59 protein-coding genes (1 of these 59 running past the window's edge) are annotated in these 55226 nt (G+C 66.5%); 28 read left to right on the top strand and 31 right to left on the bottom strand.

What is annotated here, in order from left to right:
- Positions 1–183 precede the first annotated feature (183 nt).
- The 3 genes from AC5I49_RS11275 to AC5I49_RS11285 form a co-directional block, all read right to left on the bottom strand.
- Positions 184–969 (bottom strand): BMA_0021/BMA_0022 family TOMM bacteriocin, encoded by a 786-nt coding sequence (locus AC5I49_RS11275; protein ID WP_016446373.1) that lies wholly within the window; start codon positions 967–969, stop codon positions 184–186.
- Positions 970–986: 17 nt separating this feature from the next.
- Entirely contained in the window at positions 987–5075 is a 4089-nt protein-coding gene (locus AC5I49_RS11280; protein ID WP_495789322.1) for a TOMM system kinase/cyclase fusion protein, read from the bottom strand.
- Between the two features lie 165 nt (positions 5076–5240).
- The gene (locus AC5I49_RS11285) at positions 5241–5780 is read right to left on the bottom strand and encodes a DUF6886 family protein (protein WP_043792927.1); all 540 of its coding nucleotides are present in this window, start codon (positions 5778–5780) and stop codon (positions 5241–5243) included.
- 110 nt (positions 5781–5890) lie between these two features.
- Between AC5I49_RS11285 and AC5I49_RS11290 the strand changes: the two genes are divergently transcribed.
- On the top strand, positions 5891–6295 hold the full coding sequence (locus tag AC5I49_RS11290) for a GFA family protein (RefSeq protein WP_495789323.1): 405 nt from the start codon (positions 5891–5893) through the stop codon (positions 6293–6295).
- 11 nt (positions 6296–6306) lie between these two features.
- Entirely contained in the window at positions 6307–7449 is a 1143-nt protein-coding gene (locus AC5I49_RS11295) for a DSD1 family PLP-dependent enzyme (protein WP_461608123.1), read from the top strand.
- 75 nt (positions 7450–7524) lie between these two features.
- On the opposite strand, the gene AC5I49_RS11300 is transcribed toward AC5I49_RS11295, so the two are convergent.
- Positions 7525–8532: a Bug family tripartite tricarboxylate transporter substrate binding protein gene (locus AC5I49_RS11300; RefSeq protein ID WP_267179130.1), complete on the bottom strand. Its 1008-nt coding sequence runs from the start codon at positions 8530–8532 to the stop codon at positions 7525–7527.
- 203 nt (positions 8533–8735) lie between these two features.
- Between AC5I49_RS11300 and AC5I49_RS11305 the strand changes: the two genes are divergently transcribed.
- Complete coding sequence (locus AC5I49_RS11305; RefSeq protein WP_046985988.1) at positions 8736–9635, top strand: LysR family transcriptional regulator; 900 nt, start codon at positions 8736–8738, stop codon at positions 9633–9635.
- A gap of 34 nt (positions 9636–9669) precedes the next feature.
- Here AC5I49_RS11305 and AC5I49_RS11310 read toward each other — a convergent pair whose 3' ends face one another.
- Positions 9670–10452: an IclR family transcriptional regulator domain-containing protein gene (locus AC5I49_RS11310; RefSeq protein WP_016446366.1), complete on the bottom strand. Its 783-nt coding sequence runs from the start codon at positions 10450–10452 to the stop codon at positions 9670–9672.
- Between the two features lie 170 nt (positions 10453–10622).
- On the opposite strand from AC5I49_RS11310, the gene pobA reads away from it, so the two are divergent.
- The 3 genes from pobA (at position 10623) to AC5I49_RS11325 (ending at position 13249) form a co-directional block, all read left to right on the top strand.
- On the top strand, positions 10623–11798 hold the full coding sequence (gene pobA, locus AC5I49_RS11315) for a 4-hydroxybenzoate 3-monooxygenase (RefSeq protein ID WP_016446365.1): 1176 nt from the start codon (positions 10623–10625) through the stop codon (positions 11796–11798).
- A 131-nt stretch (positions 11799–11929) separates the two neighbouring features.
- Positions 11930–12712: a 2OG-Fe dioxygenase family protein gene (locus AC5I49_RS11320; RefSeq protein ID WP_016451485.1), complete on the top strand. Its 783-nt coding sequence runs from the start codon at positions 11930–11932 to the stop codon at positions 12710–12712.
- Between the two features lie 99 nt (positions 12713–12811).
- Complete coding sequence (locus tag AC5I49_RS11325; protein WP_016446360.1) at positions 12812–13249, top strand: universal stress protein; 438 nt, start codon at positions 12812–12814, stop codon at positions 13247–13249.
- 90 nt (positions 13250–13339) lie between these two features.
- On the opposite strand, the gene AC5I49_RS11330 is transcribed toward AC5I49_RS11325, so the two are convergent.
- From AC5I49_RS11330 to rpoN, 7 genes are all read right to left on the bottom strand, one after another.
- Positions 13340–13894 (bottom strand): bacteriohemerythrin, encoded by a 555-nt coding sequence (locus AC5I49_RS11330; RefSeq protein WP_227468561.1) that lies wholly within the window; start codon positions 13892–13894, stop codon positions 13340–13342.
- 60 nt (positions 13895–13954) lie between these two features.
- Positions 13955–14938, bottom strand: coding sequence for a Bug family tripartite tricarboxylate transporter substrate binding protein (locus AC5I49_RS11335; protein WP_034366137.1), 984 nt, complete (start codon positions 14936–14938; stop codon positions 13955–13957).
- A gap of 254 nt (positions 14939–15192) precedes the next feature.
- Positions 15193–16470, bottom strand: a complete 1278-nt coding sequence (ertE, locus tag AC5I49_RS11340) for an N-carbamyl-l-glutamate amidohydrolase ErtE (RefSeq protein ID WP_495789324.1) — start codon at positions 16468–16470, stop codon at positions 15193–15195.
- A gap of 93 nt (positions 16471–16563) precedes the next feature.
- Positions 16564–20403, bottom strand: coding sequence for an ATP-binding protein (locus tag AC5I49_RS11345; RefSeq protein ID WP_495789325.1), 3840 nt, complete (start codon positions 20401–20403; stop codon positions 16564–16566).
- A 333-nt stretch (positions 20404–20736) separates the two neighbouring features.
- Positions 20737–20931, bottom strand: a complete 195-nt coding sequence (locus tag AC5I49_RS11350; protein ID WP_016446355.1) for a hypothetical protein — start codon at positions 20929–20931, stop codon at positions 20737–20739.
- 49 nt (positions 20932–20980) lie between these two features.
- Positions 20981–21289, bottom strand: a complete 309-nt coding sequence (locus AC5I49_RS11355) for a hypothetical protein (RefSeq protein ID WP_392418898.1) — start codon at positions 21287–21289, stop codon at positions 20981–20983.
- A gap of 184 nt (positions 21290–21473) precedes the next feature.
- On the bottom strand, positions 21474–22808 hold the full coding sequence (rpoN, locus tag AC5I49_RS11360; protein WP_495789326.1) for an RNA polymerase factor sigma-54: 1335 nt from the start codon (positions 22806–22808) through the stop codon (positions 21474–21476).
- A 233-nt stretch (positions 22809–23041) separates the two neighbouring features.
- Between rpoN and AC5I49_RS11365 the strand changes: the two genes are divergently transcribed.
- Positions 23042–24634: a nitrogen regulation protein NR(II) gene (locus tag AC5I49_RS11365; RefSeq protein WP_495789327.1), complete on the top strand. Its 1593-nt coding sequence runs from the start codon at positions 23042–23044 to the stop codon at positions 24632–24634.
- A 92-nt stretch (positions 24635–24726) separates the two neighbouring features.
- Here AC5I49_RS11365 and AC5I49_RS11370 read toward each other — a convergent pair whose 3' ends face one another.
- The 6 genes from AC5I49_RS11370 to AC5I49_RS11395 form a co-directional block, all read right to left on the bottom strand.
- Positions 24727–24870 carry a hypothetical protein gene (locus AC5I49_RS11370; RefSeq protein WP_016446351.1) on the bottom strand — a complete coding sequence of 48 codons (144 nt, stop codon included), beginning with the start codon at positions 24868–24870 and terminating at the stop codon, positions 24727–24729.
- Between the two features lie 44 nt (positions 24871–24914).
- A complete protein-coding gene (locus AC5I49_RS11375) occupies positions 24915–25193 on the bottom strand; it encodes a GlsB/YeaQ/YmgE family stress response membrane protein (protein ID WP_016446350.1) in 279 nt (92 codons plus the stop codon).
- Between the two features lie 70 nt (positions 25194–25263).
- Complete coding sequence (locus AC5I49_RS11380; RefSeq protein ID WP_047473796.1) at positions 25264–25791, bottom strand: hypothetical protein; 528 nt, start codon at positions 25789–25791, stop codon at positions 25264–25266.
- Positions 25792–25886: 95 nt separating this feature from the next.
- Complete coding sequence (locus AC5I49_RS11385; RefSeq protein WP_017404825.1) at positions 25887–27482, bottom strand: sigma-54-dependent transcriptional regulator; 1596 nt, start codon at positions 27480–27482, stop codon at positions 25887–25889.
- Positions 27483–27644: 162 nt separating this feature from the next.
- Positions 27645–28706: a DNA topoisomerase IB gene (locus AC5I49_RS11390; RefSeq protein WP_495789328.1), complete on the bottom strand. Its 1062-nt coding sequence runs from the start codon at positions 28704–28706 to the stop codon at positions 27645–27647.
- 339 nt (positions 28707–29045) lie between these two features.
- A complete protein-coding gene (locus AC5I49_RS11395) occupies positions 29046–31133 on the bottom strand; it encodes a catalase (RefSeq protein WP_495789329.1) in 2088 nt (695 codons plus the stop codon).
- Here AC5I49_RS11395 and AC5I49_RS11400 point away from each other — a divergent pair.
- On the top strand, positions 31041–31499 hold the full coding sequence (locus AC5I49_RS11400) for a hypothetical protein (protein ID WP_495789437.1): 459 nt from the start codon (positions 31041–31043) through the stop codon (positions 31497–31499). The genes AC5I49_RS11395 and AC5I49_RS11400 overlap by 93 nt on opposite strands.
- A gap of 201 nt (positions 31500–31700) precedes the next feature.
- On the opposite strand, the gene ku is transcribed toward AC5I49_RS11400, so the two are convergent.
- The 13 genes from ku to AC5I49_RS11465 form a co-directional block, all read right to left on the bottom strand.
- Positions 31701–32690 (bottom strand): non-homologous end joining protein Ku, encoded by a 990-nt coding sequence (gene ku / locus AC5I49_RS11405; RefSeq protein WP_495789330.1) that lies wholly within the window; start codon positions 32688–32690, stop codon positions 31701–31703.
- Positions 32687–33817 carry a non-homologous end-joining DNA ligase gene (ligD, locus tag AC5I49_RS11410; protein WP_495789331.1) on the bottom strand — a complete coding sequence of 377 codons (1131 nt, stop codon included), beginning with the start codon at positions 33815–33817 and terminating at the stop codon, positions 32687–32689. The genes ku and ligD overlap by 4 nt, the downstream gene beginning before the upstream one ends.
- A complete protein-coding gene (locus AC5I49_RS11415) occupies positions 33702–34247 on the bottom strand; it encodes a phage virion morphogenesis protein (protein WP_495789332.1) in 546 nt (181 codons plus the stop codon). Before AC5I49_RS11415 ends, ligD begins: the two co-directional genes overlap by 116 nt.
- Positions 34248–34353: 106 nt before the next feature.
- The gene (locus AC5I49_RS11420; RefSeq protein ID WP_495789333.1) at positions 34354–35541 is read right to left on the bottom strand and encodes a phage minor head protein; all 1188 of its coding nucleotides are present in this window, start codon (positions 35539–35541) and stop codon (positions 34354–34356) included.
- Positions 35534–37030 (bottom strand): DUF935 domain-containing protein, encoded by a 1497-nt coding sequence (locus AC5I49_RS11425; protein ID WP_495789334.1) that lies wholly within the window; start codon positions 37028–37030, stop codon positions 35534–35536. Before AC5I49_RS11425 ends, AC5I49_RS11420 begins: the two co-directional genes overlap by 8 nt.
- The gene (locus AC5I49_RS11430) at positions 37031–38497 is read right to left on the bottom strand and encodes a terminase large subunit domain-containing protein (RefSeq protein ID WP_495789335.1); all 1467 of its coding nucleotides are present in this window, start codon (positions 38495–38497) and stop codon (positions 37031–37033) included.
- Positions 38497–39042 carry a DUF3486 family protein gene (locus AC5I49_RS11435; RefSeq protein ID WP_016445071.1) on the bottom strand — a complete coding sequence of 182 codons (546 nt, stop codon included), beginning with the start codon at positions 39040–39042 and terminating at the stop codon, positions 38497–38499. Before AC5I49_RS11435 ends, AC5I49_RS11430 begins: the two co-directional genes overlap by 1 nt.
- Position 39043: 1 nt before the next feature.
- The gene (locus AC5I49_RS11440) at positions 39044–39355 is read right to left on the bottom strand and encodes a hypothetical protein (RefSeq protein ID WP_495789336.1); all 312 of its coding nucleotides are present in this window, start codon (positions 39353–39355) and stop codon (positions 39044–39046) included.
- Complete coding sequence (locus AC5I49_RS11445) at positions 39352–39702, bottom strand: hypothetical protein (RefSeq protein WP_016445069.1); 351 nt, start codon at positions 39700–39702, stop codon at positions 39352–39354. Before AC5I49_RS11445 ends, AC5I49_RS11440 begins: the two co-directional genes overlap by 4 nt.
- The gene (locus tag AC5I49_RS11450) at positions 39692–40273 is read right to left on the bottom strand and encodes a DUF2514 domain-containing protein (RefSeq protein WP_495789337.1); all 582 of its coding nucleotides are present in this window, start codon (positions 40271–40273) and stop codon (positions 39692–39694) included. The genes AC5I49_RS11445 and AC5I49_RS11450 overlap by 11 nt, the downstream gene beginning before the upstream one ends.
- The gene (locus AC5I49_RS11455) at positions 40270–40812 is read right to left on the bottom strand and encodes a lysozyme (RefSeq protein ID WP_495789338.1); all 543 of its coding nucleotides are present in this window, start codon (positions 40810–40812) and stop codon (positions 40270–40272) included. Before AC5I49_RS11455 ends, AC5I49_RS11450 begins: the two co-directional genes overlap by 4 nt.
- Before the next feature lie 156 nt (positions 40813–40968).
- Complete coding sequence (locus AC5I49_RS11460; RefSeq protein ID WP_495789339.1) at positions 40969–41460, bottom strand: hypothetical protein; 492 nt, start codon at positions 41458–41460, stop codon at positions 40969–40971.
- A 486-nt stretch (positions 41461–41946) separates the two neighbouring features.
- Entirely contained in the window at positions 41947–42408 is a 462-nt protein-coding gene (locus AC5I49_RS11465) for a helix-turn-helix domain-containing protein (RefSeq protein WP_495789340.1), read from the bottom strand.
- Positions 42409–42518: 110 nt separating this feature from the next.
- Here AC5I49_RS11465 and AC5I49_RS11470 point away from each other — a divergent pair, with 110 nt between their 5' ends.
- The 20 genes from AC5I49_RS11470 to AC5I49_RS11565 form a co-directional block, all read left to right on the top strand.
- Positions 42519–42773, top strand: a complete 255-nt coding sequence (locus AC5I49_RS11470) for a helix-turn-helix domain-containing protein (RefSeq protein ID WP_495789341.1) — start codon at positions 42519–42521, stop codon at positions 42771–42773.
- On the top strand, positions 42770–43084 hold the full coding sequence (locus AC5I49_RS11475; protein WP_495789342.1) for an IclR family transcriptional regulator: 315 nt from the start codon (positions 42770–42772) through the stop codon (positions 43082–43084). The genes AC5I49_RS11470 and AC5I49_RS11475 overlap by 4 nt, the downstream gene beginning before the upstream one ends.
- A gap of 5 nt (positions 43085–43089) precedes the next feature.
- Positions 43090–44061 (top strand): hypothetical protein, encoded by a 972-nt coding sequence (locus tag AC5I49_RS11480; RefSeq protein ID WP_495789343.1) that lies wholly within the window; start codon positions 43090–43092, stop codon positions 44059–44061.
- Between the two features lie 10 nt (positions 44062–44071).
- Entirely contained in the window at positions 44072–45823 is a 1752-nt protein-coding gene (locus AC5I49_RS11485) for a transposase family protein (protein ID WP_495789344.1), read from the top strand.
- Complete coding sequence (locus AC5I49_RS11490; RefSeq protein ID WP_495789345.1) at positions 45823–47064, top strand: ExeA family protein; 1242 nt, start codon at positions 45823–45825, stop codon at positions 47062–47064. Before AC5I49_RS11485 ends, AC5I49_RS11490 begins: the two co-directional genes overlap by 1 nt.
- Before the next feature lies 1 nt (position 47065).
- Positions 47066–47239 (top strand): hypothetical protein, encoded by a 174-nt coding sequence (locus tag AC5I49_RS11495; protein ID WP_495789346.1) that lies wholly within the window; start codon positions 47066–47068, stop codon positions 47237–47239.
- Positions 47239–47403, top strand: coding sequence for a hypothetical protein (locus AC5I49_RS11500; protein ID WP_495789347.1), 165 nt, complete (start codon positions 47239–47241; stop codon positions 47401–47403). The genes AC5I49_RS11495 and AC5I49_RS11500 overlap by 1 nt, the downstream gene beginning before the upstream one ends.
- Positions 47400–47987: an HI_1489 N-terminal domain-containing protein gene (locus tag AC5I49_RS11505; RefSeq protein WP_495789348.1), complete on the top strand. Its 588-nt coding sequence runs from the start codon at positions 47400–47402 to the stop codon at positions 47985–47987. The genes AC5I49_RS11500 and AC5I49_RS11505 overlap by 4 nt, the downstream gene beginning before the upstream one ends.
- 2 nt (positions 47988–47989) lie before the next feature.
- Entirely contained in the window at positions 47990–48439 is a 450-nt protein-coding gene (locus AC5I49_RS11510) for a hypothetical protein (protein WP_495789349.1), read from the top strand.
- A 25-nt stretch (positions 48440–48464) separates the two neighbouring features.
- Positions 48465–49079 (top strand): DUF3164 family protein, encoded by a 615-nt coding sequence (locus AC5I49_RS11515; protein ID WP_495789350.1) that lies wholly within the window; start codon positions 48465–48467, stop codon positions 49077–49079.
- Entirely contained in the window at positions 49076–49786 is a 711-nt protein-coding gene (locus AC5I49_RS11520; protein ID WP_495789351.1) for a DUF2786 domain-containing protein, read from the top strand. The genes AC5I49_RS11515 and AC5I49_RS11520 overlap by 4 nt, the downstream gene beginning before the upstream one ends.
- Complete coding sequence (locus AC5I49_RS11525; protein ID WP_495789352.1) at positions 49783–50772, top strand: recombination-associated protein RdgC; 990 nt, start codon at positions 49783–49785, stop codon at positions 50770–50772. The genes AC5I49_RS11520 and AC5I49_RS11525 overlap by 4 nt, the downstream gene beginning before the upstream one ends.
- A gap of 103 nt (positions 50773–50875) precedes the next feature.
- Positions 50876–51097, top strand: a complete 222-nt coding sequence (locus AC5I49_RS11530) for a hypothetical protein (RefSeq protein WP_495789353.1) — start codon at positions 50876–50878, stop codon at positions 51095–51097.
- A complete protein-coding gene (locus tag AC5I49_RS11535) occupies positions 51094–51534 on the top strand; it encodes a phage protein GemA/Gp16 family protein (protein WP_495789354.1) in 441 nt (146 codons plus the stop codon). Before AC5I49_RS11530 ends, AC5I49_RS11535 begins: the two co-directional genes overlap by 4 nt.
- A complete protein-coding gene (locus tag AC5I49_RS11540; RefSeq protein ID WP_495789355.1) occupies positions 51524–51907 on the top strand; it encodes a Mor transcription activator family protein in 384 nt (127 codons plus the stop codon). The genes AC5I49_RS11535 and AC5I49_RS11540 overlap by 11 nt, the downstream gene beginning before the upstream one ends.
- 86 nt (positions 51908–51993) lie before the next feature.
- Positions 51994–53166: a peptidase gene (locus AC5I49_RS11545; RefSeq protein ID WP_495789356.1), complete on the top strand. Its 1173-nt coding sequence runs from the start codon at positions 51994–51996 to the stop codon at positions 53164–53166.
- 28 nt (positions 53167–53194) lie between these two features.
- Complete coding sequence (locus AC5I49_RS11550) at positions 53195–54130, top strand: major capsid protein (protein ID WP_495789357.1); 936 nt, start codon at positions 53195–53197, stop codon at positions 54128–54130.
- Positions 54127–54552 carry a hypothetical protein gene (locus AC5I49_RS11555; RefSeq protein WP_495789358.1) on the top strand — a complete coding sequence of 142 codons (426 nt, stop codon included), beginning with the start codon at positions 54127–54129 and terminating at the stop codon, positions 54550–54552. Before AC5I49_RS11550 ends, AC5I49_RS11555 begins: the two co-directional genes overlap by 4 nt.
- Positions 54553–54557: 5 nt before the next feature.
- On the top strand, positions 54558–54884 hold the full coding sequence (locus AC5I49_RS11560) for a DUF2190 family protein (RefSeq protein WP_495789359.1): 327 nt from the start codon (positions 54558–54560) through the stop codon (positions 54882–54884).
- A gap of 5 nt (positions 54885–54889) precedes the next feature.
- Positions 54890–55226: the 5' portion of a phage protein Gp36 family protein gene (locus AC5I49_RS11565; RefSeq protein WP_495789360.1), read on the top strand. Its footprint extends 170 nt past the window's final position; the window shows 337 of its 507 coding nt (coding positions 1–337); the start codon lies at positions 54890–54892; its stop codon lies beyond the right edge, outside the window.

Genomic DNA, 55226 nt, shown 5'->3' on the forward strand with positions numbered 1-55226 from the left:
GGGGGGGGGGGGGGGGGGGGGGGGGGGGGGGGCGGCGCCGGGGCGGGGGGGCCGGGGGGGGGGTCCCCATCGGGCGGCTGGCGGGGCCGCCCGGGGGCCCCCCCACGACCTGCAGCGCGGGCACGTGCCGCCAGCGTCAGCAGCAAGGTGGCCGTGGCCCCTTGCAGCTGCGCCGGTGCCGTATCAGCAGGTGAAGGGATAGGCGTCACCGGTGTTGTTGTAGGAGGTGAGGGCGATGGCCCACAGGTCCTGCTCGGCGGGTGCCACCGGGTAGTTCAGCACGATGCCGTTCTTGATGGCCGTGCCGTCTGCGCGCTGCAGGTTCCACTCGCCGCGCGCGGCGTCCCAGGTGAAGGCCTGTTCGGTCTCGAAGCGGACCTGGAAGTTGAACGGGTTGTTGTAGCCCAGCCATTGGCTCAGCACGGGGGCCTTGTCCTTGCCGTCGTCGCGCGTCAGCTCCGCGTGGAACTCGGGCGACTGCCAGGCCAGGGCGATGGCGCGCAGCACCACGCCGCCGAAGGCCAGCAGCGAGTCGGGGCCGCCGCCGGGGATGCCCAGGCCCGTGGGCAGGGCAGCCCTGAGCATGCCGTTGTTCGGTTCCTCGAACGAGGTGCTCACGCCCATGAAGTTGGGGAACAGCTGGTAGTAGGCGGCCAGGGCCTCGGAGGCATGGGTCTGGGGCGCCTGGGGCAGGACGATGACGAATTCATCGTCGGGACCGATCCAGCCGGCCGTCAGCACGGGCTTCCATTCGGCGCGCTGGGTGGGGTCGTCGCTCAGGCGCAGCGACACATCGACCTGGGGCCACTGGGTCGGCAGGTTGAAGTCGCGGTGCAGCATGGGCTGGATGTCGCGCTGCCCCAGCAGGTCACGGCGGTAGGCGTCATCCTGCCAGGAGCGGGCGATGGCTCGCAGGTAGGCAAGGCGGAATGCGAGCAACGGTTCAGTATTCTGCAGCTGGGTGGTCATGTGACTTCATCCTCGGTTCAAGAAAAATGCGCCTGGCCGGGCAGGGGCCCGGACAGGTGCACGGACAGTTCAGGCCGCAGCGCGGCCAGCTCACTCAGGCGCGCGGCCACGTCCGGCCTGGCGGGTGCCAGGGCCTGCGACAGGGCCAGTGCCTCGGTTTCGGTGCGGTACTTGCCGGCAGTGCGCGCAGTCCCGGCCGCCTGGGCCAGGCTGTCCTGCACGGCCGCGTGGTCGGCGCCCATGGCCAGCAGGAAGCGGGCCTTCTTCAGGTGCAGCTCGCTGCTGTGCAGCCGTTCGTCCAGCACGTCGGCCAGGCGCAGGCATTCGTCGATCTTGTCCAGGGCCTCGGTCCAGCGCCCACTGGCCGCCAGCATTTCGGCGACGAAGGAGCGGTAGTAGGTCTGGCAGTAGCGGCAGCCCATGTCCCAGAGCACCTGCGCCGTTGCGCTGGCGCGCGCTATGCCTTCGCTGTCTTCGCTTGCCGTGCCCTCGCCCAGGGCCCAGCAGCGGATGATGTCCGCATAGCCCGAGAACGCTGGCAGGCCGTAGCGGGCCGTGATGTCCAGCAGCTCGCCCGTGGTGGCCAGCGCGCTGGCCCGGTCGCCGCGCGCCTGGTGGACCAGGCCCTGGTAGAGCAGGGCCATGCTCAGCGAGGGAATGTGCGAGACCTCGTGCGCCAGGCGCACGGCGTCGGCCGCATCGGCCAGCGCGGCCTGGTCGAAGCCGGCGAACCAGCGCACCAGGGCGCGCCCGCAGGTGGCCCAGACACGGGTGTCGAAGCCGAACTCGGCCGCATGATGGGCATGGGCCACGGGGTCGTAGCGGGTGATGGCGTCGGTCAGCGCTTCTTCGGCCTGCTCGAATCGGCCGTCGGAGTAGTGGGCCAGTCCCAGGTAGGTCTGGGCGGCCACCAGCACGCCCGTGTCCTGCTGGCGCACGGCCTGCTCCAGCAGCCGGTGGCTGAGCTGGCGCACTTCCTCGCGGTTGCTGGCCACGTGGTGGTAGGTGATCAGCATCCACAGGTGCTGCACCTGCTTGTAGTCGGCCACGGCGTTGGCGCCCGGGCCGGCCAGCAGCTCCTGCGACAGCGCGATGCTTTCCACCACCTGGGCATGGGCCCAGCCGTGCTTGTTCATCAGCGCCTGGGTCACGTAGCTGTTGACGTCCAGCCGCGCCTCGCGCTGGGCCACGCCCTGGAGCTGTTGCAGCCAGTCGTCGATGTGGCGCGCGTAGGCAATGGTTTCATCGTTGAGCGAGCGCAGCTGCGTGATGCGCAACTGCCGCACCGCAAGCGCCACGGCCTGGGCGTGGTCTCCGGCGTCCGCCCAGTGCTGGGCCACGCCTGCGGGTTCCGCCGCAACGCGCTGCGGCTGGTGCTGCATCAGGGCCAGGGCCACGTCGCGGTGCAGCAGCCGGCGCTGCGATACCAGCATGCATTCGTAGGCCGTGTCGCGGATCAGCGCGTGGCGGAACATGTAGGCGCCCGGGCCCGCGCGTTCGTCGGCAATCACCAGGCCGGCCTGGCCCAGGGCGGCCAGTTCCTGCCCGACTTCGCCCTGCGGGCGTTCCACGCAGGCGCACAGCAGGTCGAAGTCGAAGTGCCGGCCCATGGTGGCGGCCAGCTGCAGCAGGGGCTTGAGCGGGCCGATGCGGTCAAAGCGGCTGACCAGCGAGTCGCGCAGCGTGAGCGGAATGGCGGCCGGCAGTCCGGCATGGCGAAAGTCCCAGACGCCGTCTTCCTCCACCAGGTGGGCATCCAGCAGCATGCGCGCCATTTCCTGGATGAACAGCGGCACGCCGTCCGTGCGTTCCACCACGTGGCGGATCACGGCAGGGCTGAGCCGGCGCGGTGCCAGCGTCTGGCGGGCCAGTTCGGTGGCCTGGGCGTCTTCCAGGCGCCGCACGTCCACGCAGTCGGCCTGCAGGCCTTCGGGCGGTTGCCACTGCGGACGCGCCGTGAGCACCAGCAGCACGCGCCGCCCGGGCAGGCGCGCTACCAGTTGCTCCAGCAGTTCGATGCTGGTGGGATCGGCCCAGTGCACGTCTTCGACGACCAGCAGCAAGGGCTCGGCTTCGGACATGTGCAGCAGCCATTGCGCGGTGGACTGCAGCAGCAGCGCCCTTTGCATGACGGCCGAGATGCGGCTGGGCTCGCAGTCGCCCAGGGGCAGCGAGAGCCAGGCGCACAGAATGGGCAGGGCGGCCTCGGCATCGCAGCCTGCGGCGCGCAGGGCTTCGCGCATCTGCTCGCGGTGGTCCTGCGGGGGATCTGCCGCCTCCAGCCGCTGCCGTATCAGGCCCAGGAAAGGGGTCAGCGCGGTGTTGCGGTGCTCGGGCTGGCATTGCAGCACCACGGTGTTCGCGCCCTGTGTCCTGGCGTGGACGAGCAGCATGTCGGCCAGGCAGGATTTGCCGATGCCCGGCTCGCCGCGAATCCACAGCGCATTGCCCCCGGCTTCGCGGGCCCGCGCCCACGCGTCGTGCAGGCGCTGCAGTTCGGGTTCGCGGCCTATGCACTGCAAGGCTGCATCGGACACAGGTCCCTGCAGTAGCTCGGCTGGCTGCTCCAGCTCCAGGCGATAGGTCTGCATGCCCGCAGGCTGGCCGGGCAGGCGCAGGCTGCCGGCCTTCTCGAAGCGCGCATGACGCGCCAGCAGGCGGTGGCTGCTTTCGCTGGCCAGCAGGGTGCCCGCATCGGCGATGGCCTCCAGCCGCATGGCCACGTTGACGGCATGGCCCGAGGGTGCTTCGCCGCCGACCACCACGGCCATGCCGGTGTGCAGGCCCATGCGGATTCCGAGGTGCAGTCCGTGGACCTGCTCGATGGCAGCCGCGCGGCTGCGGCTGAGCGTCAGCAGCTCCTGCGCCGTCATGCCGGCCTGGCGGGCATCGGTGTCGCTGGTGTGCGGGTAGCCGAAGAGCACCAGCATGCGGTCGCCCAGCGTGCCCGCCAGCATGCCGCCGCGCCGGGTGGCAACGTCGGAGAACAGCGTGAGTTCCTCGCGCTGCAGCAGTTCGATGTCCTCGATGTTCAGCCCCTGCGAGGGCTGGCCTGCGGTGCCTGCCGCGCTGTCCATGGCGTCGGCATCGCTGCCGGGCCACAGCGACACGCTGCAGCACAGCACGGTCAGCTGCCGCACTTCCGAGAAAACGCGCGTGGTGGCCACGGTGCGGGTGAGGTCCGCCTGCTGCACCTGGGCGGCGGCGGGCAACTGGCCCACCAGATCGTCCAGCCGCACGCGCATGAGGTCCCTGAGCAGGGCCGCCGCCGAGTCGCTGCGCTCCGCAGGCCTCTTCTTGAGCGCCTTGCGCAGCAGGGCGGCGATGGGGTGGGTGGAGATGGCCGGCGGCAGCTGCACTTCCTGCGGGCTGAGCTGGCGGTGCACGATCTCGGCCACCGAGGCGCCCTGCACGGCGGGCGTGCCCGTCAGGCATTCGAGGAACATCAGCCCCCAGGCATACAGGTCGGTGCGGGCGCTGGGCGGCTCGCCGCGCAGCTGCTCGGGGGCGCTGTAGGCCGGCGTGCCAAGGCATTCGTCGCCCATGGTGAGCTGCGAGACCTGCGGGCCGGCAAACTGTGGAATGACGGTGCCGATGCCGAAGTCCAGCACCATGGCGTGGCGCACCGCGCCCGTGGAGGTGACCATCACGTTGTCGGGCTTGAGGTCGCGGTGCACGATGCCGGCGGCATGCGCGCAGTCCAGCGCATCGAGCACCTCGGCCATGAGGCGGCCAGCCTCGGCGGCAGTCAGCACGCCCTGGCGGCGGATCAGGCTCTTGAGGGTCTCGCCGGGCACATATTCGAAGACGCCGTAGACGCAGTCGCCTTGCTCGCCCTTGTCCAGCAACTGGACGATGTGCGGATGGTGCAGGGACGCGCACAGCATGGTCTCGCGGTGGAAGCGCTCCACCTGGCGGCCGCCTTCCTGCAGCCTGACGACCTTGATGGCCACCGATGCACCCGTGCGCCGGTGTCGCGCACGGTAGACGGTGCCGTAGCCACCTGATCCCAAGGTTTCCAGCAGTTCGTAATCGGGTATTTCCAGGGGGGCTGGCGCCACCGGGGTCACCGCAGCTTGCGTGGGGTTGGTGATGGCATCGTGCATTTCAGCCTCGGTTGGGTATCCTCCTGGAGGGTATCCAGTCGTCCATTTGTCATACGGCAGACCGTGCTTTTGATACCGTTCGTTACTATAGCGTACGTCCGAATGCAATTGCCTGTTTTTGCCTACGTGCTTGCCCATGGTTGCCGTCGCCGTGGCGTCCGGCGCTCAGGCCCAGCTGGCCGCATTGCGCAGCCGTATGCCGCTGGCATGCAGCGAGCTGTCCCAGACGCCGCGCAGCGGCTGCAGGGAATCGACGATGCGCAGCTCGGTGCCGCATTCCGCTATTGCTTGCGGCAGATCGACCAGCAGGTCCCGGCGCAGGGGCTGCACGGTCTGCCGGCTCACGTACATGCCGGCGTCCTCCAGGCTTTCAAACGTATCGGCCGGCAGCTCGTACCGGTGTATCCGGGCCGCTTGCAGGCGCGCGGCCCAGGCGGTCTCCACATAGGCCACGGCCAGCGCTCCATCGGGCAGGGCGTTCAGCCATTGGGCCCTGTCTTCGCTGGTGCTGTGCTCGTGCGGCCATATGACGATGCGCGGGCATTCGCGCGGAAACAGGTACAGCCGCTGATGCGTCTGTGCGATGGCCCACACCAGGGGGCCGTTGAGCCACTCCTGTCCCTGGCGGCGGGGGGCCGCCTTCAGGACCGGGCGGGGTTGGAACTGCCGGATGTCCCCGTCTTCGCTGAAATGAAAAAGTCGCATGGCGCGCAGTGTAGGGCGCGGCGATTTGCAGGCGGCCCGCCATCCCCTATGATGCGCGACACCTGTGAATAATCCCAGGTACTCGCAACCCACGGAAAGGTCCATGCACCATGAACGGTCACTGTCTTTGCGGCGCTGTCAGCTTTGTCTCTCCCCAGGCCCGGGAAATCGGGGCCTGCCACTGTGGGTACTGCCGGCGCTGGGGCGGTGGCCCCTTGCTGGCGGTGCATTGCGGGCCCGATGTGAAGTTCGAGGGCGGCGAGCACATAGGCACCTATGCCTCCTCCGAATGGGCCGAGCGCGCCTTCTGCAGGCAATGCGGCACGCACCTGTACTACCGGCTGCACGCCACGGGCGAGTACTTTGTGCCGGCCGGCGCCTTCGAGTCGCAGGACTTCGAGCTGGCCACGCAGATCTACATCGACAGAAAGCCCGGCTACTACGACTTCGCCAACCAGACGCCGACCATGACCGAGGCCGAGGTCATCGCCCAGTACGCGCCCCCGCAGGAATGAGGCACAGCACCATGCCCTTGCACGATGACGCCAGCGGCCTGGCAATGGAGCCTGCCGCACGGCCCGGCGATCCGCTCGATCGCATCGACACACCCAGCCTGGCGCTGGACCTGACGGCCTTCGATGCCAACCTGCGCGCCATGCAGGACTGGGCCGACCGCCATGGCGTGGCGCTGCGCCCGCATGCCAAGGCGCACAAGTGCCCCCAGATCGCGCTGCGCCAGCTGGCGCTGGGCGCGCGTGGCATCTGCTGCCAGAAGGTGAGCGAGGCCGTGCCCTTTGTGGCGGCCGGCGTGCGCGACATCCTGATCAGCAACGAGGTGGTGGGACCCGCCAAGCACGCGCTGCTGGCCCGGCTGGCGCGCACGGCGCGCATGGCCGTGTGCGTGGACAACGCGGCCAACCTGGTGCAGCTGTCCGAGGCCATGTCGCAGGCGGGCGTGGAGATCGACGTGCTGGTCGAGGTGGACGTGGGCCAGGGCCGCTGCGGCGTCACGGGCCCCGAGGCCGTGCTGGCCCTGGCGCGGCAGGCGCGTGACCTGCCGGGCCTGAATTTCGCGGGCCTGCAGGCCTACCACGGCGCGGCGCAGCACCGGCGCAGCCGCGAAGAGCGTGCGCAGGCCTGCCAGGAGGCTGCGAGCCGGGCGGCGGCCTGCGCGCAGCTGCTGCGCGACAACGGCCTGGCCTGCCACACCATCACGGGCGGCGGCACGGGCAGCGTGGAGTTCGATGCGGCCAGCGGCGTCTACACCGAGCTGCAGCCGGGCTCCTATGCCTTCATGGATGGCGACTACGGCGCCAACGAATGGGGCGGGGCGCTGGCCTTTCGCCGCAGCCTGTTCCTGCTGTCCACGGTGATGAGCACGCCCGCGCCGGACCGCGTCATCCTCGATGCGGGCCTGAAATCCACCTCGGCCGAATGCGGCCCGCCCGCCGTCTACGGCACGCCGGGCCTGCGCTGCGTGGCCATCAATGACGAGCACAGCGTGGTATGCGTGGAGCCTGGCGCCCAGGCGCCCGCCCTGGGCAGCGTGCTGCAGCTGCTGCCCTCGCACGTGGACCCGACATTCAACCTGCACGACGAGCTGGTGCTGCTGCAGGGCGGCACGGTGCACGCGCTGTGGCCGATTGCGGCGCGCGGGATGTCGCGCTGAAGACGGCATGAAAGAAGCCGCCGGCCTTGCGGCGCGGCGGCTTTTTTGCGTCTGCGGCCTGCTGTGGCCTGTGGCTTACAGCTCGATCTTGGCGCGGCGGATCACGTCGCCAAAGCGCTTGTTCTCTTCGACGATGAAGGCCTTGAACTCTTCGTTCGTGGGGAAGTAGTTCTCGTAGCCGAAGGTCTGGAACTTGGGCTGGATGTCGGGCTCGCGCAGGGCCTTCATGGTGTCCTGGCGGATCTTCTCGACCACGGCCGGCGGCGTGGACTTGGAGACGGCAAAGGCATTCCAGCCGGTGACCACTGCATCGGCCGGGCCGCCGGACTCGGCCACGGTGGGCACGTCTTCATAGCCCTTGAGGCGGTGGGGCGCCAGCACGGCCAGAAAGCGCAGCTTGCCCGAGCGCATCAGCGGGCCGGCCGTGCCCGAGGAGCCCAGCGCAAAGGCCAGCTCGCCCGTGGCCACGCTGGTGTACAGCTGGCTGGTTTCCTTGTAGATGACGTGTTCCATCTTGGTGCCCGTCAGCGACTCCAGCAGGGCCGAGCCCAGGTGCACCGGGTTGCCCACGGACCACGAGCCGTAGTTGAGCTTGCCGGGGCGCGCCTTGGCGTCGGCAATCAGGTCGGCCACGGTCTTGTAGGGGCTGTTGACCGGCACGCAGACGAAGAAGAAGGTGCGAAACAGCGGCAGGACGACTTCGAAGTCCTTGTCGATGCTGTAGGGCAGTTTCTTGAACAGGTGGGGATAGGCGGCCAGGTGGACGTTGTCCAGCTGGATGATGTCCGTGCCGTCGGTGGCGCCGCGCTTGAAGGCCTCGATGGCGATGAAGCCGTTGCCCCCCGGGCGGTTTTCCACGATGACGGGCTGGTTCCACAGGCGCGCCAGCTTGTCGGCCACCAGGCGCGAGGTGCCGTCCGGCCCGCCTCCCACGGGGAAGGGGTTGATGATGCGCACCTGCTTGGTGGGCCAGTTGGCGGCGGCACCCGACTGGGCACGCGCGGGTGCCAGGGCGCCCATGGCCAGGGCGCCAAGGGCGAGGCCCGCCTGGCGGCGATTGATGCGGAAGGCGCTGTCTTTCATGGTTTGTCTCCGAGTCGCTGTTGGGCTTGCTGGGGGGCTTGGTCCTATGCCGGCAAGGCACAGGCTGCTCTTGTTTTTACGCTCTCTTGCGGGAGCGGCTGGATCATCCAGTCGCCGCATTGTGTCAGTTCGTTGCAAAGCACCTAGCCGTGGCTGGCGCTAGCAGCTATAGCAAAATGGCATAAGTGAGGAGGCGAGAGAACATGAATTTGCAGCAGATAGAGACGTTCGTGCATGTGGCCGAGACCGGCAGCTTCAGCAAGGCGGCCGTGCTGCTGGAGACGGCCCAGCCCGCACTGAGCCGCCAGGTGCGGGCGCTGGAGACCGAGCTGCGCGAAACCCTGCTGATTCGCACCGGCCGCGGCGTGACGTTGACCGACGCGGGCCGCCGCCTGCTGGAGCACGGCCACGCCATCATGCAGCGCGTGGCGCTGGCCAAGGAGGATCTGGGCAGCCAGCGCGACGAGCCCGTGGGCCGCATCGTGGTGGGCCTGCCGCCCAGCCTGGCGCGGCGCCTGACGCTGCCGCTGATCGACCTGTTCAGCAAGGACATGCCCAAGGCCCGGCTGGCCGTGGTCGAGGGCTTTTCCATGAACATCGCCGAATGGCTGACCTCGGGCCGCATGGACCTGGGCCTGGTCTATACGCCCGAGCCGCATCCGCACATCGAGGTCACGCCCGTGCTGGAAGAGCGCCTGTGCCTGATCGGCCCGGCGCGCACGCTGGGCGGGCGCAGCAGCGTGCGCTTTGACGAGCTGTCGCAGTTTCCGTTGATCATGCCGCAGCACGGCCAGATCTTCCGCAAGTTGATGGAGGCCCAGGCCACGCTGTCCCAGGTCAAGCTCAACGTGGTCTGGGAAGTGTCCAGCGTGCCGGCCATCCTGGACCTGGTGCGCGGCGGCTACGGCTACGCCGCGTTGACCGACAGCGCCATGCGCAGCCACCTGACCGATGCCGAGCTGGTGGGCATTCCCATCGAATCGCCCCATGTGGTGAGCACGCTGTGCCTGGCGCAGTCGGCCAAGAAAAAGGCCACGCCGCTGATCCGCAAGACTTCTCTGGCCCTGCGCGAACTGAGCCGGCTGGTGTGCGCGCCGCTCTGAGCGGTTGCAGCGACGGCGGCAGTTCAGCCAGGCCTCAGAGCAACGGCCGCAGCTCCCGCGCCGCCTCCTGCAGCAGCGGCAGCAGCTCGGCCACCATGTCGGCCGGCGCCATGCGCTGGGGCGAGGTCACGATGTTGAGCGCGGCCACCGTGCGGCCCTCCATGTTGCGCAGCGGCACGGCCAGGGCCTGCACGGCCAGCTCATGCTCTTCCAGGGCCAGGCAGAAGTCCTGTCGGCGTACTTCGTCCAGCACGCCTTCGAGCGCTGCGCTGTCGGTGACCGTGTGGGCGGTCAGGCGCCGCAGGTCGTGCGAGGCCAGCCATTGCCTGAGCTCGGCCGCAGGCAGGGCGGCCAGCAGCACGCGGCCCGTGGAGGTGGCGTGGGCGGGCAGGCGGCTGCCCAGGTGCAGGCCGTGGGCCATGAGGCGCTGGCCGCGCTCGTGCAGGGCGCTGCGCGCGACGATGACCACCTCGTGGCCATCGCGCACCACGCAGGAAAACGACAGCTGGGTCTGCGCCGCCAGCCGGTAGAGCACGGGCTGGACGATGCGCGGCAGCCGCGCCGAGGCAAGGTAGCTGCCCGACAGCCGCAGCACCTTGGGCGCCAGCCAGAAATGGCTGCCGTCCGTCTCCAGGTAACCCAGGTGCGCCAGCGTCAGCAGATGGCGGCGCGCGGCCGTGCGCGTGATGCCCGAGCGCTCGGCCGCCATGGTGGCGTTCAGGCGCTGGCGCTCGGTGTCGAAGCTCTCCAGCACGGCCAGGCCCTTGGCCAGTCCGGCGATGAAGTCATCGGGGTCGATGGGAAAGGGCTGGTTCATGGGCGGGGAGGGCGGGCATGCAGGTAGTGCGCGATTGTCGCGCAGATTGCGCGATCACCGCGCAACTCATGTGTCAGCCCCTCGTCTTTGCGCTGCCTCAAAACTAGTCTTGGGACCAGGCCATGGCATGAACCGGCCATGACATCGAACAACGCAACGGAGACAGATCAATGCGTACCCAAGTCGCCATCATCGGCGCAGGCCCTGCCGGCCTGCTTCTCGGCCAGCTGCTGTACCGCGCGGGCATAGACAACGTCATCATCGAGCAGCGCAGCGCCGACTACGTGCTGGGCCGCATCCGCGCCGGCGTGCTGGAACAGGTCACGGTGGACCTGCTGGAGCAGGCCGGCGCCGATGCCCGCATGCGCGCAGAAGGCCTGCCGCACGACGGCATCGAGCTGCTGTTCGGCGGCCAGCGCCACCGCATCGACCTGCATGGCCTGACCGGCGGCAAGCGCGTCATGGTCTACGGCCAGACCGAGGTCACGCGCGACCTGATGGAAGTGCGCGCCGCCGAGGGCCTGACCACGGTCTACGAGGCCGCCAACGTGCAGCCCGTGGGCTTCGATGGCGACAGCCCCGTCGTGCGCTATGAGAAGGACGGCCAGGTCCATGAGCTGCAATGCGACTTCATCGCCGGCTGCGACGGCTTTCACGGCATCTGCCGCGCCAGCGTGCCCCAGGACAAGGTGCGCACCTTCGAGAAGGTCTACCCCTTCGGCTGGCTGGGCCTGCTGTCGGACACGCCGCCCGTCTCGCACGAACTGATCTACGCCCAGACCGAGCGCGGCTTTGCACTGTGCAGCCAGCGCAGCGCCACGCGCAGCCGCTACTACCTGCAGGTGCCGCTGACCGAAAAGGTCGAGGACTGGAGCGATGAAGCCTTCTGGAACGAACTGCGCCTGCGCCTGGACCCCGAGGCACGCGAGCGCCTGGTCACCGGCCCCTCGCTGGAAAAGAGCATTGCCCCGCTGCGCAGCTTCGTGACCGAGCCCATGCGCTTCGGCCGCCTGTTCCTGGCCGGCGACGCGGCCCACATCGTGCCGCCCACGGGCGCCAAGGGCCTGAACCTGGCCGCCTCGGACGTGGGCTACCTGTCCAGCGCCTTCGCGCAGTACTACCGCGACAAGGCGCCCGAAGGCATCGACGGCTACTCCGAGCAATGCCTGCGCCGCGTCTGGAAGGCCGAGCGTTTTTCGTGGTGGATGACCTCGCTCATGCACCGCTTCCCCGACGCGGGCGGCTTCGACACCAAGGTGCAGGAGGCGGAACTGGACTACATCGTCAACTCCCGGGCAGGCTCGACCTCGCTGGCGGAGAACTATGTGGGGTTACCGCTGGTGTGAGGGCCGGCGTGAGGCCCCGGGCGCCGCCGAGGCTGCGCCCGCATTGATGCGCGCCTGTCGCCACAGCATTGCGCAAATTTGCAGGCCGCCTCGCCCGGACGGGTGCGGGCGAGGAGTAAGCTTGGCAGGTTATGGCGCACATCACGTTTCCCCCTCCCTATATCGCCCCCCAGAATGCAGCGCAGTCGCTGCGCGACGCAGGCTATGCGGTGCTGCGCCCCGATGAATTCGCGGCCTGGGCGGGCGTGTCCTTGACCGAGCTGCATGCGCTCGATGCCGACTGGGCCCAGCTGCCGCCCGATGCCTTTCTGAAGGACGGCGGGCGCTACCGGCGCCGCCGCCATTCCTGCTTCATCGCGGGGCAGGACGGGCTGCAGCAGGTGGAGCACCGCGCGCACTGGCAGCCGGTGGAGTACAACGCCCTGCATGGCGGCATGCTGCGCATGTTCGAGCCCATGCGCGATGCCACGGCGCAAAGCGCCACCTGGAGCCGGCTGCTGCTGGCGCTGGCGGGCCTGTCCGACCAGGTGTTCTGCGCCCAGGGCGATGATGTGCAGCACGAGCGCTGGTTCATCGAGTCCCACCAGTTCCGCATCGACACCACGGACGGCATTGGCCGGCCCACCCCCGAAGGCGCGCACCGCGACGGCGTGGACCTGGTGGCCGTGATCCTGGTCGGGCGCGAGGGCGTGAAGGGCGGCGAGACGCGCATCTTTGAGGCCACGGGCCCCAGTGGCCAGCGCTTCACGCTGACCGAGCCCTGGTCGGTGATGCTGCTGGACGATGCCCGCATGATCCACGAGACCACGCCCATACAGCCCGAGCAGCCGGGCGGTGTGCGCGATACCCTGGTGCTGACCTATCGCCGCCAGGGTTTCCAGGGCTCGGAGCTGACGCGTCGCCGCAAGGATTGATGCAGCTCAAGACGATGGCGCATGATGGGCGCACACTTTGGTTCATCGACCCGGCCGCCCCCGATTCCTGAGGGCGGCCAAGCACAAAGGAGAAAACGCATGTTCAAGCACATCCTGGTTCCCGTGGACGGCTCCAACAGCTCGATGCTGGCGGTCCACAAGGGCGTGGAGCTGGCCAAGGTCTTTGGCAGCACGCTGACGGCGGTCTACGTGGTGGACCCCTATCCGTTCACGGGCGTGGGCGCCGACTTCGCCTACGGCCAGTCGCAGTACCTGAGCGCGGCCACGGCCGAGGCCAACACCACGCTGGACGCCGTCAAGAAGATCACCGACGAGGCCGGCATCACCGCCACCACCGTGGTGGGCGAAGGCCATGCGGTGCACGAAGGCATCGTGCGCGTGCTCGAGAGCACGGGCGCCGACCTGATCATCATGGGCTCGCAAGGCCGCCGTGGCCTGGAAAAGCTGATGCTGGGCAGCGTGACCCAGCGCGTGCTGGGCGCCGTGCGCGTGCCGGTGCTGGTGGTGCGTGAGTAATCCCCGGGCCGCTCGGCCCTTCGCCGGGTGAAACGTCAACGGCTCCCTCGGGAGCCGTTTTTATTGGTGCGCTGCAGGGGGAGAGGGCGATCAGCGATTGAGCAGCCGTGCCAGCCAGCCCTTTTTCTTGCGCTGCAGTTCCAGTTCCTGCAGCACTTCGTTCTTGAGCCTTTCCTTCTCGGCGGCAGGACTGGACTCGCGCGCCATGCGCAGATAGGCCTTGGCCGAGTCCACGTAGCCGGTGTCTTCGTTGCGGATGTGGTTGAACAGCCAGCGCGAGAGCATGCCGTGCAGCTCGGCGGCCACGTCCTCGCCGGCATCGAAGCGGGTCTGCATCTCGATCACGCGGCGCGTGAACAGCTCGTGCACCTTCTTGTGCGGGCCGGCGAACATGTAGCCGGCGCTCTCGATCAGGCTTTCCTCGAACACGAAGTGAGAGACGGTGTAGTCGATCATCTCGCCGATGACATCGCCCAGGGCCTCGCGGTCGGGCGAGGACCGCAGCTCGTAGAGCTTGTTGATGTAGTCGACGATGCGGCGGTGCTGCCTGTCGATCTCTGCAATTCCGGTGTCCAGCTCGGGGACCCAGACCAGCAATGCCATGGCGTTCTCCAGGAATTCGGTGATTTCCGGAGAAGTATTCACGGGACTGTCACATCGCCCCTTGATGCAGATCAGTCTGATCTGCATCAAGGAGACGCGGCATCACTCGATCTTGGCGCCCGAGGACTCGACGATCTGCTTGGACTGCCTGAAGTCGGCCTGGAACATCTTGTCGAAGTCGGCCACGGTCATGGACTGGGGCTCGGCGCCCTGGGTCTGGATGGCGTCGCGCACTTCGGGCATGGCCAGCAGCTTGTTCACTTCGGCGTTGACCTTGGTCACGATGGCCGTGGGCGTGCCCTTGGGCATGAACAGGCCGTACCAGGTGCTGACGTCAAAGCCCTTGAGGCCCGATTCGGCCAGCGTGGGCGTGTCGGGCAGCGAGGACGAGCGCTTGGCCGAGGTCACGGCGATGGCGCGCAGCTTGCCGGCCTTGATCTGGCCGATGGCCGAGGGCACGGAGGACACCAGCAGGTCCACGTTGCCGGCCAGCGCATCCATCAGGGCCGGATTGGAGCCCTTGTAGGGCACGTGCACCAGCTGGATGCCCGCCGCTTTCTCCAGCAGCACGCCCGAGAGGTGGATGCTGGTGCCATTGCCAGGCGAGCCGTAGGTCACCTTGCCCGGGTGCTGCTTGGCAGCGGCCACGATGTCGGCCAGAGTCTTGTAGGGCGAGTTCACGCTGGTGGCGATCACGATGGGCGTGTAGGCCACGTGGGCCACGGGCACCAGGTCCTTGACCGGGTTCCAGGGCAGGTTCTTGTAGAGGTAGGGGCCCAGGACCACGTTGTCCTTCTGGCCCATGACCATGTCGTAGCCCGTGGGCGCTGCCTTGGCGGCCTCGGTGATGCCGATGGTGCCGCCTGCGCCCGCGCGGTTGTCGGGCACCACGGTCCACTTGCTGACTTCGGTGAGCTTGTTGGACACCACGCGCGCGAGGATGTCGGTGCCGCCGCCGGGCGGGAAGGGCACGATCATGCGCACGGGCTTGTTCGGATAGTCGGCAGCCGCACCTTGGGCGGCTGCGGAAAAGCTCAGGCCCATGGCGGCGGCCACGGCGGTGCAGGTGATCAGTTGGCGGAACATGAAAGAAGAAACTCCAGGGTCTGATGGGGCGGTGCAACCCTCTCGCAGCGGACCGGCAGTGCCGGGCCGCCCATGCGGTGGGTTGTCGATGATCGGGGAGGGTGGTTCCGCCATCTTGCATTGGGAAACCCGCTATTTGGGCGGATTTCCGCAATCTGTGCCACAGGGGCTTCCACCAAGGAGCAGCTTGTGCCTGCTCCAGAGGGAAGCGGGCTATTTTATGCCGCCTTGGTGCCTGGCCGCAGGCCAGGCGCTCAGCCCTGCGCCAACTGCCTGTCCAGCACGCGCACCGTCTCGTACAGAACCCGGGTGCCGTCCAGCAGCTGGGACGACTCTATCCATTCCTCGGGCGCGTGGCTGCGGCCGTGGAGGCAGGGGATGAAGATCATGCCCATGGGGCCGGTGGGCGCCATGTAGACGGCGTCATGGCCGGCGCCGCTGGGCATGCGCATGTGGGCGTAGCCCAGGTTGTCGCAGGCCTGCTCCACGCCCTGCATGACCAGGCCAGCGCAGTCCGTGGGCTGGGAGCGGCTCACGTCGGCCATCTCGGCACGCACGCGCAGGGCGGCCAGGCCGGGCAGGACTTCGGCCAGCAGTTCCTCGGGGAAGCTCTCCAGCACGCCGGCGTGGTCGCTGCGCACTTCCATCATCATCTCGACCAGGCCGGGCACGGCATTGGAGGCATTGGGCGTGAGCGAGAGCCGGCCCACGGTGGCCACCACATAGTGGGGCTGGCCATTGAGCGCAGCGGCCTTGCGGTTGGCCGCATCGATGATGCGCGCCGCGCCCACCAGCGCGTCCTGCCGGATGTCCATGGGCGTGGTGCCTGCGTGGTCGGCCTGGCCGTGCACGGTGAAGCCCACGCGGCGTATGCCCACGATGTTCGTCACCACGCCAATGGGCAGGCCGCGCTGCTCCAGCACCGGGCCCTGCTCTATGTGCAGCTCCACGAAGGCGGACGTGCCGCCGGCGCTGCGCAGCGGGCGGTGCAGCGCCTCGGGCCGTGCGCCGATGCGCCGCATGCCTTCGGCCAGGGTTTCGCCTTGCGGGTTGCGTGCCGCCAGCATGGTGGCGTCCAGCTTGCCCGACAGCGCGCGGCTGCCTATGCAGGAGATGCCGTAGTCGCTGGGCTCCTCGGACAGGAAGTCGATCACCTCGAACGGGTGCTGCAGGGCGATGCCGTTTTCATGCAGGCAGTGCGCCACCTCGATGCCGGCCAGCACGCCGATGATGCCGTCGAAGCGCCCGCCCATCATCACGGTGTCGCAGTGCGAGCCGGTGGAGATGGGGGCGCGTTCTGCGCCGCCCGCAGCGGCCTGGGCAGCCGGCAGGCGGCCGACCAGATTGCCGCCTTCATCCAGATGCACCTGCATGCCCGCGGCCGCGAACTCGGCGCGCAGCCAGGCGCGGGCCTGGTCGAACTCGGGCGAGAAGGCGCGGCGGGTCCAGGGCCGGTCGGGCAGGGTGAAGGTGGACAGGGTCTGGACACGGCGCCAAAGGCGCTCGGCATTGATGGGGGGCAGGGCGGTCATGTGTCTCGGTGAGTTCTGCAGCAGGCGCGCGAGCCGCGCAGGCAGCGCAGGCAGGCTGGGCGAAGCGGGGATTGTCGCGCGCAAAGGCGGTGCTCATGCAGACGTGCGCAGGCTCCTGAGCAGCCGCTCCAGCGTGTCGAAGCTCACGGGCTTGACCAGGTGGTGGTCCATGCCGGCCTCGCGCGATCGTCTCAGGTCATCCTCCTGCCCCCAGCCCGTGAGGGCGATCAGCAGGACCTGGTCGCGGCCCTGCCGGGCGCGGATGCGGCGCGCAACTTCCAGGCCGTCCATGCCGGGCAGGCCGATGTCCAGCAGCACGACGTCGGGCCTGAAGGCGTCGTGCATGGCCAGCGCGCCGTGGCCGTCGCGGGCGATCTCGACCTCGGCTCCCAGCAGCCCTAGCAGCATGGACAGGGTGTCGGCGGCGTCCGTGTTGTCATCGACCACCAGGATGCGGCCGAAGGCTGGCGCATCCCCGGACTGCGCGCCTGCGGCCGGTCCGGGCAGGGAGGGCACATCGGCGGGTGCATGGGCGGATGCATCGGCAGGTGCATGGGCCGGCAAGGGCAGGCGCAGCCGCAATTCGCTGCCCTGGCCCGGACCTTCGCTGAGCGCCTGCACGCTGCCGCCGTGCATCTCCACCAGGCTGCGCACCAGGGTCAGGCCGATGCCCAGGCCCCCCTGGCCCCGGCGGCCGCCGCGGTCCACCTGCATGAACATGTCGAAGATCCTGTCCAGCAGCGCGGCGGGGATGCCTATGCCGTCGTCACGCACGGAGATCACGGCCTGCGCACCCTCTGCCCAGGCCGCCAGCACGACGTGGCCGCCGGGATCGGTGTACTTGGCGGCATTGTTGAGAAGGTTGGTGACCATTTGCGCCAGCCGCACGGGGTCGGCCGGCAGCAGCAGGGTCTCGGCGGGCAGCTCCAGCCGAAGCTGGTGGCCGCCGGATTCCATGACCGCATGGCTGGCCGCCGCCACGCCTTGCAGCACGTTGTTCAGGTCCACCACCTCCTTGCGCAGCTGGACCTTGCCCGTGGTGATGCGCGAGACCTCCAGCAGGTCGTCCACCATGCGCACCATGTGGTTGACCTGGCGCTCCAGCATCTCCTGGCTGCGGCGCGCGCTGTCGTCGCCATGGACGGTGCGCTTGAGGATTTGCAGGCCGTGGCTGATGGGTGCCAGCGGATTGCGCAGCTCGTGGGCCAGGGTTGCCAGGAACTCGTCCTTGCGCCGGTCGGCCTCCCTGAGGTGCTGCTCGGCGCGCTTGAGTTCGGTGATGTCCTGGATGACGGAGCAGGTGCCCACGAGCTGCCCGCCGTCATCGCGCAGCGGAGCGGCGCTGACGCGCATCCACCATTCGCGGCCCTCGTCGTCGGTGTGCAGCATCTCCAGCCCCGGTATGACCACCTCGCCGCGCAGCGCGCGCCTGCCGGGCCAGTTCTCGGGCGGTATGGGCCGGCCCTTGTCGTCCCAGCCGCGCCAGCGCTGCACGCGGTCGGCAAGGGTGGACGGGATGGCGCGCGGGACGAATCGGTCCATGAGCGCATTGCTGAGCACCATGGTGCCGCCCATGTCGGACACGCCCACGCCCGCCGGCATCTGGTCGATGATGGCGCGCAGCCTTCTCTCGTTGGCGCGCAGGGCGGCATGGGCCTGCTCGCGCACGCGCTCGAGCTGCAGCAGCGAGGCGACGCGCGCCAGCAGCTCGCGCGCCGAAAAGGGCTTGACCAGGTAGTCGTCCGCGCCTGCGCGCAGGCCTTCGACCTGGGCCTCCTGGCCTGCACGCGCGGACAGCATGATGACGGGGATGGAGCGCGTGGCCTCGTCGCTGCGCAGCGCATGCAGCAACTCGAAGCCGTCGAGCACGGGCATCATCACGTCGGCAATCACGAGATCGGGCCGCTGGCGCCGGATGCAGTCCAGCGCGGCCCGGCCGTCGCCGGCCACCTCCACCTCGTACAGCGGACGCAGCAACTGGCCGATATAGCCGCGCATGTCGGCGTTGTCGTCGGCGCAGACGATGCGCGGCCGGGGGCCTTGCGGTTCGGCCCCAGCCGGCACGCCGTGCGGGGCGTGCGGGACGTGCGTGGGCGATTCGCCCGGCACCCACTGCCGCGTCTCGTCCACGAGCTGGCGTGCGGCCGGGGCGCCCGCGCCGTGCCCCGGCGGCGGCGGGGTTGACGGTGACGCGATGGGGTTCACCTGTTCGGCCGGCAGGTGCGCGCTACCCTTGGGCAGCCGCACGGTGAAGCGGCTGCCCTCGCCCTCCGTGCTGGTGACCGTGATGGTGCCGCCATGCAGCCGCACCAGTTCCTGCACCAGGGCCAGGCCGATGCCCGTGCCCTCGTGCGTGCGGGCGGGCTTGCCCGGAATGCGGTGAAAGCGCTGGAAAAGATGGGGCAGGTGCTGGGGTGCGATCCCCGAGCCGGTGTCGCTGACGGACAGCTCCACCGCAGGGCCCGCGTCGTGCAGCGCCACGGCGATCTCGCCCTGCAAGGTGAACTTGAAGGCGTTGGACAGCAGGTTGAGCACGATCTTTTCGTACATGTCCTGGTCCACGTAGACCGACCCTTGCAGTGGCGGGCAGTCCACGCGCAGCCGCAGGCCCGCCTGCTCCATGGCCGAGCGGAACACGCTGGCCAGCTCGGCCGTGGCGCGGGCCAGGTCCGTGGGCTCGTAGCTGGCCTGCATGCGCCCGGCCTCAATGCGCGCGAAGTCCAGCAGGGCGTTGACCAGCTTTTGCAGGCGCAGCGCGTTGCGGTGGACCATCTGCGCCTGATCGGGCGGCAGGTGGCCGCCGTGCTCGCGCAGGGCGTCGTCCAGCGGTCCCAGGATCAGCGTCAGCGGCGTGCGCAGCTCGTGGCTGACGTTGGAGAAGAACACGGTCTTGGCACGGTCCACCTCGGCCAGGGCCCGGGCGCGCCGCGCTTCCTGCTCATAGGCCACGGCGTGCGCGACAACGCCGCCCGTGTGGCTTGCCACCATATCGAGGAAGGCGCAGTACTCCGCATCCAGCGGGCGGCGCGGGCTGACGCCCAGCACCAGCACGCCCGAGGCCTGGCCGTCGCCCGACCAGCGAACGGGCACGATGCGCGCCAGGCGCGAGGGTTCGGGCCAGGGGCCGCCAGGCAGGGTCAGGCCCAGCTGCGCCAGGTCCACGTTGGCCGGCTGGCCCGATTGCACGGCCTGGGCCAGCGGCCAGGGCGCGGGGTCGGCCGCCAGGTCGGTGTCCATGCCGGTGGAGCACAGTAGCTGGAAGGCCGGGGGAGCGGTGTCTGCGCTGCCTGCATCCGGGGCGGCCTGACATTCGTAGATGATGGCGAAGGGCACGTCGTAGGGGTTTTCATCCAGCACGGCGCAGACCTTTTCGCCCGCGTCCTTGGCACTGCGCATGTCCAGCGTGCGGATGCCCAGGCGGTGCAGCGTCTCCAGGCGCCGCCGGCTGACGATTTTCTCGGTGGTGTCGGTGCAGGGACAGAACACGCCCTGCACGGTGATGCCGTCATCGGCCAGGATGGGGCCGTAGGTGAAGGTGACGAAGACCTCTTCCTGCGGCAGCTCGCGGTCGAAGAAGTAGCGCGCATCGGTGGACCAGGTGGCCTGGCCCGTGCGCAGCACGCCCTCCAGCATGGGGCCGATGTCGTCCCAGATCTCGCTCCAGCATTGCGCGCCGGCCTGTCCCAGCGCCTTGGGGTGCTTGCTGGTGCCCAGGAAGGGAATGTAGGCGTCGTTGTAGATCAGCCGGAAGTCATCGCCCCACCAGATGATGATGGGAAAGCGCGAGCCCAGCATCAGGCTGGCGGCGTTGCGCAGGCTTTGCGGCCAGCTCTGCGGCGAGCCCAGGGGCGTGCCCTCCCAGTCGTGGGCGCGCACGCGCGCCGCCATTTCGCCGCGCTGCGGCAGGAATCCAAAACTGTCTTCTGAATTCACGGGTTCTCCCACGGGATTGCCGACTTCGCGGGCCGGCCTGTGTCGTTGATCCAGGCGCCGGGGCCGCGGGGGCGGCGCAGCTATCGCGAGGCGGATTGCGCTGCAGGTGCGGCGCCTCGCCTGCGGGCGCCCTTGCGGGCAGCGCAATGCGCTGCTTGCCGGCCCCGGCCGCAGCCCGATTGCCTGCCGCCGCCGCTGTCCTTGTCCACGGTGGCCCACAGGCGCCTTTCGGCCTCTTCATGGCCTGCGCCGCGCGATTCGTGGCTGTGCACTATGTGCCGGGCCTGGCGTTTTCGCTCATGGGTATCGGTGGATTTGTCTCCTCGGGGCATGTCACTCTCCCTTGCGGGTCTGTTCCTGCTCGGGCGCGGGCGGCAATTCTATGGGGGGCGCCGTGGTGGGCGGATCTATCGGCTCGGGTCCGCGCGGGCGGCCGGGCTGGCGGTTGGGATCGTCGGGTGCCACGGGGTCGTTGGGCGTGGTCGGCACCTGGGGAATATTGGGTGCGTGGGGCAGGGGGTGGTTCATGGCTGCTGCTGTCCTGAGGGGAAGGGTTGATACAAGTGCGCAAGCGGGCTCAGCGTGGCGCGGTGGTGGCGGGTGCGGTGGCCGGATCGGCCTGCGGCGGCGTCATGGACGGCGCGGCAGGTGCGGCAGGTGCGGCCGGCGAGGCAGAGGAGGTGGGTTCTGTCGCTGGCGTTCCGGTGGCGCTGGGCGCATCCAGCCGCCCCCTGGGTGCCATGAAGTTGAACATCAGCACCAGGATCAGTGCGACGGCGGCCGTGAGGGCGGCGATGCGCAGCGGCCAGCGGCCATCGCGGATGTGGTTGCTCTCGCTGCGCTGGCGTTCGAGGGGGGCGTGCACTCTGCGGGGAGGGGTGTCCATGGCGGTCTCCTTCAATCCATGAGCCTTCACCTTAGGCCGGACGGCGGCCTGCAACTGTCGGACAAGGCAGGACCTGGGGGAGCGACAAGCCGCTGCACGGCAGTGGGGCTTGGCAGGACACACCGCCACGGGCAGCGGCGCCAAGGGCCATCGCAAGGCCGCGGCCGCGACGGCAGGTGCCGTGTCAGCCGTGGCGCCTGCGCCTGTCGGCCGGCGCTATGCGCAGCAGCTGGCGGTACTTGGTGACGGTGCGGCGGGCCACGACCAGGCCCTGGGCGCCCAGCTGGCGTGCGATATCGACGTCGGACAGGGGCCGGGCATCGGATTCGGCCGCGATGATGTCGCCGATCAGCTCGCGGATGGCCGTGGCCGAGCAGGCGCTGCCGCTGGCACTGAGCATGGGGCGCGAGAAGAAGTGCTTGAGCTCGAACACGCCCGTGGGCGTGGCCATGTACTTGTTGTTGGTCACGCGCGAGACGGTGGATTCGTGCACACCCACTTCCTCGGCAATTTCGCGCAGCACCAGCGGCTTCATGGCCATGGCGCCGAACTCCAGGAACAGCTCCTGCTTTCGCACGATGGCCCGGGCCACGTCCAGGATGGTGGAAAAGCGCTGCTCCACATTGCGCACGGTCCAGCGCGCGTCCTGCAGATGGTCGGCCAGCTGGGCCTGGCCCGTGCAGCGGTGGCGCTGGAACAGCTGCTCGTAGACGCTGTTCAGTCGCACGCGCGGCACGACGGCGGGGTTCAGTTGCACATTCCAGCCGCTCGGTCCCCTGCGCACGATCACGTCGGGAACGATGTAGTCCACGCGCGTGCAGCCGAAGCTCCAGCCAGGCCTGGGGTTGAGGCGCCGTATGGCATCCATGGCCTGCACGATCTGGGCCGCCGGCACCTGCAGCGCCTTGGCCAGCCGCGGCACGTCGCGCGCGGCCAGCGCGTCCATGTGGTGCTGCAGCAGGGTCTGCGACAGCTGGCGCAGCGTGGCGTCGGCCATCTGCGGGCATTGCAGCAACAGGCATTCGCCCACGCTGCGCGCGGCCACGCCCGCCGGATCCAGCGATTGCACCAGTCGCAGGGCGATGAGCATTTCCTGCGCATCGGGCGCCGGGCTGAGCGCCAGCAGGCCGGCCAGCTCCTGCAGGTCCGTGCGCAGATAGCCGTCGTCGTCCAGCGATTCCACGATGGCGCGCGCCATGCACAGGTCGCGCGGCGTCATGGCCGTCACGTTGAGCTGGCCGTGCAGGTGCATGGCCAGCGTGGTTTCGCAGGCAGCCGTGTCCATGGCGGAGCCTTCCGCGTCAACGGCCTGGCGCGCGCCCAGGTGCATGTCGGCCACCCACAGGTCGCGGTCATCTGCGGGCTCGGCATCTTCCAGGAATGGGTTGTCCTCCATCTTGCTGCGCACCATCGCGGCAAAGTCCAGCGAGGACATCTGCAGCATGCGCACCGCGTGCTGCAAGCGCGGGGAAAGCGTCTGGGACTGGCGTATGTCCGCCTTGAGGTGCATGGAACCCATCTCGTCTCCTTGTTGCGATGGCCACAAGGACGCAACGTTCATGCCCCGATCAGCGTGGCGAATCGTCTGGATACACTTTGGGCACGAAACCTGCTGCGTACTTGCTGCGCAGAAGGCACAGGGGCCCGGGGTTCGGCCGTCGCTGCGGGTATCGGCTTTGCAACAGCAGGGCCGCTCAAGGCGCCTGCGGTAAAAATTTCCGCTCGGGCGCAAGGTTTTCTGCAAACTTTGCCATGTACCAATCCACCGGTTTTCACACGGTCCCGCCGCCGGGAACCCTCAATGCAGTCCCGCAAGGCGGGGCGCGCGGCGCCGCACGCGGGCCATCCATGTCCATGCGCCTGAGACGGGTCCTGTTGCTTCTGGCCTTGCTGGTGCTTGTGCTGGCCGCCTCGTCTTGGCTGCTGTTGCGCGCCTATCAATCCGGGCACGCGGCGCAGGAGCAGGCCGTTCGCATCGCCAGCATGGCCGCGGCCCGCCTGCTGGACAGGCAGGAGCCACGCGCTGCCAATGCCGAGCAGGCGCTGGCTGCCGTCCAACCGCTGCTGGAGGCGGGATGGTCCGGCTTTCTGGTGGACAGCGCGGGCCGTGCGGTGCCGGCCGGCACGGCTGCGGCAACGGGTCAGCCTGCCTTGCCCGCTGATTTCAGCGAGCGCCTGGCTTCCAGCCTGGCGCACGGCTGGCTGGATGTGCCTGATGCGCAGGGCGGCACCCTGCGCGTTTTCTTCAGCAGGACGGCCCAGGGCTGGACCTGGGTGAGCTGGGTTCCCTGTTCCGCGCTGGATCCGGCGTGTTCCCCGCTCCTGAGGGGCGTGATCTGGGCGGCGATCGTGTTGTTTGCGCTGGCCGGCCTGGGCCTGGCGGGGCTGGCCTTGCGTGGCAGGGCGGACCCGATGAGGCCGGCCCGGCGCAGCCAGGCCGGCGGCGCACCGGGGGAGCGGGACAACGAAGCCGGCGAGGCCCATATCCAGAACGAGCGCCTGCAGGTGGTCGGCCGGCTGGCAGGCCGCTTCTCCCATGAGTTCAACAACCAGCTCGGCGTTCTGAGCAACAGCGCCTATCTGATTGAGCGTCGTTCGGAGGACCCGAACCTGCGCCTGCCTGCACAGGCCATGCTGCGTTCGGTGGACACGGCCAGCCGGTTGACGCAGCAGCTGCTGCGCTTCGGGCCGCGCCACAGCACGCATGCGCTGGTGGTGGATCTGTACCGCTGGTTGCCGGGCGTGCGGGGCACGCTGGCCGTGGTGCTGGGAAAGCGCGTGGCGCTGGAGGTGGCTGAGCCCGCCGAGGCCAGCCCGCCGGGCCAGCCGGCCGCGCGCCTGGGCGTGTATGTGGACCCTGACGAGCTGGAGCTGGCGCTGATCAGCATTTTCCTGTCCGTGCGCGAGGCCTTGCCCGATGGCGCCCGCGTGCGCATGGCGGCACATCCCGTGGGCGGACATCTTGCGGCATCGGCCGCCAAGGGCGAGCAGGTGGAGATCCGCATCGAGGCCGTGGCCCACTGGCAGGGCGCCGGGCCGGGGCCGGAGGGGGTGGGTCCGGGCGAATCGGGCGTAGCGGGCGTAGTGGCCGCAGCCAGCGCCGAGGCGCCGCAGCGGCCGCAGGAATCCCGCCCCGGCGTGCGCTTGAGCGACGCCGATGCAGATGCCTCCTGCGGCCTGGCCCTGGCGCGCCGGCTGTGCCTGGCTGGCGGTGGCGTGGCGTGGGCCGAGGGCGGCAGCGGGGGAGGCGACGGCGATGGAGACAGCGGCGGCCTGGCCGTCTCTCTGGTGCTGCCGCGCGTGCCCATGGCGGCGCAGGATTGTCTTGCGCAAAGCCTGGACTGAGCTGGCATTCGCGGCCCTGGAAACAGGACTGCGCGCCGGGGCGCGCAGTCAGCAAGCAGGAAAGTCAAAAAAGAGAGGAGGGCCGAGCCCGGTCAGCGTGCGAGGCGCGCGATCAGCAGCCCCGCCGCCAGCGCCGTGGCAATGGAGCGCAGCGGTTTCTTGCACACGGCGCTGCCCTGGCGGGAGAGGTCGGTGCTGCCAGCGGTACTTCTGGTCTGGAAGGGATCTTTGCTCATGGAGGCTCCTTTCCTGCAAGTCAATGGCCCGTGGCCGGGCCGCCTCAGTGGCGCATGCGCGGTTTGCACAGGTTGAAGATGGCCAGCAGCGCAACGGCGCTGGCCATGGAAATGAAGATGGACATGGATGTGGCAGGCACCTGCGCCTGCGCATCCATGGCCGAGGGCGCCAGCAGCGGCGCCAGCAGCCAGCCGCCCAGCAAGGCGCCGATGGCGCCTATTGCCACGTTGAGCAAAATGCCTTGCTGGGCCTGGGTGTTCGTGACCATGCTGGTGATCCAGCCGATCAGCCCGCCCACCATCAGCCAGATGAGGAAATCCATGGCATCGCCTTTGACAAAAGTTGCAGTTGAATATCAATGGCAATCGGCGTGCCTGCCCGTCGCAAGCGACTCAGCGCTCCGGTCGCGGGGTGCCGTTGCCCTGGGCCGGCGCGGGGCGGATTTGTGCCCGCTCGGCTTCGCGGCCTGAAGGTGTCTGGGCGTCCAGGCCCCGGTCGGGCGACTCGCTGACCTGGGGCAGATCGGCGGCGTGTTCTATCAATTCCTCGATGATGAAGCGGCCGTAGAGCTGGGCGCGCTCGGCGCCGGCGGCCTTGAGGGCATCGGCGGCGTTGCGTGCGGCCTCGTCGCTGTCCACCCGTACCACCAGCCAGTGGTAGCCGCGCTCGGCCAGGGCCTGGTGGGCCTTGACCAGATTGAGTTCCTGGCCCACGGCGGCCACGGGACTGGCCTGTCGCAGGTCTTGGTCGATCTGGGCCAGCATTTCCCGGTCGGTGTAGCGCCGTACGTCCTGCTCGGGCAGGTTCAGCGCCTGCAGCGCCGCCATGCCGTCATCGGCCTGCGCAGCCGTGGGAAAAGAGACCACCATGTGGCCCACGGGCTTGAAGACACCGTAGGCGCGGGCAGGAGAGGAGTCCATGGGCTTGTCCTTGGTTGCTCAAAGGTGCTTGCAGGGTGGCAAGCAGCGTGCCCGCAAGGCAACGGCAATAGGTGCTGTGCGCGTCTGCGCACGTGTCAGCCGGGTTCGGGGTCCGTCCTGTCCTTTTTGCCGCCCGCATAGTCCTTGAGCCGGTTGTACAGCGTCTTGAGGCTGATGCCGAGCACGGCGGCCGTGCGTTCCTTCTGGTACTTGCACTGCTTGAGCGTGGCCTGGATCAGCAGCCGCTCGGCCTGCGCCATGGTCATGCCGATGGGCAGCTGTATGGTGGCCGGCTCCATATCGGGCAGGTCGTAGGCGTCGCCTGCCGCGCCGTGGTCGGCGAACGGATGCACGGCGACAGGCGCGGCCTGCGCAGTGGGCGGCAATTGCGGGGCGTTGGCGGCCAGCTGTGCAGGCACGGATGTGTGCACGGATGCGTGCAATGACACCGGCATGGGGGCGGGCTGGGCAATGGCCACCGGTGGGCGTGGCAGCCATTCGGTGCCTACCTGCGGGCCGGGCTCCATGACGTAGGCACGCTGCACGGCATTGCGCAGCTCGCGCACATTGCCGGGCCAGCTGTGCTGCGCCAACTGCCTCAGGGCCGACGCCGTGAACTGCTTGGTCTGGCCCTCTCGCTGCGAGATGGCCTGCAGCAAGTGCTGGGCCAGCAGCGGGACGTCGGACAGGCGCTCGCGCAGCGGCGGCAGCTCGATAGGAAAGACGTTCAGCCGGTACAGCAGGTCCTCGCGCAGCCTGCCGCTGGCCACGGCCTCGAAGGGGCAGCGGTTGGTGGCGGCGATCACGCGCACATCGGTCTGCAGCGTCTGGGTGGAGCCCACGCGCATGAAGCGGCCGGTCTCCAGCACGCGCAGCAGCTTGACCTGCAGCTCCATGGGCATTTCCGTGATCTCGTCCAGGAACAGCGTGCCCGTGGCCGCGCGCTCGAAAAAGCCCTGGTGCTGGCGGTCGGCGCCCGTGAAGCTGCCCTTTTCGTGGCCGAAGATCTCGCTTTCGATGAGATGCGGCGAAATGGCGCCGCAGTTCACGGCAAGAAACGGGCGGCTGCGCCGCTGGCTCAAGTCGTGCAGGGTCTGCGCCACGACCTCCTTGCCGGTGCCGCTCTCCCCCGTGAGGAACACCGTGACCGAGGTGCCCGCCACGCGCTCCATCTGCTGGTACAGGCGCTGCATGGGAGGCGATTGGCCCAGGAGCCGGCCAAAGCGTCCTTCCTGCGCGCAGTAGCTGCCAGCGGGTGCGCAATGGTCTTGTGCCGTGATCTGATCGGAGGCCGGGCCTGCGCCGTTGCGGCTGTCCGCGCCCGACAGGCCCGGCGTGGGGATGAGAAAACGCGAAAGAATGTCCTCGAGCCGGCCTATGCCCACGGGCTTGACCAGATAGTCCATGGCGCCTCGGCGCAGGGCTTCGATGGAGGAGTCCAGGCTGGCATGGCCGGTCACCAGCACGATCTGCGAGTCCTGCGGCACTTGCCGGTCGCCGAACAGGTCCATGCCGTTGCCATCGGGCAGCTGCAGGTCCAGCAGAACCAGGCTGGGCGGCTGCATGGCCATCTGGCGGCGCGCATCGCGCAGGGTGTGGGCCACGGCGACCGAAAAGCGGTCCACGCCCACCAGTTCGCGCATGGTGGCTGCCGAGTCCGCGTCGTCATCGACGATCAGCACGTGGTTCATTCCATGGCCTCCAGAGCTGCCGGCCGCAGCCTGTTTTGACAAAAATTCATGATCCGGCAGTTTAGGGGCTGGGATGTATGCATCTGTGTCAGTCCACAGGCACAGTGCTTGCCGGGTGGTCCGGTCCCCGCCGCCGTCGCCGCAAAGAGGGGATCAAGCGGATCAGGCGGGCCGGCGGCTGGCGCCCTGGGCACGGCGGGGCGGGGTCCGGCGGGGCCGGGGCTGGGGCTCCAGCAGGCCCAGGAACAGGCATTCCTTGGCGCTCAGCCCGCGCGTGCGCCGTGCGGGTGCAGCGGTCGCGGCGGGCGGGCATTGTCCGGGCTGCTCGCACAGGGCCAGTACCTGGGGATGGATGTAGAACTTGCGGCAAACCGTACAGGTATTGCCCAGGCGCCGCGCCACCTCGGCGATGAGGTCCGTGAAGGTGAGCGCGCCTGGATGGCGGGTGCCCGCCGGTGACGCTGCGGCGGCCATGGCCAGCTCCAGCGCGTACACGCTGGCATGCCAGGTACGGAAGTCCTTGGCACTGAAGTCCGGTCCGTCTGCCTCGTCTGCCCCGGCCTTGCTGCAGATCCTGCGGATGTAGTCGTTCACGTGCTCGGAGCGCACATGGTGAACATCCCCCTCGTCGTCCACGAACTGGAAAAGCCGCTGCCCCGGCAGGTCCTGGCAGCGCTTGACGATGCGGGCCACGGCCCGGTCGGACACGCGGGCCTGCTGGGCGACGCCGCTCTTGCCCTTGAAGCTCAGCGTCAGCTCGCCGGCGCGCACCTGGGCGTGGCGGTTCCTGAGCGTGGTCAGGCCGAAGGATCCATTGGCTTCTGAATACTCGTCATTGCCAACGCGCAGCGCCGTGCAGTCCAGCAGCCAGACGATGGTGGCCACCACGGTTTCGAGCTGCGGCCGCCCCGGCCTGAGGTCCCGCGCCACGGCACGCCGAATGGCGGGCAGATGCCGGCCGAACTCGCGCATGCGGTCGAACTTGACCTGCTTGCGCTGCTCCTGCCACTGCGGGTGATAGCGGTATTGCTTGCGCCCGCGGGCATCGCGGCCCGTGGCCTGCAGGTGGCCCCGGGCGTCAGGGCAGATCCATACATCCACATAGGCCGGTGGAATGGCCAATTTGCGGATGCGCTCCAGCGCCTGGGCGTCGCGCACGGGCCTGCCGTCCTGGTCCACATAGGAAAAGCCTTTGCCACGCCGCACGCGGCGCCAGCCGGGCATGCGGTCGTTGACATGGATGAGGTCTGCAGTCAGTGCAACCCCTGCGGCGGCGGAGGTGCGATGGGGGGATCGGAATAGGGTGAAGGCGCCGGAGCCGGCGGAGGATCACCCACGGGTGGCACCAGCGGCTCGGTCGGCGGCGGATTGACCGGCGGAGCGACGGGAGGTGTGGCAGGCGGTGTGGGTGGTGCAGCGATCATGGAACGGTTTCTCCTGTGATGGTGGCGGGCCGCAGCGGCCGTGCAGCCGCTGCAGCAATCGCCATGCCCGGACCCCTGCACGGGGCCGAAGCGTTGACATTTGGTAGCAATGATTCGCGAAAACCGGTGGCCTGCGGCCTCAGGCCAGCGTCCTCAGCGTAGGCTCGCGGTCCCAGAAGCGTTTCTTGGCGCCTTCGACAAAGGGCTTGGGCGTGTCGATGGGAAACACGCCCTCGTCCGGCGTGATGCCCGCGGTCTGCAGGATGTGCCCCGTGGCCTTGCAGGCCGCAATGGCCTTGAGGTGGCCGAAGGCATCGCGGAACCAGTCCTGCGCGGCCGCTTCCCGGGCCAGGGCTTCGCCGCGCTGCGGCGTGAGGATGGACACCACGGCGTCGAACTGCGCCGAGGGCGATCCGGCCAGCTGGCCGTCTGCGGGCAGGTGGCTGCCGTCGTCCAGCGTGGCGCCGCCGATCTTGGGCGCAATGATCTTCACGCTGGCCTTTTGCGCCACCAGGGCCTTGTGGAAGGCGGCAATATGCCGGGCGCTGGAGCCTTCATCCACCAGGATGGCCACGCAGCGGCCCTGCAGTGTGGGCTTCATGCGGTCGATGATGCGCGTGGCCGGGCTGGGCGGCAGCTTTTGCGGGGGCACGGCAGGCTTGGCGGCAGGCGGCAGCTGGGGCAGGCCCAGGCCGTCGGCCACGCGCTTTGCCAAGTCGGCGTCTATCACCTGCAGGTGGCCCACCACGGCCAGTCGCACATGCGGCGTCTGCACCTTGGACAGCTCGAACACCAGGGCGCTGGCGATGTGGGCCTGCTCCACCGCGCTCTGGCTGGCGTAGAACATGCGCGCCTGGCTGTAGTGGTCGGCAAAGCTTTCGGGGCGGATGCGGCCCTTGGCGCCGTCCCCGTCATCCTGGGCAAAGTGCCTGAAGCCGCGCGCCGCCGAGGCGCGCGGACTGTCGGCCTGCAGGCTGGAGGGCTCGTAGGCCACGCGGCCCTTGGGCACCTGGGTCTGCATATGGCCGTCGCGCTGGTCGTGGGCAAACGGGCATTTGGGCGCGTTGATGGGCAGCTGCGTGAAGTTGGGCCCGCCCAGGCGCGACAGCTGGGTGTCCAGGTAGGAGAAAAGGCGGCCCTGCAGCAGCGGATCGTTGCTGAAGTCGATGCCCGGGGGCAGGTTGGCCGGGCAGAAGGCGACCTGCTCGGTCTCGGCAAAGAAGTTGTCGGGCCAGCGGTCCAGCACGAAGCGGCCGATCTTGCGCAGCGGTATTTCCTCTTCCGGAATGATCTTGGTGGGGTCCAGATGGTCATAGGGCAGGGCGTCGGCCTGTTCCTGCGAGAACAGCTGCACGCACAGCTCCCAGGCCGGGTAGTCGCCCGCCTCGATGGCCTCGAACAGGTCGCGGCGGTGGTAGTCGTTGTCGGCGGCCTGCAGCTTCAGGGCCTCGTCCCAGACGGTGGATTGGATGCCCAGCTCAGGCCGCCAGTGGAATTTCACGAAGGTGCTTTTGCCTTGCGCATTGACCAGCCGGAAACTGTGCACGCCAAAGCCCTCGATCATGCGCAGGCTGCGCGCGATGGTGCGGTCGCTCATGATCCACATGACCATGTGCATGGACTCGGGCATGAGGGAGATGAAGTCCCAGAACGTGTCGTGCGCCGTGGCAGCCTGTGGAAAGCCCCGGTCCGGCTCCATCTTCACGGCATGGACCAGGTCGGGAAACTTCATGGCGTCCTGGATGAAGAACACCGGAATGTTGTTGCCGACCAGATCCCAGTTGCCCTCTTCGGTATAGAACTTGATGGCGAAGCCGCGCACGTCCCGCGGGGTGTCCACCGAGCCTGCGCCGCCGGCCACGGTGGAAAAGCGCACGAAGACCGGCACCTGCTTGCCGGTTTCGGTCAGCACCTTGGCGGTGGTGTACTGCTCCAGTGAATCGGTCAGCTGGAAATAACCGTGGACACCTGTGCCGCGTGCATGGACGATCCGCTCCGGAATGCGCTCATGGTCGAAATGCGTGATTTTCTCGCGCAATATGAAATCTTCCAGCAGCGTGGGTCCCCTTGGCCCTTGCTTCAATGAATTCTGGTTGTCCGCAACCGGTATGCCCTGCTGCGTCGTCAATACAGGATGAGAGGCTTCGGCCTGCTGCTGGAGTTCTCCGCCGTGGCCAACGGGGCATTGGGATGGGGATTTCTTTTCAGCTGGGGCTTTCTTTGCCATGATGCACTCCTTGGGAATGAACGCCATGTTCTTTTGACGCGGATATTTCAAGCGGAGCAACGGTATGTTTTTCAGTTGCCGCAATGGGAAAATAAAAAAAGGGCCCGGAGGACCCTTTTTTCAGGTCATGCAACCTGCGGCTCAACGCTGCTGGTGGCTGTCCTGCTTTTGCTGCTGACCCGGCTGGTTGCGCTGGGGGTTGCTCTGCTGTTGCTGATGGTTGGGATTATTGGGATTGCTTTGCTGCTGCTGCCCCGGATTGTTTTGTTGCTGCTGCTGGTTCTGCTTGTTCTTGTCGTTTTGCTGGTTGCTGGCCGTGTTGCCTTGAGGGTTATTGGTCTGTTGCGTCATTTCCATACTCCTTAAGTAAACAGCGATGCCGTCATCACTGCAATTTCATTGTGCTGCCTGAAAAATCCACGGCGTGTAGGAAATTCGGAAGATTACTTTTGGTAAATCATTGGAATTTGCTATGCATATCGTGGAATCCATTTTTGCGGCAAAAATGCATGTATTTTTTATCATGAAATGCCATTTGTAGATTATGCAAAACGGCAATGGTCCGTTTCATTTGGATGTTGAACGTTTTGCAGGCGCCTTGGACGCTGGCTTTCGGGGCTTGGGTGTTGTCCGGGTCGCGGGCGCTTTTGCAGCTTTTGCAGCTTTTGCCGCCGCCCCGGTATTTTTTTCCTTGGCCGCGGAGGCGGTGGCCCCGCTGCCTGCCTTGCCCAGGCTGCTCCTGAGCAGGGCGGTCAGATCCAGCACGGCTGCGTTGGCGGGTGCGGCGGGCGCGTCCTGCTGCCTTTGCACACTTTGCACGTCGCCCGCATGGGCCTTGGCCTGCACCAGCTGGTGGATTTCCTCGCTGAAGGAGTTGCGGAACTGGTCGGCGTCCCAGGCCTGGCTCATGTCCTTGATCAGTGCCAGGGCCATGGTCATTTCGGCGGCCTTGATGCCTGCGGCCCTTGCGTCCAGCGGCGGCAGGTCCAGCTGCTCGAAGGAGCGGATCTCGCCGCCCCAGCGCAGCAGGTTCAGCACCAGCGCCCGGCCGCAGGGGATCAGGATGGCCAGGTGCTGCTTGGCCTGGATGACGACCTTGGCCACGCCCACCTTGTTGCTCTTGCGCAGCGCCTCGCGCAGCAGTGCGTAGACCTTCCCGCCCCGGTGCAGGGGGGCGGTGTAGTAGGGCCGCTCCAGGTAGATGAAGGGGATATCGTCGGCATCGACAAAGGCCTCGATCTCTATGGTCTGCGTGGTCTTGGGAAAGGCGGCAGCAATCTCTTCGGCGCTCAGCACCACGTAGCGGCCTTCTTCGAATTCCACGCCCTTGACGATGTCGGCCGAGGCCACCTCCTTGCCTGTGACCTTGTTGATGCGCTTGTAGCCCACGGGCTGCATGTTGCGCTTGTCCAGCCAGTCGAAGTCGATGTCCGTGCTGGCCGTGGCTGCATACAGGCCTATCGGGATGTGGACCAGGCCAAAGCTGATGGCCCCCTTCCACAGGCTGCGCGAGGAGACGGCCGGGGCCGTGCGGGGAGATGTGGCTTTCCTGGTCATCGTTGTGCTTTCCTCGTTGGCGGCGCTTCGCGGGCCGGTGCCTCGAAGCCCAGCGCCTTCATGGCGCGGCCCAGGCTGGTGGCCGCCGTGCCATAGTGCTCCCAGGGCGAGTTGCCCAGGCGCAGGCGCTGGTACACCGAGCGAATGGTCCAGTGCGCGCCGCCCGTGAGCCTGTCGAGCTCGTTCCAGCCCACGGGCACGGAGATGCCCATGCCGGGCCGCGCACGCGCTGTCCACGCGCAGGCCGTGGTGGCGCCAAAGCCGTTGCGCAGGTAGTCCACGAAGATTTTTCCCACGCGGTTGCGTGGCCCGCTCTTGGCCACGAAGCGCTGGGGCACGGTGCTGGCCAGGTGCTGGACCACGGCCTGGGAGAAGGCCTTGACCGTGTCCCAGTCCAGCAGCCGCTTGATCGGCACGACCACATGCAGGCCCTTGCCGCCGCTGGTTTTGAGGAAGGCCGGCAGCTCCAGCTCCTGCAGCAGCACATGCAGCAAGGTGGCCGCTTCCTGCACCTGCGTCCAGGGCACGCCCTCGCCGGGGTCCAGGTCGAAGGTCATGCGGTCGGGCCGGTCGATGCGGTCCCGGCGGGCATTCCAGGTGTGCCATTCGATGGTGTTCATCTGCGCGGCCGCCACCAGGCCTTCACGCCGCGCCACCTCCATCAGCGGCGCATGGCCGGGATCGAGTTCGGGCGCCAGGGCGGCAATGCCCTGCAGCGGCGTCTGGTCCATGTGTTTCTGGAAGAACAGCTCGCCCTCGATGCCCTCCGGCGCGCGCACCATGGCCACGGGCCGGGCCTTGAGGTGGGTGATCATGAAGGGGGCCACCGTGGCGTAGTAGCGCGCCAGCTCCATCTTGTGAACGGCAGTGAGATAAAGAAAGAGGGAGAGGTGCGATAAATCGGGAAAACCGGGGCAGAAATGGGAAGAGATGGGACGGCACTCTGCAAATCTATTTCCCACTACGAAACACGATGATGTCGGCGCTTCTGGCCCCTCTACGGGGCGACCGCTACTCGTCCAGCAAGTATGAACGCACCAGGTTGACGACGTTGTCTCGGCCGGCCTGGGACATGCCCAGGAATCGCCGAGCAGGGATGTCGCCCCAGGGGATCGGAAAGCTGCCATTGCGGCTTGCGTAGATCCCGAAACCGAGTTCGCCGGACTTGGCGCCGAAGTGGAACGTGCCGGCGTAGACCATAGGGCTACCGATGCCCACCGCGTCCTCCCCCTGCACCTGGTAGTTGATCGTTGTACCCAGCATGCGCGTCTCGCCAGTACCTGGCTTCTTGTTTGCGAGCTTGGCCTGGCTACCTTTGGTCAGCGTACCGTCTTTCTTGCGGGCGAAGAGCGCGCTGTACCGTGCCATCGTGACGGGCTTGTTGGGCGCCCAGGCATTGCCATCTGGATCGGTGGCCGTCGCAAAGCGCTGTTTCGTCTCCTGGGCCTGGTCTTCGCCGATTTCCTTGAGAACGGGCAGCAGGTTGCGGCTGCGTTCGACCAGGCCGTGCAGGTAGTCCAGACCGCTGCGGTCGGTCAGCGTGATGATTTGCGGCATTTCGGCCCCTTCGGTAAAATCTCACTGCCTTGCACAGCATCAACCCCCGGGTCTTCAAACCCGGTCTCGTCCTCGGACGTTCTAGGTTGGGGGGTGCAAGGCTTTTTCATTGGCCGGTCTTGATCACCAAGCTGGTGAGCGACAGCGAGCGATTGCGCCGCCCCGACAGCACCTCCCATACAGCCCGGAACACCTCACCGTTGATCGTCTTGGTCGCCACCAGCGTGGCATTGCCGTGGCGTGAAGGGTTTCCAGCCCGCAACTGGTCGGGCTCGTTGAGCACGCTCTCAAGCAGCGCGAAATCCTCCGGCGACGCCGGGCGCTGTCCAGCGCCGTCGAAGCCATGCGATGACTGCACATGACGTGGTGCATCAGCTGGCAGCAGCGCTGTGTAGCCCCGGGCATCCACACCGATCAAGGGCGCGATCGCGTCGGGCTTTTCCACGAATCCCAGCCACAGGGGGTCTCGGCGCTGGCGATCACCCAGCACCTCGCGCACAAAGTCGGGCACCAGCTGCTCGGCATTGATGTAGCGATTGACGTCGCGCGACAGCGCCGTACTGATCGCAGGGGGGTAGTTGATCAGCTTGTCTTGCACGAAGCTGCGTAAATCGTCGTTGACCCGTGCGCCAGGCGCGTAGTCCCACCCTTCATCAATGCCCGCAGGGGCACCCGTGGCCGCATCGATGTCATCCCATCCGTCGGGCGGCTCGGTCGCATCGTCTGGGCCAGGTGTGGCAGCCGCAACCACGCTGCACTGGCAGCCCCAGCCGTTGGGGCCGAAATGCGTGTCCCAGAACGGGTGGTCATATCGGAGCGTGAGACGAATGTCACCCCAGTGCTTATGCAGCGGCCGGGGATGTGACACGCTGTCGTTGTGCACATAGCGCCAGTAGGGCCGGCGCTTAAGTAGGTCGGGGTCCAGCAGCTGCGCGCGCCGGCCGGCTGCATAGGAGGCCGTGATGTTGGTGCGGTAGATCACCCGCGTGCGCCAAGCCTCGCCTGCCGCGCTGCCCTGGCCGGTCCAGCCGGTCCATCCGTGCTTGGCCACGATCTCTGCAAAAGTCTTGCGGAACTCTCCAATGGAGCCACCCTGCACGGCCTGCTCCACCGCAGTACGCAGATCTGCGAGCAGATCGGCTTTCATTGCGCCGGCCACCATGAACGCCCGATCGTGCGCCGCGCGCTGGATGTCGCGCCATGTTTCGCTGGGCAGGTTCAGCTTTTTGCGCAGGAAATCGATCTGCTCCGCGAACTGCTGGCGCACGCCGTCGACGGTGTTGTCATCAGGCACGGGCGCTCTCCTGTTCGACCTTGTCACGCCCCTGCAGGTGCGCCAGCTCAAACGCCATGCCCATCAGCTCGGTCAGCTCCTGCGTGGGCAGATCGCTATAGGCATCGAGCAGCGCCTTCTGCAGGGCCTGGGGGTCGCTGTGCGTATTGACCAGGCCGTGCAACTGCGCCACCCAGCCGGCCACGGTTGGTGCCGTCCCGGTGCCCAGCGTTTGCGCGGAATCAGGCGGGACTGTGCCTGCTGCTTCGGCAAACTCGGCTGGTGTGTTGACCGTTGCAGGGGGCTGGTCGGCCACAGCCTCCTCAATGTCGCCATCCTGGAGCCTGTAGGTGCGCTTCCAATAGGCCGGTTTGAACTTCACACCCGATTCGGTGAGTGACTTGTCCCGCGCAGCCTGCGCTTGATTGACTTCCTCCTCCTCGTACAGCTCCACCTTGGGCGCCGGAGCCTGGGGGCCTTCGTTGAGGTCTACCACCCAACGCAGCATCTGGTTGAGCGTGGCCTCGACCATGCGTGCATCGCCGTCGCGGATTTCGGCCGCGACTTCCAGACCGGCCACCGCGCTGGCGCGCGTTGAGCTGGCTTCGGTGCTCTGGTTTTGCCCGAGCAGCGCGATCGACACCTCGGAGCGGCAGAACATCAGCAGCTCCTTGTAGAGGTCGGTGCTGCCCGCGCGATCTCCGGCCTCCAGGGTGTCCACGCTCGCGTCGTCAGGGATCACCGCGACGGCGTCCTGGATCATGGATTCCAGACTGTCGAGCAGCTCGTCATTCTGGTGTTTGGGCGTGCCGCGCGGAGTTTTCGCAACCAGCCAAGGCGTGCCGTATTTCTCGGTGAAGGTCACCCAGAACTTGAGGCCTCCGCGCTTGAAGACCGTGGGCCAAAAGCACATGGACAGGTCCGCAAAACCATAAGGGTTGGCGTAGCTCGCCTCCTGGCGCGCCAGCAGGAATTTACGGGCCGGCAGTTCCTCGCCGGTCATGGGCTGCTGGCGGCTACGAAACCGCAGCTGTGCCTCCTGGTCGAACATGAACCACTCGCCCGGCTTTCCCACCACCGACAAAGGCGCCAGGGCACCGCCAAGCATCCCCCAATTGAGCTCCAGCGGCTGCCAGCCGTACAAGACTGCGTCCAAAACCTCATTGAGCAGCGTATCGGTGTCAAGGCTGCTGAAGATGTCGCGGGCCAGTCGAGTGGACCGGGCGCTGGCCTTTTCGCGGTTCACTCGCAGCTCAAGGTTCTTGACTGCTGCCTTGCGGCGCCGGATGCAGCCGCCCACATGGGCGTCGCTGCGCAGGTCGCGGTACACGCTAATGTCCTTGCCCTGCCTCTTGAGGATCGGGTCGGGGTTGGGCAGCAAAAAGCCCAGGCCGAACAGATCGCCCGAGCGGGCGCGCGTCGCGATCTCATCGACCAACGGTGCAGTAGGTTTTTTCGCCTCGGCAAACGAGACGAATTCGGTGGGAGAAACGTAGATTCCGCGAGTCATTTAGTAGCCTTCCAGGGACGCATCGAGGCGGCTGCCGCGCGGGCGGCTGCTGACGTGCACAGGCCCCCACTGCATGCGTGCGGCGGCATGCGAATAAATACAGGCCATGGTCGAGTCGCCATGGCTGCCATCGGTGGTTTTGCCTTCGGGCATGCGCGGCACACCCCGCACAAGCCGGATGGCCCGGTGGCCTTGCAGCAGGCCGTCATGTTGGGGAATCCACAGCGTGCCGTCCTCCAGTGCGGCCTTGTACGCCGGCATGTTGTCGCGGTACCAGCCTTCGGTCGGCATCAGTCGGTGCACCAACGAGCCATATTTGTCATGCGCTGCCTCGCCGACATAGCTGCCGTTGCCTCTGCTGTCGATCACCATGCCGCTCTTTCGAGGCAGTACATCGCCGATGGCGAAAAGCACCTGCAGCTGCTGGTTGTAGGGCACGTTTTTCATTTCCACGAGGAAAGGAATGCGCTGGTGCAGATTGGTGGCGACCTCGTTGGGCGCGATCGACGACAAGTCGCCAGTGCGTGCGAAGTCCATGCCCAGGGCATGGCGCAGGCCCGGGTCGAACTTCAGCAGCGGCTGCAGCTTCTCGACAATCCAGTCCTGCATGACCCGCGCACGCAGATCGGGCGTGGCGTTGTTGAAATCCTGCGTGCCGTTGAAGCGGATCACCGGGTAGGGGCGCATGCGGCTTTCGACCAGGGCGCGCGTAAGCCAAGAGCCGCCGCCCTGGGCTGGAATGCAGAACAGCTCCTCGTCTTCGTTCGGCCGGTAGCGGTCGATTGTGGCCTTGCGCCAAGCAGCCTCCGCCTCGGGCGACCACACGCGCCCCGTGACGGCCGAGATCTTCCGGTACAGGCCATCGCGTAGCGCATCGTCCAGCGTGACACGGTGCAGGCTGTAGTCGTAGCGGCCCGCGCGCACGTCGTTGATCAGCTCGGCAAACGGGTTGTCCGCGCCATCGTGCGTACTGATGATGCGGATCTGCCCGCCCCACATCGTCATGGCCATGGCCGCCTTCAGCAGCTCCTGGATATCGTCCACGAAAGCCGCCTCATCGATCACCAGGCGCTCTCCAGGCCGGCCCTTGGAGCGCAGGTTGCGCGGGTTGCTGGTGAAGGCCTGGATCATGTGACCGGAGTCGAATTTGATCGTGTACGTGAGGATCTGCTTGTCCTCGACTTCTATCAGCGACTCTTCAATCTGGCCCGCAGCCGCATTGAACGCCTTGGCCCAGGTCGCGCAGTCGTTGATGAAGCCGGCCGTCATGTCCTTGTTGTAGGAGATGTAGTAGACGTTCGCCCCCTCGGCGCTGGCGGCATAAAGCACGTCGTCTGCGGCTTCGGCGTAGCTGATGCCGATGCGGCGCGACTTCTCAATGATCTTGACGGGCGACTGGTCCTTGATCCAGTCCACCTGGTACTGCATCAGAATGCCCGAGGCCTTTGCGACGGCGGTCTGCTCCATCACAGGGCTCCCATGATCGCCTCGCGCAGCGCAGCGACGCCATTGGCGGACAGGCCCTGCTGCTTCGCCGACTCCGCTGCCTTCTGGCTCGCATCCTCCAGCGCCTTGCGGCGTGCGGCAGCCTCTATGGCGGCACGGGCCTCCAGGCTGAATTTCTTGTTCGCCGCGCTGGCTTTGCCGATCTCGGCGGCGTTCTTGAACAACTTGTTGACGTCGACATCCTCGGCGTCAATATCCAGGTCCATCAACAAATTGAGGATCTTCTCCTGTGTGATGCGAATGACGGCCGAGCTCAGTTTGTCCTCATCGTCAGGCGCGGCGTCGACCAACGCGCAGGCCTGCTCCGTGGCCATCTTCACCCTCGCCATGGCACGCTCGAAGGGTGAGCCATAGCGCTGCAGGGCGGATTTGGAGATGTCTGCGCCGCGCGCCTTCAGGTCGGCCGCGAGCTGCACATAGTCGCCAAAGCCGCGCTTGACCAGCTCGGAATCCAGCCACTCCTTGAGCTCGGGCGGCAATCCATGGACTTTGCTGCGAGGGGGCATGTCAAACCTGCGTGATCTTGGGCCGAGCGATACCGGGCTGGGCGTCGATCGTGTACTCGACAAAATCGATGCCGGTGCGTGTCAGGTCTACGCTCCAGCGGTCCATCGGGTCCTTGGCGATGCCGACCATCTCGCGGGCTTCCAGATAGTCGAGGTTGACGCGCACCTCCTGGTGCGTGGCGTCTGGATAGACGGCACGGATGATGGCGAGCAGCGGCTCGGTATAGATGCCGGCAGGCCGGCTCAGGTTAACGGCGGACAGAAGATGCCAGCGGATCTCCTCACGACGGATTTTGGCCAGGTCGATGCTCACTTATTCCCCCCTTTCAGAATCTGTTCCAGGTAGCGCTCCATACGCAGCGCGAAGTTGTCGATGCGCGCTTCGATGATCCCGATGTGCCTCACGAAGTCCTCCCGAAGCACGTAGTCGCGTGCTACATCGGCCTGGTGCTTGCGGAACTCCCGCTCCAGTTGCTGGGTCGCCTTGTCCGTGTCCCTTTGCGCGGAAAGCATCGACTCCATGGTTTTTCCCAGGGCATCGAATCGCTCCGCAAGGCGGCGCTCCTGCTGGCCGCTGATCACCTTCATCAGCGCCCACAGGGCGGCAACGAAGAGGGCCAGCACCGTGATCACGTTTCCCAGCGTCAACTCAAAAACCATCTGTGCCTCGCTGCGTTGTTGTGCCAGCGTCTTGGAGGACGCCCACGAAATCCTGCAAGCCTCTCACCTGGACGGCGAGTCCATCAGCGACTGCTGCCACTGCTGTGTATCGGCTGCTGCACTGTCCGAGTGCGTTGCGGGCGGCGGTGGCAGCATCAACGTCGGCGGCGGTGCAGGCACTCGCGGCGCTGCTGGACAAGCGGGCGGCAGCGTCGGCATTGAGCTGGGCGATAGAGGTGTGCAGGCTGCGATTGCGAGCATCGGCAGCAGACACAGCAGTGCGAAGCGTGGCCTCGCGGTTGGCTTGTTCATGGGCAATCCTTTCGGCTTCTCGTTGCTTGGCTTGCTCCTGCTCGCGTGCCTGGCGCTCCCGCAGCGCGTGCTCCAATGTCGCCTTGGCTTCGGCTTTGGCCTGGGCCTGCTCACGCTTCAGGTCGGCGGCCACCCATTGGCCTTTCACGCGCTGTTCTCCCTGGGCATTGCCGAGGGCGACCAGGTGTGCATTCCAGGCGCGCAGGCCCAGCACGGCGGCCATCACCAGGACGGCAGTAATCCAGATCCGCGCACTCATGGCATGGGCTCCCCGAGGCACATGGCACGCAGGCGCTGGCGGTCAGTCCAGACGCCCCTGCATGTGCGGTTGTCGGGATGGCTGCAGCGGTCCTGCGGCTTGCTGACCGGGCCTGCACGGTCATAAAGCAGGATCGCCTCGCAAGCGCCCTTGTGATCACTGGCCTGCAGGCGCCGCACGATGGTGCTGGGGCCGGTGCGCTCGTTGTTCATGCAGACCGAGGTGGCGCCCGCGTTGTGCGCCAGGCCCACGAAGGCATCCCACTCGCGCGGATACAGCCGCACATCGCCGAAGCAGCGGCGCAGCGCAACCTCTTTTTCAGCGGCATCGGCGCGCAGTCGAATCAGCGCGCGCACGGGTGTGGTCTTGTCGCCCACCTTGACGCCCTCGGTGGTGCCAAAGCCCACCGTGGGCACCTTCGCACCATGCACAGGGTCGGGATATGCGACATCGCTGTAGCCCTCGCGCTGGGCTATGTAGACAAGACCAGAGGCCGAGAGCACGACGGCCAGGATGCCAAGACGGCCGTCAATTGCCATAGAGCCTCCGCGCGCCGGGGAGGCCTACACAAAGCTGAAATGGAGTATTCATGCACGGCAGAATGCCGCGCGCGCGTGAAAGGCGCTATTTATGCAACCTATAAGAAAGTGCGTTGAAACAGACTATAGAAGGCTTAGCTTTTGAAGTCCGCAAGCTCAGCGTTGGATGGCACTCACTACTCCGGCGCGAGTGTAGACGTAGCGAATCTCTCTACCTGTGGGATACACAAATTGCTTGGTATCGCCTGCAGTGGTTTTCGTTTCATTCACTGTGTCAGGCTGCACCAAAAGTCCCCAAGTTGTACAGTTTCTAAAGTTGTACTCCGTCATGCCTATAGACGGATATGTTTGCATAGCTCCTCCGCACTTTGCTTGCGCCTCTGCTAGGAGCTCATCATCGGTCTTAAAGCCAGTTGCCTTTTTCTTAACCTCCCAGGCCTTAATTTCGGCATCCACTTTGGCCTTGCGTTGCTCTTGCTGCTGGACTGCTACGCGATCCCTCCGAGCTGCGTCTTCGGCGCCGGTTGACCCTCCTTGGCAGGGAGCATCCTGGAACGCGATTTGTCCGCTCGGGGTGGTGCACTTGTTCACCGCCCAAGTTGGACTGATGGCGAAGGCAAGCAAAAAAATAGCAATATGACTATTCATGCGCTCTCCTTTGATTCATTGTTTAAAACTACTTCGACGTAGCAGCGAAGTCGGTGTACCTGGTTTGGGGCCAGTTCAATGACGAGTGCTGTGTCAAACTCTCGACGCATGAAGTCAAGCACTCGTATACGAGCTTGCTTGTCCAAGCATCTCATAAGGGCAAGAGCTTGCTTTTGAGCCTCAGTTACTTGACGACGTCCTTCATTCGCGGCTGGAGCACCCGCCGTGTCGCCGTAGAAATGTTGGTGCGTTACATGAGTGATATGCACGGCTCCTGCAGCTTGGCCAACCAGGACATTGCCGGAACCATCAAGCACCCGCTGCTGGAGCGAATCTTGTTCGCTGCCTTGGGGCTCAATTAAACCAGTCCGTAGCCCATTTTCAGCTTTAGTGCGGCACCAAGGTGCTGTCCAGATGCTGAACCATTTCCACATTGCCTCCCACATCGCTTGATCCCTCTACTGAAACCCACCCAGCTTTCGGTCGCTATTTTTTGACAGTCACCTTGCCACCAGCGTAGCCAACTTGGACAGTACCGTCCTTGTTGCTCACCTGGCTGATCGAACCTACCCGAGGCCCTGCTTCCAGAGTCTTGCGCGAGGCCTTGCTCTTTGAGGGCACAACTGCGCCCGGTGTGAGCCCAGCGGCAAACAGGGCGGCTGTCTGGATGAGGTTTTGGCGAGCCTCGGGACCGCACAAACGGAAGCCATTTAGGAGCTTTTTCTCCTCCTCAGGTGCTTCGACGACGGCCTGCCGCTGGCCAGTCAGGACAAACAAGACGTCAACACCTTGCCCAGCCAGCGCGGCCAGTTGAAAGCCGTCAGGCGCGGTCCGGCCAGATTCCCAAGAAAAGAGGGTTTGCTTCGTCGTGCCAGCAAGGGCGGCGAAGCTGGGCTGGCTCATCCCCAAGCGGGTTCTTTCCTCTCGTAGCCGGTCTCCGATGGACATGAAAATTTTCCTTGAATTGCTTGCATGGGAAAGTTTTCTTTCCCATAATGGAGTCCACACAGCAATTCGCTGTTGTCACCTAAACATGTTGAGTCAAAGGGTAACAGACGATGCACCCCGAACAAATCAAAGCGGCTATCCGTATGCGCGGAACAACGCCCACGGCGATAGCGGAGGAACTGAAAGTCTCTCGGTCCATGGTTTCCCATGTGATCAACGGACATGCAAAGTCCGAGCGAATTGCCAAGCGCATAGCCGAAGTCATTGGCGACACAGTTGAGGCGATTTGGCCTGCCAATGAGAACAAGCCTGCGTTGCGTCGTATCCGTGTGAATCACCCCGACAGCGCGAGGGCGCCGGCGTGACACGAGCAACCGACTACACCAACGCAGCGCAGCAGCGCATCTTGCAGCTGACCATCGCTCTATTCGGGGATGTGGTCCACGGCTACCCCCCCAGCAAGCTGGCTGAGCTGCTCCAGCAGCCTGCCAGCACGATCACCAAAGACCTCGACAACCTGCGCACAGCGGGCTGGGCCGAGCGCGACGAGGCCACTGGCCACTGGCGCCTGTCGCCCCGACTGCCGCAGCAGTCCATCAAGGTCTTCAACGCCATTGACGCGGCCAGCCGCCGCGTCGAGGAAGCCCGCAACCGTTACACCCGCAACCCCGACTGAACACCATGGCACGCCCACAAACCACTGACATCGAGAAGAAGATTTCTGCGAAGGACACAGCAAATGCGCCGACGTCGTCGCATTTGCCAACCCATGAAGCAGCGGTCGACCAAGAGCGCTTTGCTGCCGACATGGAGCTGATGCGCCAGCAAGAGGGCGCGCTGACTGTGCAACGCAAGGAACAGAACGAGCGAGTCTTGACGCTGGCGCGCGAGCTGAATTACCAGGGAAGCACTGACCTGGCAGTGCTCGAAAACTCGGCACGTGATGTGATCAAGCGGATCGGGCTGGGCATTTTCGAGCTGGGTGGCTATCTCCTGCTGCTCAAGGAAGGATGCGAACACGGTGAATTCCTGCCGGCATTGGAGCGCCTGGGCCTGGCCCCGCGCGCCGCGCAGAACTACATGAACCTGACCCGCCGCTTTGCAAATGCGTCGACGTCAGCGCATTTGGAAAAGCTCGGCTACTCCAAGATGGTGGAACTCCTCCCCCTGGACGACGGCCAGGTCGACGGTCTCATCACCGAGGGCCAGACCGGCGAACTCGAACTGGACGACGTGTCCCGCATGTCTGTTAAAGAACTGCGCGCCGCCGTGCGCAAGGAACGCGCCGAGGCGGCGAAGCAGAAGAACCGCGCAGAGCGTCAAGAAGCGGTGAACGCCGAGATGCACGAAGAGGTGCGCCAGATCAAGCTGCTGCCCGAGCCTGAACAAGCGAAACGCCTGCACGCCGAGGCCGGGAAAATCCAAGACGAGGTCATGGGCACGGTCCGAGGCAACCTGCGCCGCGCCCTCGAAAAGCTCAATGAGAGCGGCCAGGACCAAAGCCTGTTCATGGCAGGCATGGTGGGCCAGTTGATCGCGGAGCTGACCATGCTGCGCGACGAATTCAACCTGGTCGAAGTGGGCAGCACGCCCGAATGGGAAAAGTGGAGCCAGGCCCAAGGCGCCGCCTCCACATCGACCGCTCCCAACTGATTGAACCAGCATGAGCCCCGCCCTGATTGAAGCACTGCTGGAGGTGCATGCCCGCGCCCAGGCGGCAGGCCATGGCGGCAAGGAAGCCGTCTATGCATCGGCCTGCCAACTCCTGGGCCTGTCTCGCGCCACGCTCATGCGCCGCCTCAAGGAGGTCTCCGTGAAACCCGAACGCAAGCGCCGCACCGACGCCGGCAAGATGAGCCTGGGCCTGGCCGATGCACAGCGGCTGTCGGCCCAGATGATGGAAGGCTACCGCGCCAACGACAAGAGCATCCAGGCGATGCGCCTGTCGCTGCAGCAGCTGCGCGCCGAAAACCCGCTGTTCGCCAGCGTGGTGGACCCAGAAACTGGAGAAACCCGCCAGCTGTCTGAAAGCGCCTGCGCACGGGCGCTGCGCGAGTACGCGCTGCACCCTGAGCAGTTGCGCCGCCCCGAGCCCGTGCAACAGCTCGCCAGCGACCACCCGAACGACGTCTGGCAGTTGGACTTCTCGATCAGCACGCTGTATTACGTCCCGGGCCAGGGCCAGAGTGGCGTTCAGGACATGGCGCCCAGCGAGTTCTATAAGAACAAGCCTGAGAACTTCGAGAAGATCAAGCGCCAGCGCCTGCTGCGTGGCGCCATCACCGACCACACCAGCGGCAGCATCTTTGTGCTCTACCTGGAGGGCGGCGAATCCATGGCGAACATGGCCGAGTTGCTGCTGGCTGCCATCGCCCAACGACCGGATCAGCAGATGTACGGCGTGCCCTTCCACCTGATGGTGGACCCGGGCAGCGGCGCTGGCGGCGCCTTCCGCAACCTGCTGCGCCGCCTGCAGGTCAAGCTGATCGTGAACGAGGCCGGCAACCCGCGCGCCAAGGGCCAGGTCGAGAACGCGCACAACATCATCGAGACATCTTTCGAGAGCGGTTTCAAGTTCACGCATGTCCCCGACATTGCCTGGATCAACGAAAAGGCAATGCAGTGGATGCGCTGGTACAACAGCACGCGCATGCACCGCCGCCATGGTCTGACGCGCTGGGCCAAGTGGATGGAGATCACCCAGGCGCAGCTGCGGCTGGTGGACGCGGCGCTGGCACGCCAGCTCCTCACGCATTCGCCAGAGACGCCCAAGGTGCAGCCGAACCTGACCGTGCGCTTTGCGGGCCGCGAGTGGGATCTGCGCGACGTGCCGGGCGTGCTGATCGGCGAGCGCACCGAGATCACCTACAACCCCTTCGATGCCGCTGTGGCCTATGTGGTCCAGCACGGCGCCGATGGGCAGGAGCTGCTGATCCCGGTGCCCCAGGTCAAGGAAGGCCTGCACGGGTTCCGGGAGGGCGCTGCCCACATCGGGCGCGAACACAAGGCGCTGCCCGATACCGTGGCACTCACCAACCGCAAGGCTGTGGAGCGCCTGGCAACGGGCACGGACACCGACGAGGCAGCAGCGGCGGCGCGCAAGGCCAAGGCGCTGCCTTTCGGCGGCAAGCATGACCCCTATAAGCACCATGAGGAGCTGCCGGCCGCGACCATGCTGCCGCGCCGGGGCACCGAGCTGGAGCCCGCTACCCGTGTCGCCCATGCCGCGCCCGAGCTGCTCACGCACTTCGAGGTCGCCAAAGTCCTGGTGGCTCGCGGCATGCAGATGTCGCCCGAGCTCCTGGCCACGATCAAGCACCTGCACCCCGAGGGCGTACCAGACGACCAGGTCGTCGCCCTTGAGGCGCGGCTGAAGGTCCGCACAGGGCTGCGCGTCGTCGCAGGAGGCCAGTGATGCACGCCTATACCGCCGTCGCCGTCATGCCTCCCCTGCAGCCCGTGCTGGAGGCCCACGAAATCACCCAGAGCGACCTCGCGCGCGCCGTGGGCCTGTCGGCTGCCGCTGCCTGCCGCCTGGTCAAGCACGGCCTGCTGCCCGCGCGCCGGGCCGGCGAGGTGCGCAAGCGCGCCCTGGACTACCTCAAGGGCCGTGGCGTGTCCATGGCCCATCTGCGCAACCTGGTGCTGCCGGTCCTGGCAGCACCTACCAAAGAAGTTGGCCCCGCCGAGTTGCACCTCGGCGAGGCCGTCCCCGAGAGCCCGAATGCCGACCAGGCAGAACCCAAGGAGGAAAGCATGCTACTACGCAACGAGACATTGACCACGGCGGCCAAGCGGCATTTCAAGCTGATGCGCAGCCCGTTCGTTGATGACATCCAGTCGCGGGACGACGTCTTCGCCAGCCAGCACGGCCGCTACGTGCGCGCCGCGCTGATGGACGCCGCGACAAATCACGGCTTCATCGCCGTGGTCGGCGAGAGCGGTAGCGGCAAGTCCACGCTGCGCGAAGACCTGGAAGAGCGCATCCGGGAGGAGCGCAAGCCCATCATCGTCATCAAGCCCTACGTGCTTGCGATGGAGCCCAACGACACACGCGGCAAGGCGATGAAAGCCGGCCAGATCGCGGAGAGCATCGCGCGCACTCTGGCACCCAACATCCAGCTCAAGAGCAGCCCCGATGCCCGGTATCGCCAAGTCCATGATCTGCTCAAGGCCAGCCGGGCAGCGGGCTATTCGCACCTGCTCATGATCGAGGAGGCTCACCGCATGCCCATGCCGACCTTGAAGCACCTGAAGAACTTCATGGAGCTCAAAGACGGCCTGCGCCGCCTCCTGGGCGTGTGCCTGGTCGGCCAGCCCGAGCTGCAGCTGCTGCTGTCCGAGCAGAACCCGGAAGTGCGCGAGATCGTCCAGCGCTGCGAGCAGATCGTCATGGAGCCGCTGGACAACGACCTGGAGGGCTACCTCACGCACAAGCTGGATCGCGCTGGCGCACGCCTGACCGACCTCTTCGAGGCCGATGCCCTGGACGCCATCCGCGCCCGCCTGATCAGCATGCCGCGCGGCGGCAGGGCCAGCGATGCCGTGAGCATGTGCTACCCCCTGGTGGTCAACAACCTGGTCTGCCGCGCCCTCAACGCTGCAGCGGTTGTGGGCTTTCCCAAAGTCGATGCCCAGGTCATCGCGGGGTGCTGACATGACGTTCTCCCTCTCCATCACGATCTGCCTGGGCCAGCGTCCCATCGTGCACATCGGCGACTTCGCCCATGTACAAGCCGCCACGGACTACGCACTCCAGACATGGCCCGGTGCAGCCCTGGTGACCGTCAAGCCGGTCAAGGTCATCAATCTGTGCAAGGAGGCCCTGTAATGCGCCAGCGCACCTACATCGAAATGGAGCGCTACAGCTGCGGCATGGGCCTGGCCGAGCGCATCGCCCTGTGGCTGCTCATCGCGTTCTGCATCTTCGGCAGCGGCGCCGCCGTCGCTCTGGCGTGGGGCTTCATCGAGTACCCGGGGAGCTGGCCGCTATGACCGATCTCTCATGCCCGGCATGCGGCAGCGAGTTCGACCTCGCTACTGCATTCGCCAGCGAGGAGGACCGCCAGGCGCTCGCCCGCCTGGTAGCCGTCAGCGTACCCATGGGCGCCCGCGTGCTGCAGTACGTCGCGCTGCACACGCCGGCAAAGCAGCGCCTGACCTCGGCCAAGAAGATCAAGCTGATCCTGCAGCTGCTGCCCGACTTGGAGCGCCAGGCCGTCGCGCACAAGGGCCGCGACTGGTCGGTGCCGCTGACCGTCTGGGCCGCAGCCATCGACCAGTTGCTCGCCCAGCGCGACGCTGGCCGGCTGGAGCTCCCGCTCAAGGGCCACGGCTATCTCTACGCCGTGCTCGCTGGCATGGCCGACAAGGTTGGTGAGCAGGCCGAGCAGCAACGCGATCAGGACCTGCGCCACGCAGTTCGTCCCAACGCTGCGGCGCCGATGGACTTGGCCCAACTGGCGAACGCCCAAGACCCAGCGCTGGTTGCGCTCCAAGAGCGCGACCGCAAGGCCGCACCGATCCCTGAACACCTGCGTCTACGGATGGCCGCTATCAGCGGCAGGAAAGGAACATGACCATGGCACGGAAAACCAATATGAGCGCCGAGAGCGCTGCCATCGTGGTGTACCTGCGTAAGTTCGGCCCTCAGACCCGCCAGAAATTGACCGAGGTCGTGCCCACCGACACGCCTGGTGGCCTGGCCAAGCGGCTGTCCAACCTGCGCGCCAATGGCTGGGTGCAGATCGAGGAGGCCGAGGGCATGCCTGTCCTGTACGCCATCAAGCCGTGTGTGCGTGGCCTGTTCCCCGAACTGGACGCACGACCGAGCAAGGTCGCGGGCGCCACGGCACAGGATGGCGCCCCGGCCGCTCCTGCCACACAGGCGCTGGAGCCGGCACCTCGGCCTGCACCCGTCGAGCGGTACATCCCCGGCCCAATGGTCATTTCTGCCATCCCTCGGATGGGCACGGCACGTCCTGGTGCCCTGGCTTTTCTCGCTGTCCCCAGCCGGGGCGTCCGTTGCTGATCACCGAAAAGAGAACGCAATCAACATGACCACAGAAACCATCCCCCCAGGCTACTGGCAAGACGCCCGTGGCAACCTGGTCCCCGAGTCCAAGGTCAAGCCCATCGACAAGCTGCGCGACCAGTGCGTGCGCGACCTTTGTGGCATGGCAGAGGCTCAGATGCGTGGCCTGGCGAAATTCAAGCTGCAGGCCATGCAAGACGTGGCCGCTCTCGTCACGGCGAGTCTGGAGCAGTACGGCGTGAAGAGCGGCGGCGACAAGGGCAACGTCACGCTGACCAGCTTTGACGGCGAGTACAAGATCCTGCGCCAGATGCAGGATCAGATCGTCTTCAGCGAGCAGTTGCAGGGAGCCAAGGTATTGATCGACCAGTGCGTCACGCGCTGGGCCGAGGGCGCCAATGACAACATCAAGGTGCTCATCAACGATGCGTTCCAGGTCGACAAGGCCGGCAAGATCAATACCGACCGCGTGCTGGGCTTGCGCCGCCTGGACATCCAGGACGAGGACTGGCTGCAGGCCATGCAGGCGATCTCGGACAGCATCCAGGTGGCCAGCACCAAGCCCTACATACGCTTTTACAAGCGCAATGCCACGGGCGGCTATGACCCGATCACTCTGGATCTTGCAGCTGTATGACGCGCGACGAAGCACTCCTCAAAATCAAGAAGTGCCTGGCTCTGGCAGCGAGTCCAGAACCGCACGAAGCCGCAGCAGCGCTGCGTCAGGCTCAAAAGCTCATGGAGCAATTCGGCTTGTCGGAGACAGAGGTCAGTCTTGCGGATGTATCGGAATCACCTCGGAAGGCACCGAGCGTGCCACTGGTGATATGGGAGGCCGCGTTGGCGCAGGCGGTGGCTGAGGTGTTCGCCTGTGAGTACTTCACCCAGATGCATCCGGTTTTGGCTCCGAATCGAACTTGGCGCAAAGAGCGTCAGTTCGTATTCGTCGGTGTGGGCATGGCTGCAGAAGTCGCCGGCTATGCCTTCGAAGTGCTGGCTCGCCAGTGCGCCAGGGACCGCCGAGCGCATATGGGCCTGCAGTCGAAGAACTGCAAACCGAAGACCAAAGTCGCCCGGGGAGACCTGTATGCCACGGGGTGGGTTTCAGGCGTGCGCGGTCTGCTGCAGGCCTTCGCTGGCAACTCAGACGACCAGGCTCTGGTGACGCGCTATATGGCGCACCAGCATCCCGAGATGAAGAAAGCTAAGTTCAAAGACCGCACCACGGGAAAGAACGTCAAGCACGACGATTTCGAGCGCGGCCACAAGGCTGGCCGAAGCGCTGAACTCAATCACGGTATCCCGGCAAGCGCGGCACTCAAACAAATCGAAGGGCGCCCATGATCAAGAACGCCATCATCTATCGCATCTCCGGGTCCTGGATGCCCGACCTGCAGGCACTCGAAGCCGCCCTCGCCAAGAGCCCGTTTGCCGCGTGCGGCGCCACACAGGAGCGCAGCGCGGGCTGGGTACCGCCGCGTGGTGAGGAGCATGGCCTGCTGGTCGAGTCCGTGGCCGGGCAGTGGGTCATGCGCTTCATGACCGAGGCCAAGGTGCTGCCCGCCAGCGTGCTCAATCGCCGCGTGGAGGAGAAGGCCGATGCCATCGAGAAGAACGAAGGCCGCAGGCCAGGCAAGAAAGAAAAGAAGGAACTCAAGGACGAGGCCAGGCTGGACCTGCTGCCCATGGCCTTCACCAAGCAGGGCGCCATGTGGGTCTGGCTGGACCCCCAGGCCCGCACCCTGGTGCTGGACACGGGCAGCCAGGCGCGTGCCGACGAGGTGGTGAGCGCACTGGTCGATGGCCTGACCGGCTTTGCGCTGGCCCTGCTTGACACGCAGACCAGCCCCCAGGCCGCCATGGCGCATTGGCTTACCACGCAGGAGCCTCCTGCCGACTTCGCCATCGACCGCGAGTGCGAGCTCAAGGCAGCTGACGAATCCAAGGCCGTGGTGCGCTACGGCCGGCACCCTCTGGACATCGCCGAGGTCCGCCAGCACATCGAGCACGGCAAGCTGCCCACCCGCCTGGCGCTGACCTGGGACGACCGGGTGAGCTTCGTGCTGACTGAGCAGTTGCAGGTACGCAAGATCACGCTGCTGGACGCGGTGACCGAGGGCCAGTCTCAGGACGATGGCGGCTTCGATGCTGACGTGGCGATCACAACGGGCGAGCTGTCCCGGCTGATCCCCGACCTGATTGACGCGCTGGACGGCGAGGGACGAACGGGGTTGGGCCGGGTCCTGCCGGCATCGCTGCAAAAAGCTGGCGCGATGACCGGGCCAGGCCATGCACCTGCGGATGCCGATCCTGATAGCGCTCCGTTTTAGGCCTGCGAGGGCCGCAGAGGCCTTCCAATTCATTCCAAAAGAAAAATCCAGGGGGATGCCGCTGTCAGGGCGCTCCCCCGCTCAGATCGCCGGAAATCCAAACATGCCATCCGATGCCGAAAAACACTGCCCGCTGTGCAACGAGAGCTGGCCGGCAGATACGGAGTTCTTCTACCCGGATATCGCCAAGAAAGATGGGCTGTGCTTTTGCTGCAGAGCTTGCTACAAGAGCCGCTATCGCCCGACAGGCAATCGCACCAAGCAGCCGCTGCCTCCCCAAGTCCGCCCCACTGATGCAATCGCCCAAGTCTGGAGCCTGCAATGACCGCCAACCACATCGCCGCAATCCACGCGCTCAAGTCCAAGCTGCAGCTGACCGACGATGACTACCGCGCCCTGCTGCGCAATCTGACGGGCCTGGCCAGCAGCAAGGACATGACGCCCACGCAGCGCGAAGCCGTGCGCGACCACATGCAGGGCCTGGCCGAGCGCGCAGGCGTGGCCAAGCCGACGCGCAGCCGCCGCAACACGTTCGCGCAGTCCAAGGAATCCGCTTCGCCGAGGGAGCGCAAGGTGTGGGCGCTGTGGCACCAGCTCTACCGTGACGGCAAGCTGCGCGACAACAGCGCTGCTTCCCTCAATGCATTCGTGCAGCGCACGGTCAGCGTCTCGGCGCTGCGCTTCGCCACCAGCGCGCAGCTGGACACGGTCATTGAAGCGCTCAAGGCTTGGCAACAGCGAGGAGGTGCCGATGTCTCCTGACACGCGTGATCTGGAGCTGCTGCTGCCCACCGAGTACCCTGGCCTCTGGCGCGACATGGCTGCCGCCATCTATCTGCGGCTGCGCAGCGGGGGCGAGATCCCCGGAGATCCACGCGCGCATGCCCGCCTGGCAATGGCCTTGGCAGAGACCGTCGCCGAGGCCATCGGCGGTGACACGATCTATATTCCTGTCGGCCACTTCTTCCACAACGACACCCGTTCCCGCGCCTTGATTGCAGATTGCACACCGGGCACAAACCTGGCAGAGGTTGCCAGGCGCCACGGCTACACACCGGCCCGTGCCAAGCAGATCCTGCGCGATTGGGCGCGCGAGGATTTCCAGGCCCGCCAGGGCCACCTCTCGCTGGATTGATGCAGAGCGGCGTCCCGCGCCCTGACGCCGCTCCCTAGAAGCTGCCCTTCTAACACCCGCGCGCATGCACTCCGAAGATTCGGGGCATGACGCACACCACGGCTACCCCCAAACCCCTGCACATTTTCAAGCCCGGCCAATGGACCACCACGGCCGGCGAAAAGATCGAGTTCAGCGAAGCCGATCTGCAGGCCAGTGCGCGGGCCTACGACCCCAAGAAATCCAAGGCCCCCATCGTGGTGGGCCACCCCAAGACGGACGACCCAGCGCAGGGTTGGGCCGCTGGTTTGACCGTTGGCGAGCGCGGCCTCTACGCACTCCCCGAAAAGATTGACCCTGAATTCGCCGAGGCGGTCCGCGCTGGCCGCTACGGCACCGTCTCGTCCAAGTTCTACCGGCCCGACGACGCCAACAACCCCGTCCCCGGTGTCTGGTACCTGCGCCACATCGGCTTTCTGGGCGCGCAGCCGCCGGCAGTAAAGGGCCTGGACGCCCCCGAATTCGCTGATAGCGACGACGGATGTGTGTGCTTTCAGGAGGGCATCGCTTTCGGCGAATGGGATGCCATGACCTCCGCCAACCTGTGGCGCGGTCTGCGCGACTGGATCGTCTCCAAGTTCGGCCTGGAGGAGGCAGACAAGGTGCTGCCCAGTTACCAGGTCAGCTCCCTCGAAATCAACGCCAACCAGGACCTGCGCACACAAGGCAATGCCGTGGCGTTCGCAGAAACCTCCGTACTTTCCCGTCCCTCTCATCCACCCAAGGAGTCTGCTGTGAATGAACAAGAAGCCGCGCAGCTGCGCGAACAAAACGCCGCGCTGCAGCGGCAGGTCCAGGACGCGCAACAGCGCGAACACGAGCGCCAGGTCGAAGCCATCCGCCAGGACAACGTGGCTTTCGCCGAATCGCTGGTGGGCCAGGCGCGCATCCCATCCTCCATGAAGGACCAGGTCGCCGCCATCGGCGCCCAGCTGCAGTCCACGCCCGACGTCGAGTTCGGCGAAGGCGACGACAAGAAGCCGCTGCATGCGCTTTTCCGCGAGCTCCTGCAGGCCTTGCCAGCTCAGGTCGAGTTCTCGGAGACCGCCACCCGTGAACGCGCCGCTGCCGAGGCCGCCAGCACAGCCAGCACGCCGGCCGAGTTTGCCGAAGGCGCTGACCCTGAGCGCGTGCAGCAGGACCAGCGCATCCGCGCCTACGCCAAGAAGCACAGCGTGTCCTATGCGACGGCTGCGCACGCAGTGATGCGCCAAAAGTAATCCACCCCCATACCTCAAGGAGAAACACATGGGACGTTTGAGCAAACTGCGCGTGGTGGACCCGGTCCTCAGCGCGCTGGCCTTGGGCTACAGCAATGCCGCCTTCGTGGGCGAGCAGTTGCTGCCCTTCGTGACGCTGGACAAAGAGGGCGGCAAGATTCCAACATTCGGTAAGGATGCCTTCCGCATCTACGCGACCGAGCGTGCATTGCGCGCCAAGTCCAACCGGATCAGCCCCGAGGACGTCGACGGCATTGACATCGCGCTGGACGAGCACGATCTGGAGTATCCGATCGACTACCGCGAAGACGCCGAAGCTGCGTTCCCGCTGCAGGCCCACGCGACCAATCGCGTCGTGGAAGGCATCCGCCTGCGCCACGAAGCCATGGTGGCCAGCATGACGCAGAACCCCAACAACTACCCGGTGGGCAACAAGATCGCGCTGTCGGGCTCCAGCGTGTTCACAGACCCCGACAGCGACCCCGAGGGAGTCGTGGATGACGGCAAAGCTGCTGTCCGCAACAAGATCGTCAAGGAACCGAACACCATGGTGCTCGGCTACAAGACCTGGCGCGCGCTCAAGCGCCATCCCAAGCTCAAGGCGATCCTGAGCGACCAACGCTCCCGCCTGGTGCAACTGGCTGACCTGCGCGAGATCTTCGAGATCGAGAACATCGTGGTGGGCAAGGGCATCTACGCCACCGACAGCGGCGCCGTGATCGACCTGTGGGGCGGCACTCTGGTCATGGCCTACGTGCCCACGGCCGCACCGGCTGCTGCCGGCGATGCCCCCGTGCGCTCCGCCTACGAGCCCAGCTACGGCTACACGCTGCGCAAGCGCGGCAACCCGGTGGTCGACACCCGCACCGAAGACGGCAAGCTGGAAATCATCCGCAACACCGACATCTTCCGCCCCTACATGCTGGGCGCTGAAGCTGGCTACCTCGTGACGGGAGCGGCATGACCATGGCCAAAAGCAATCCACCCCAAAAGCCGGCAGCTGCAGTGTCAGCCGCCACCGATGTGGCCAAGGGCACGCCCGATACCACGGGGCAACTGCAGCAAGACGGCCAGAACACTGCCGGCAGCGCCGCAGACATCGGGCAAGTCACCGCAGCAGAGCCCGGCGCCGGTTCGGCCGGCAACGCTGCTGGCCTCGGCGACAACGCCCAGCTTGTCCCGACAGGCGCCTCCGACCAGACCCCCCTGCTGCATCCCGACCAGGTGCAGCAGGGAGATCCCATAAGGGCCTACATCGTGGACTCCGTCCCGATCCGGCACAACGGCGAGTACTTCGGTCTCGGCGAGCGCATCGAGCTCGCGGAGAGCGATGCATTCCGCCTGGGTGGCTTGGTCACGCTCGCCTCCCCTGACACAAAGGAATGACGTCCATGCAAACCGAACAGATCCTCATGGCCACCAGCGAAAAGGCCACCACAGCTCTCAAGCGCCAGCGCCTGGTGAATTTCCTGGGCGGCCAGGCCGGGGATGGCGAGGCCACGCTGGGAACGGCCAATGCCGACTACTCGCCAGGCGAGCAGGCCGGCGTCAACACCCACGGCTCGTTGCTGGTCGAAGCTGGTGCCGCTATCGCCCGTGGCGCGCAGGTCCAGTCCGACGCCCAGGGCCGCGCCATCACGCTGGCCGCAGGCGTGGCGGCCGGCCGCACCCGCGACGCTGCCACGGCAGCTGGTGAAATCATCCGCATCATGCGCTGACCGCCATGGCCGCCTATGCATCCATCGCCGACCTGGTCAGCGCCGCCACTGGCGGCTGGACCGAGCTGGCGCAGCGCGCCGCGCCCGAGCAGGTGCTCGACGGCGCGCTGCTGCAGATCGTGGCCGCAGACGGCGACACCAGCGAGTGGACGCCCGATGCCGTGGTGGTCGCCACGGCCGCGCTGGCCCGACTGCAGGATGCGCTGGAGCGCGCCAGCAGGCATGCCGACACCTACCTGTTCCCCCGCTACCGCGTTCGCATGCCGCTGTCCCTGGACCTAGTCCAGGGCAGCAGCCTGCCTGCGGCGGTGGCCGCGATCGCGCTCAAGCGCCTCTACGGCA

The sequence above is a fragment of the Delftia sp. genome (assembly GCF_059499305.1).

Coding starts and splice junctions, on each gene's coding strand:
- AC5I49_RS11275 (WP_016446373.1), bottom strand. CDS start 969: ATGACCACCCAGCTGCAGAATACTGAACCGTTGCTCGCATTCCGCCTT.
- AC5I49_RS11280 (WP_495789322.1), bottom strand. CDS start 5,075: ATGCACGATGCCATCACCAACCCCACGCAAGCTGCGGTGACCCCGGTG.
- AC5I49_RS11285 (WP_043792927.1), bottom strand. CDS start 5,780: ATGCGACTTTTTCATTTCAGCGAAGACGGGGACATCCGGCAGTTCCAA.
- AC5I49_RS11290 (WP_495789323.1), top strand. CDS start 5,891: ATGAACGGTCACTGTCTTTGCGGCGCTGTCAGCTTTGTCTCTCCCCAG.
- AC5I49_RS11295 (WP_461608123.1), top strand. CDS start 6,307: ATGCCCTTGCACGATGACGCCAGCGGCCTGGCAATGGAGCCTGCCGCA.
- AC5I49_RS11300 (WP_267179130.1), bottom strand. CDS start 8,532: ATGAAAGACAGCGCCTTCCGCATCAATCGCCGCCAGGCGGGCCTCGCC.
- AC5I49_RS11305 (WP_046985988.1), top strand. CDS start 8,736: ATGAATTTGCAGCAGATAGAGACGTTCGTGCATGTGGCCGAGACCGGC.
- AC5I49_RS11310 (WP_016446366.1), bottom strand. CDS start 10,452: ATGAACCAGCCCTTTCCCATCGACCCCGATGACTTCATCGCCGGACTG.
- pobA (WP_016446365.1), top strand. CDS start 10,623: ATGCGTACCCAAGTCGCCATCATCGGCGCAGGCCCTGCCGGCCTGCTT.
- AC5I49_RS11320 (WP_016451485.1), top strand. CDS start 11,930: ATGGCGCACATCACGTTTCCCCCTCCCTATATCGCCCCCCAGAATGCA.
- AC5I49_RS11325 (WP_016446360.1), top strand. CDS start 12,812: ATGTTCAAGCACATCCTGGTTCCCGTGGACGGCTCCAACAGCTCGATG.
- AC5I49_RS11335 (WP_034366137.1), bottom strand. CDS start 14,938: ATGTTCCGCCAACTGATCACCTGCACCGCCGTGGCCGCCGCCATGGGC.
- ertE (WP_495789324.1), bottom strand. CDS start 16,470: ATGACCGCCCTGCCCCCCATCAATGCCGAGCGCCTTTGGCGCCGTGTC.
- AC5I49_RS11350 (WP_016446355.1), bottom strand. CDS start 20,931: ATGAACCACCCCCTGCCCCACGCACCCAATATTCCCCAGGTGCCGACC.
- AC5I49_RS11355 (WP_392418898.1), bottom strand. CDS start 21,289: ATGGACACCCCTCCCCGCAGAGTGCACGCCCCCCTCGAACGCCAGCGC.
- rpoN (WP_495789326.1), bottom strand. CDS start 22,808: ATGGGTTCCATGCACCTCAAGGCGGACATACGCCAGTCCCAGACGCTT.
- AC5I49_RS11365 (WP_495789327.1), top strand. CDS start 23,042: ATGTACCAATCCACCGGTTTTCACACGGTCCCGCCGCCGGGAACCCTC.
- AC5I49_RS11370 (WP_016446351.1), bottom strand. CDS start 24,870: ATGAGCAAAGATCCCTTCCAGACCAGAAGTACCGCTGGCAGCACCGAC.
- AC5I49_RS11375 (WP_016446350.1), bottom strand. CDS start 25,193: ATGGATTTCCTCATCTGGCTGATGGTGGGCGGGCTGATCGGCTGGATC.
- AC5I49_RS11380 (WP_047473796.1), bottom strand. CDS start 25,791: ATGGACTCCTCTCCTGCCCGCGCCTACGGTGTCTTCAAGCCCGTGGGC.
- AC5I49_RS11385 (WP_017404825.1), bottom strand. CDS start 27,482: ATGAACCACGTGCTGATCGTCGATGACGACGCGGACTCGGCAGCCACC.
- AC5I49_RS11390 (WP_495789328.1), bottom strand. CDS start 28,706: ATGCCCGGCTGGCGCCGCGTGCGGCGTGGCAAAGGCTTTTCCTATGTG.
- AC5I49_RS11400 (WP_495789437.1), top strand. CDS start 31,041: ATGAGAGGCTTCGGCCTGCTGCTGGAGTTCTCCGCCGTGGCCAACGGG.
- AC5I49_RS11395 (WP_495789329.1), bottom strand. CDS start 31,133: ATGGCAAAGAAAGCCCCAGCTGAAAAGAAATCCCCATCCCAATGCCCC.
- ku (WP_495789330.1), bottom strand. CDS start 32,690: ATGACCAGGAAAGCCACATCTCCCCGCACGGCCCCGGCCGTCTCCTCG.
- ligD (WP_495789331.1), bottom strand. CDS start 33,817: ATGGCAGCTTTCCGATCCCCTGGGGCGACATCCCTGCTCGGCGATTCC.
- AC5I49_RS11415 (WP_495789332.1), bottom strand. CDS start 34,247: ATGCCGCAAATCATCACGCTGACCGACCGCAGCGGTCTGGACTACCTG.
- AC5I49_RS11425 (WP_495789334.1), bottom strand. CDS start 37,030: ATGACTCGCGGAATCTACGTTTCTCCCACCGAATTCGTCTCGTTTGCC.
- AC5I49_RS11430 (WP_495789335.1), bottom strand. CDS start 38,497: ATGGAGCAGACCGCCGTCGCAAAGGCCTCGGGCATTCTGATGCAGTAC.
- AC5I49_RS11435 (WP_016445071.1), bottom strand. CDS start 39,042: ATGCCCCCTCGCAGCAAAGTCCATGGATTGCCGCCCGAGCTCAAGGAG.
- AC5I49_RS11445 (WP_016445069.1), bottom strand. CDS start 39,702: ATGGTTTTTGAGTTGACGCTGGGAAACGTGATCACGGTGCTGGCCCTC.
- AC5I49_RS11450 (WP_495789337.1), bottom strand. CDS start 40,273: ATGAGTGCGCGGATCTGGATTACTGCCGTCCTGGTGATGGCCGCCGTG.
- AC5I49_RS11455 (WP_495789338.1), bottom strand. CDS start 40,812: ATGGCAATTGACGGCCGTCTTGGCATCCTGGCCGTCGTGCTCTCGGCC.
- AC5I49_RS11460 (WP_495789339.1), bottom strand. CDS start 41,460: ATGAATAGTCATATTGCTATTTTTTTGCTTGCCTTCGCCATCAGTCCA.
- AC5I49_RS11465 (WP_495789340.1), bottom strand. CDS start 42,408: ATGTCCATCGGAGACCGGCTACGAGAGGAAAGAACCCGCTTGGGGATG.
- AC5I49_RS11470 (WP_495789341.1), top strand. CDS start 42,519: ATGCACCCCGAACAAATCAAAGCGGCTATCCGTATGCGCGGAACAACG.
- AC5I49_RS11480 (WP_495789343.1), top strand. CDS start 43,090: ATGGCACGCCCACAAACCACTGACATCGAGAAGAAGATTTCTGCGAAG.
- AC5I49_RS11485 (WP_495789344.1), top strand. CDS start 44,072: ATGAGCCCCGCCCTGATTGAAGCACTGCTGGAGGTGCATGCCCGCGCC.
- AC5I49_RS11490 (WP_495789345.1), top strand. CDS start 45,823: ATGCACGCCTATACCGCCGTCGCCGTCATGCCTCCCCTGCAGCCCGTG.
- AC5I49_RS11495 (WP_495789346.1), top strand. CDS start 47,066: ATGACGTTCTCCCTCTCCATCACGATCTGCCTGGGCCAGCGTCCCATC.
- AC5I49_RS11500 (WP_495789347.1), top strand. CDS start 47,239: ATGCGCCAGCGCACCTACATCGAAATGGAGCGCTACAGCTGCGGCATG.
- AC5I49_RS11505 (WP_495789348.1), top strand. CDS start 47,400: ATGACCGATCTCTCATGCCCGGCATGCGGCAGCGAGTTCGACCTCGCT.
- AC5I49_RS11510 (WP_495789349.1), top strand. CDS start 47,990: ATGGCACGGAAAACCAATATGAGCGCCGAGAGCGCTGCCATCGTGGTG.
- AC5I49_RS11515 (WP_495789350.1), top strand. CDS start 48,465: ATGACCACAGAAACCATCCCCCCAGGCTACTGGCAAGACGCCCGTGGC.
- AC5I49_RS11520 (WP_495789351.1), top strand. CDS start 49,076: ATGACGCGCGACGAAGCACTCCTCAAAATCAAGAAGTGCCTGGCTCTG.
- AC5I49_RS11525 (WP_495789352.1), top strand. CDS start 49,783: ATGATCAAGAACGCCATCATCTATCGCATCTCCGGGTCCTGGATGCCC.
- AC5I49_RS11530 (WP_495789353.1), top strand. CDS start 50,876: ATGCCATCCGATGCCGAAAAACACTGCCCGCTGTGCAACGAGAGCTGG.
- AC5I49_RS11535 (WP_495789354.1), top strand. CDS start 51,094: ATGACCGCCAACCACATCGCCGCAATCCACGCGCTCAAGTCCAAGCTG.
- AC5I49_RS11540 (WP_495789355.1), top strand. CDS start 51,524: ATGTCTCCTGACACGCGTGATCTGGAGCTGCTGCTGCCCACCGAGTAC.
- AC5I49_RS11545 (WP_495789356.1), top strand. CDS start 51,994: ATGACGCACACCACGGCTACCCCCAAACCCCTGCACATTTTCAAGCCC.
- AC5I49_RS11550 (WP_495789357.1), top strand. CDS start 53,195: ATGGGACGTTTGAGCAAACTGCGCGTGGTGGACCCGGTCCTCAGCGCG.
- AC5I49_RS11555 (WP_495789358.1), top strand. CDS start 54,127: ATGACCATGGCCAAAAGCAATCCACCCCAAAAGCCGGCAGCTGCAGTG.
- AC5I49_RS11560 (WP_495789359.1), top strand. CDS start 54,558: ATGCAAACCGAACAGATCCTCATGGCCACCAGCGAAAAGGCCACCACA.